The organism is Bradyrhizobium sp. BRP56 (genome assembly GCF_020194035.1).
GTDB classification, from domain to species: domain Bacteria; phylum Pseudomonadota; class Alphaproteobacteria; order Rhizobiales; family Xanthobacteraceae; genus Bradyrhizobium; species Bradyrhizobium australafricanum.
Window position 1 is genome coordinate 55,139 of record NZ_JADYVV010000018.1, and the last position, 56,148, is coordinate 111,286.

Here is a 56,148-nt window from a genome sequence, read left to right on the forward strand (position 1 = left end):
TTGATCTTGACGCCAGGCAGCAGCACTTCGGTGCGGAAGTCCTTCAGGCTTGCGGCCTGCTTCATGATGTTCTCGCGGGTGAGGTTGTCGCCGCACTGCTTCAGCACCTGGACCAGCGTCTGCGCGACGCCGAAGCCGACCACGGTGCCGCCGTCGAGCTTGTCGCCTTCGGGGAAGTCCTTGGCCATGAAGGCGTAGAACTCCTTCATGCCGGGGTCATTGTCCCATTGCTTGTCGGAGGCGTCCTTCAGATAGGCGGCGGAGATGATGTCCTGCGCGTTCTCGAAGCCGGCCGGTTTGATCACGCTGCCGACCGAGGCTGACACGTTGTTGAGGAAGTGGATCGGCTTCCAGCCGATCTCGGCGACTTTCTTGATCGCCTGGGCTGCGAATTTCGGCGTCGCGATGTCGATGAAGACGTCCGCGTTGCTCGCCTTCAGCTTGACGATGTTGCTGTCGATGGTCGGCTGGGACGTCTCGAAGCTTTCTTCCGCGACGATCATGCTGGCGGCCTTCTGGCCAAGCCCGTCCTTCAGGCCCTTCAGATAGTCCTTGCCGTAATCGTCATTCTGGTAGAGCACCGCGATCTTGGCGTTCGGCATGTTCTTCAGGATGTATTTTGCGTAGATCTGGGTCTCGCTCTGGTAGTTGGGCTGCCAGCCCATCGTCCAGGGAAAGTCCTTCGGGTCGTTCCACTTGGTGGCGCCGGTGGCGACGAACAACTGCGGCACCTTTTTGGAGTTCATGTATTTCTGGATCGCCGAGTTCGATGGCGTGCCGAGCGAATTGAAGATCAGCAGCACCTCGTCGCTCTCGACCAGCTTGCGGGCCTGTTCCACGGCCTTCGGCGGCGAGTAGGCGTCATCGTAGGAGATGAAGTTGATCTTGCGGCCATTGATGCCGCCGGCGTCGTTGACTTTCTTGAAATAGGCGGCCTCGGTGCGGCCGATGACGCCATAGGCGGACGCCGGGCCGCTGTAGGGCATGATGTTGCCGATCTTGATCTCGGTATCGCTGGCGCCGGTGTCGTATTTCTTCTGGGCAAGCGCAGCGCTGCCGGATGTCGCGACGAGCGCGAGCGCGGCCCCGAGGACCGCAAGTTTTTTGGTAGCGGACATCTATGTCTCTCTCCCTGTTTGTCATGTGTCTCGGCCCTCTTGCTTGGAGAGCTCTTTATTTGGCTGCAGTGATTATCATTTTAGGCGGTTCGTCTCAATGAGAAGCCCCTGCGGCAAACGCCGCAGGGGCGGTATCTTTGGTCGACCTTCCCGGCCTAACCGCCGACGTCGGCGCTCAAGACTTCGCCAAAGCGCTCCCAGGTCTCGCCCTTGAAGCGGATCAATTGCAGTTGCGAAAGCGGCGCGAAATCGGTCGCCGAGGTGTTGACCTTAACGCCGGGCAGCAGGCCGCCGGGCTCGTAATCGCGAATGCTGGCCGCCTGCTTCATGATGTTCTCGCGGGTCAGATTGTCGCCGCAGGCCTTGAGCACGTGGACCAGGCCCTGCGAGACGATATAGGCGTACATCACGGAGGCATCGGCCCGGTTCGCTTCCGGATAGTACTTATCGAGGAATTCGTTCCAGGCGATCATCGCCTGGTCGGTCTTCCACTGCGCGTCGGTCGGGTCCTTGAAATATTGCGACGAGACGATGTCCTGGGCGTTCTCGAAGCCCGCGGGCTTGATCACGCTGCCGATCGATCCGGAGACGTTGTTGAGGAAGTGCAGCGGCTTCCAGCCGAGCTCGGCATTCTTCTTGATCGCCTGCGCGGCGAACTTCGGCGTCGTGATGTTGAAGAATACGTCGGCGCCGGAGGCCTTGAGCCTGACGATGTGGGAGTCGATGGTCGGCTCCGTCACCTCATAGCTGTCCTCGGCGACGATCATCGACGCGGCCTTGGCGCCGAGCCCGTCCTTGAATCCCTTCAGATAGTCCTTGCCGTAGTCGTCGTTCTGGTAGAGCACCGCGATTTTGGCGTCCGGCTTGTTCTTCAGGATGTACTTCGCATAGATGATGGACTCGCTCTGGTAGTTGGGCTGCCAGCCCATCGTCCAGGGGAAATTCTGCGGGTCGTTCCACTTGGTGGCGCCGGTGGCGACGAACAGTTGCGGCACCTTCTTCTGGTTCATGTATTTTTGGATCGCCGAGTTCGGCGGCGTGCCAAGCGAATTGAAGATCAGCAGTACCTCGTCGCTCTCGACGAGCTTGCGCGCCTGCTCGACCGTCTTCGGCGGAGTGTAAGCGTCGTCGTAGCTGATGAAGGTGATCTTGCGGCCGTTGATGCCGCCCTCGGCGTTGATCTTGCGGAAATAGGCCTCCTCGGTCTTGCCGATCACGCCATAGGCTGAGGCCGCTCCGCTATAGGGCATGATGTTGCCGATCTTGATCTCGGTGTCGCTGGCGCCGGTGTCGTATTTCTTCTGGGCAAGCGCAGCGCTGCCGGATGCGGCGACGAGCGCAAGCGCAGCAGCAAATGCCGTCAATTGTCGTATTGCAGACATGCCGTTTCTCTCCCTGATTGCCGATGATGTGTCGCGGCCCCCTGTTTCGAGGGCTCATTATTGGTCGTAAAAACTATCATCTTACCTGGGGTGTCTCAATGAAAAGCCCCTGGGGCATTGCCGCAGGGGCTGCGTCTTTAGTCGACCACCCTCAAGGCGGGCCGCTGCTCAAAAATCCGCCAACGCGTTCGCGTGTGCGTGGAGCCAACCGCAGAGATTGCGGACGAGTAAAGCGACACCGTTGAGTTGAGCGCGCGGATCGAACAGACCGACGTGTCGATCAGTTGCTCAGATTGCTCGAAATGATGTCCCCGAACAGCTCCCACTTTTCGCCCTTGAACCGCATCAGGCGCAGTTGCTTGATCGGTGCGAAATCGGTGGCCGAGGTGTTGATGCTGATGCCCGGCAGCAGCGTGCCGGGGACGAAATCCTTCAGGCTTGCGGCCTGCTTCATGACATTGGCGCGGGTGAGGTCGTCACCGCACATCTCCAGCACCTTCACCATGGTCTGTGCGGCGGCGTAGCCGAACGAGGTGGCGCCGTCGAGCTTGTTGGCGTCGGGATAATTCTTCTTGAGGAAGGCGAGGAATTTCTCCATGCCGGGATCCTTGTCCCACTGCGGATCGGCGCCGTCCTTGAGATAGGATGCCGATAGGATACCCTGCGAATTCTCGAAGCCCGCCGGCTGCATCACGCCGCCGACCGACGCCGAGACATTGGCGACGATCTGCAACGGCGTCCACGCGATCTCGGCGGCCTTCTTGATCGCCTGTGCCGCGAATTTCGGCGTCGTGATGCTGACGAAGGTGTCGGCACCGGTGGCCTTCAGCTTGACGATGTGGCTGTCGATCGTGGGCTCGGATGTCTCGTAGGCCTCCTCGGCGACGATCATCGATGCCTTGTCGCCGAAGGCGTCCTTCAAGCCCTTGAGGTAGTCCTTGCCGAAATCGTCGTTCTGGTAGAGCACGGCGACCTTGGCGTCGGGCTTGTGCTTCATGATGTATTTTGCGTAGACCCGCGCCTCGTCCTGGTAGGACGGCTGCCAGCCCATGGTCCACGGATAATCTTTCGGGTCGTTCCACTTCGAGGCACCGGAGGCGATGAACAGCTGCGGCACCTGCTTCTCGTTCATGTATTTTCGGATCGCCGCATTGGTCGCGGTCCCGACCGAGCCGAACAGCAGCAGCACTTCGTCGTTCTCGACCAGCTTGCGCGCCTGCTCCACCGTCTTGGGCGGCGAGTAGCCATCATCGTAGGAGATGAACTTGATCTTGCGGCCGTGGATGCCGCCGGCATCGTTGATCATCCTGAAGTAGGCGGCCTCGGTCTTGCCGATCGTGCCATAGGCCGAGGCGGGGCCGCTGTAGGGCATGGTGTTGCCGATCTTGATCTCGGTGTCGCTGGCCCCGGTGTCGTATTTCTTCTGCGCCAGCGCGACATTGCAGCTCGTCAGGATCAGAGCGAATGCGGACAACAGCGCCGTCAGGGACGGACGTGCGGCAGTCATGGTTTCCCCACCTCGGGTTCTTTGTTTGGAGTATTCAATACCATCGGCGCGGGGCGTCAACAAAAAGCCCCCGCGACGGATATCGCGGAGGCTGTTGTTTTATTCCCGCAGTGCAACGTCACTCGGAGGGGACGTCGCCGGAAATGATGTCACCGAACAGTTCCCACTTCTGCCCCTTGAAGCGCTGCATCTGCAGCTGGGCGATCGGGGCGAAGTCGGTGGCCGAGGTGTTGATCTTGACGCCGGGCAGCAGGGTGTCAGGCGTAAAGTCCTTCAGGCTCGCCGCCTGCTTCATGACGTTGGCGCGGGTGAGATCGTCGCCGCACATTTCGAGCACCTTGGCGAGCGTCTGTGCGGCGCCATAGCCGTACACGTAGCCGCCGTCGGTCTTGTCGGCGCCCGGCATGTACTTGTCGAGAAACTCGGCCCACTTCTTCATGCCGGGGTCGTTGTTCCACTGTGCGTCGGCACCGTCCTTGGCGTAGGCCGCCGACAGCACGCCCTGCGCGTTGTCGAAGCCGGCCGGCTGCATCACGCTGCCGACCGAGGCCGACACGTTGGTGATGATCTGCAGCGGCTTCCAGCCGAGCTCGGCGGTCTTCTTGATGGTCTGCGCGCCGAACTTCGGCGTGGTGTAGATCAGCAGCACGTCGGGATTGGCGGCCTTGATCTTGACGATGTGGCCGTCGATCGACGGCTCCGAAATCTCATAGCTCTCCTCCATGATGATGCTGGAGGCCGCCTTGGCGCCAAAGCCGTCCTTGGTGCCCTTGAGGTAGTCTTTGCCGAAATCGTCGTTCTGATAGAGGATCGCGATCTTGGCGTCGGGCTTCTCCTTCATCAGCCACTTGGCGTAGATCTGCGCTTCGCTCTGGTAGCTCGGCTGCCAGCCCATGGTCCACGGGAAGTTCTTCGGGTCGTTCCACTTGGTGGCGCCCGTCGCGACGAACAGCTGCGGGATCTTCTTGGAATTCAGGTATTTCTGGATCGCGGTGTTGGACGGGGTGCCGAGCGGGTTGAAGACGAGCAACACCTCGTCGCTCTCGACCAGCTTGCGCACCTGCTCGACCGCCTTCGGCGGCGAGTAGGCGTCGTCATAGCTGACGAAATTGACCTTGCGGCCGTTGATGCCGCCGCGATCGTTGATCATCTTGAAGTAGGCTTCTTCGGTCTTGCCGATCACGCCGTAGGCGGAGGCTGGTCCCGAATAGGGGATGATGTTGCCGACCTTGATCTCGGTATCGCTTGCGCCGGTGTCGTATTTCTTTTGGGCGAATGCGGTCGTGGACGTCGCGGCAACAGCGATGATCGCCGCGGAAATCGCGGCGATCCGAACGGTAGAAAGCATAATATCTCCTGGTTTGCTTCTATAGGCTGTCAGTTTTTCTTGAACTTTGCGGCCAGTTGCTGGGCAACGATCGCGACCTGCCTGGCGCCGTGCGGCACGAGGAAGATGACGAGGAACAGCAGCACGCCGAACACCGCGCCCGAAAGGCCCTTCGAAATACCCTCGGCGATGTTGGGCACGAAGATGATGAAGGCGGAGCCTACGATCGAGCCGGGCAGCCAGCCGACGCCGCCGACCACCATGCCGAGGAACAGCGAGATCGCGAGCTGGATGGTGTAGCCGTCGGGTGCCACGAACTGCACCGCGATGGCGCCGAGACCGCCGGCAACGCCGGTGATGCCGGCCGAGACGCCGAACGCCAGCGTCTTGTACAGCGCGACGTCGACGCCCATCGCGGAGGCCGCGATCTCGTTGTCGCGGATCGCCATGAAGGCGCGGCCGGAGCGCGAGCGCAGCAGGTTCACCGAGGCGATATAGATCGCGATCGTGACCACCAGCGTGAAGTAATACAGCCACATGTCCTGCCCCATCGGCAGGCCGAACGGCGCATCCGGCTTGGTGACCACGAGACCCTGCACGCCGCCGGTCCAGTGCTCGAAATAGCCCAGCTTCAGAATCTGCGGCATCGCGGTGGCTAGCGCAAAGGTCGCGAGCGCCAGATAGACGCCGGAAAGCCGCAGCGCCGGCTGGCCGAACAGGAAGCCGAAGCCGAAGCAGACGATGCCGGCGATCGGCAGCGTGAGGGCATAATTCATGCCCGCATGCTCCATCAGGATCGCCGAGGTGTAGGCGCCGACGGCGTAGAATGCGCTCTGGCCGAGCGAGAACTGGCCGGAGCCACCGGTCAGGATGTTGAGCGCCAGCACCGCGAGGCCGTAGATCAGAAGCATCGTCATCTGGAAGATGATGAAGTTCTTGACGAACAGCGGGATCAGGATCAGCGCGGCGAGCACGACGAGCGAGGTGCCGTAGCCCAGCGTCATGGCGCGCTTGGGAACGGCCTCGACGGCCTGGCCTTCGGTGACGACTTCGACTTCTTCAGCGGCGCTCATGATCAAACTCGCTTCACGATGGCGCGGCCGAACAGGCCTGCCGGTTTCACGACCAGGACGACGATGATCAGCGCAAGCGCGATCGGAAGTTTCAGTTCATTGCCGACGCCGGGGATGTAGGTGCCGACGAGGTTCTCGAAGACGCCGACCAGGAAGCCGCCCATGACGGCGCCGAACGGGCTCGACAGGCCGCCGAGCACGGCTGCGGCAAATCCATAGATCAGCACGCCGAGCATCATGTTAGGCTCGAGGAACACCACAGGTGCGATCATCATGCCGGCGATCGAGCCGATCGAGGCGGCCATGCCCCAGCCCAGCGCGATCATCCACGAGGTGTTGATGCCGACCAGCCGGGCCGATTCCGGCAGCGAGGCTGCCGCGCGCATCGCCAGACCGACCCGGGTGAAGCGGAAGAAGAAGAACAGCAGGAGCAGCATCAATAGCGTGATGCCGATCATGCCGGCCTGATGGGTCGAGATCAGCTGGCTGCCGAGGAACGGTGAGGAACCGAACGGCGTCGGATACTGCTTGATGGTGAAGTCCCAGATCAGGCCGGCGACCGAGTTGATGATCGCGTAGAGCGCGATGAAGCCGGCGACGTTGGTCAGGATCGGCGCCTTCGCCAGCGGCTTGAACAGCAACCGCTCGATGACGATGCCGGCGGCAAACGAAAAGGCGACGGTGAGCACGAAGGCGCCCCAATATGGCACGCCCCATTGCATCAGCTGCCAGGACACGAAGGTCGAGAACATCGCCATTTCGCCCTGGGCGAAATTCAGATGGTCGATGGCCTGGTAGATCATGACCACCGCGAGCGCCATGCAGGCATAGATCGCGCCGGTGGCGATGCCGGCCAGGACCTGGTTGGCAAAAAGCTCCATTGTGCCAGCTCCCTCAGTAGCCGAGATAGGATTTGCGGACGTCTTCGTTGTTCGCGATGTCCTTGGCATTGCCCGACATCACGATCCGTCCGGTTTCGATCACGTAGGCCTGGTCGGCGAGCTCGAGCGCGAGCTGCGCATTCTGCTCGACCACCAGGATGGTCACCTTTTCCTCGCGATTGATCTTGCCGAGGATGCGGAACAGGTCGCGCACGATCAGCGGCGCGAGGCCGAACGACGGCTCGTCGAGCAGCATCAGGCGCGGCCGCAGCATCAGCGCGCGCGCCACCGCGAGCATCTGCTGCTCGCCGCCGGACAGCGTGCCGGCCTGCTGGGTGTAGCGCTGCTTCAGCACCGGGAAATGCTCGTACATCCGTTCGATGTCGGCGCCGATCGCCTTCTTGTCCGGGCGGCTGATGGCGCCGAGCTGCAGGTTTTCCTCCACCGTCATGTTGGTGAAGGTGCCGCGGCCCTGCGGCACATGGGCGATGCCGAGGCGGACCACGTTTTCGGTCGAGCGCGTGCCGATCGGCTTGCCCTCGAACTCGATCGCGCCAGTCGAGCGCACCATGTTGCAGATCGCCCGCAGCGTGGTGGTCTTGCCGGCGCCGTTGGCGCCGAGCAGCGTGGTCAGCGAGCCCTCGTTGAGCGAAAAGGAGAGGCCGTGCAGGGCCTGGACCTGGCCGTAATAGGCGCGCAGGTCCTTGACGTTGAGCATCGTGGTCATTGGTCCTTGCTCCCCAGATAGGCCTTGATGACATCAGGGTCGGCCTGGACCTGGGCCGGCGTGCCTTCGGCAAGCTTGCGGCCGAAATTGAGCGCGACGACGTGGTCGGCGATCGACATCACGAGACCCATGTGATGCTCGACCAGCAGCACGGTGATCTTGCGGTCGTCGCGGATTTTGCGGATCAGGTCGCCGAGCACGTAGACTTCCTCGTGATTGAGGCCGCCGGCCGGCTCGTCGAGCAGCAGGATCTTCGGGTCCGCGGCCAGGGCGCGCGCCAGTTCGACGCGCTTCTGGGTGCCGAACGGAAGTCCCGAGACAACGGTGTGGGCGACGTCCTCGAGATCGAGATAGCCGAGGATGTCGTGCACCTTCTTGTTCATGTCGGTCTCGCCGCGGCGGACCCAGGCGAGGCGCAGCGAGTCGCTGACGATGTCGCTCGAGGTGCGCGCATGCGCGCCGACGCGCACATTGTCGATCACGGACAGGTTGGGGAACAGCGCGACGTTCTGGAAGGTGCGGCCGATGCCGATCTCGGCGATCCGGTGCGGCGGGCGCGACAGGATGCTCTTGCCTTCCATCAGGATATCGCCGGACGACGGCTGATAGAGCCGCGACAGGCAATTGAACAGCGTCGTCTTGCCGGCGCCGTTCGGCCCGATCAGCCCGAGGATCTGTCCATGGCGCATGTCGAACGACACGCCGTTCAATGCGATGATGCCGCCGAACACGACGCTGACGTCGCGAACCGCGAGCAGGGGATCATTCCCCTGCGCGAGCTGTGCCTGCGTCATCTCGTCTCGCCCGCCGTCTTCGAGCGGTGCGAGCGGTCCTGCGATGCGTTTCGCTGGACGTGATGGAGGCTATCTGATCCCCTCGGCCAAACGTGCAACTTTCCCTCCTACTCTGGTCTTTTTGCGTTCTTCTTTTTTGGATTGCGGCGCCATTCCACCGAGCGCCTGCTCGATGTTCCTTACCATCGCGACAAGACGAGGTCCAATGTCGTTGAGCAATCTGTCTTCCGTGAAGCGGAATGCCGGCGCGCCGCAATTGAAGGCGTAAGGACCGGTTCCGTCGTTCAATCTCAATGCAACGCCGACTGCGGCGACGTCGTTCTGCCAGTCGCCTGCGGACATCGTGAAGCCGTGCTTCGCGACCGTCTCGCCGGAGCGCTCGATGCCGTCGCGCATCTTGGCCCAGCGGCTGCCGTAGTGATCGCGCAGCTCACGCAGTAAAGCCGCGCGCTCGTCGGGCGGCAATGCCCAAATATAGGCACGTCCCATCGCCGTGGTTGCGATCGGCACCCGCGAGCCGACGTCGAGTTGTACGCCGAGCGCCAGGCCGTTCCGGCTCTGGCCGAAATAGATCATGCTGTGGCGGTCGCGGCCGCCGACGGCGACCGCGCCGCCGGTCGCGCGCATCACTTCTTCTCGATAGGGCTCGGACAAATGCCGAACGCCGAGATTGGCGAGCGCGGCGTAGCCGAGTGCCATCGCCGACGGCGCGAGCTGGTACTTCTCGAACTTCGGTACAGGTGTAAGGTATCCCAGCTTGGTCAGCGTGTAGGTCAGCCGGGAAATGGTTGGCTTCGGTAACTTGGTGCGGGCCGCAATCTCCTGGTTGCCGAGCAGCCCGTCATTGGGTTGGAATGCGCGCAGGACGTCCAGTCCGCGGGAAAGCGCGACGACGAAATTGCGATCGGTCGCGGCTTTCTTGCTAGCGCGCTTCATCCCTATCCTTGCCCTGCCCTTGTCATGCTCGTTGACAAGGCACGTGCTTCAAAATAACCCTCCATGTCAAGATGTGGAATTAAATTTCGCAGTGCGAAATTGGTCTAATCGTAGCGGCTCAACGCAAGTCGTGCAGCTACTCAACACAAGTCCAAGAACAAGCATCCAGGGAGAGTCCCGGTGAGTGAAGTCGTCAAGCTCGAACGTCATGACAATATTGCCGTCGTCACGGTTAACAGTCCGCCTGTGAATGCGCTGAGCGCCGCGGTGCGCGGCGGCATCTTCGAATGCATCAAGAGCGCGATCGAAGACGCGCAGGTCCAGGGCATCGTGCTGACCTGCGCCGGCCGCACCTTCATCGCCGGTGCCGACATCACGGAATTCGGCAAGCCGCCGAAGCCGCCCGGGCTCGCCGAAGTGCTGAGCCTGATGGAGAGCTCGCCGAAGCCGATCGTTGCCGCGATCCACGGCACCGCGCTCGGCGGCGGCCTCGAGGTCGCGCTGGCCTGCCACTACCGTGTCGCCACCAAGGACGCCAAGCTCGGTCTGCCCGAGGTGAAGCTCGGCCTGCTGCCCGGCGCCGGCGGCACCCAGCGCCTGCCGCGCGCGGTCGGTCCCGAGCTCGCGGTCAAGATGATCGTCGGCGGCGATCCGATCGGCGCGGACGCGGCGCTGAAGGCCGGCCTGATCGAGGAGATCGTCGAGGGGCCGGCCTCGGGCGGTGAGGCATTTGCGCGCAAGGTGGTCGCCGAGAAGCGTCCGCTGCGCAAGCTGCGCGACGACGACAGCAAGCTCGCCGCGGCCAAGGCCGATCGTTCGATCTTCACCAATGCGGTGGCTGCGCTGACCAAGAAGTCGCGCGGCCTCGAGGCGCCGTTCGCCGCTGCCGACGCCGTCGGCGCCGCGATCGACCTGCCGTTCGACGAGGGCCTGAAGAAGGAGCGCGAGGGCTTCCTCAAGCTGATGAACGGCGACCAGTCCAAGGCACAGCGCTACGCCTTCTTCGCCGAGCGCGAGGCCGCCAAGATCTCCGGTGTCCCCGAGGGCACCAAGGGCCGCAACGTGGCGCGCGTCGCCATCCTCGGCGCCGGCACCATGGGCGGCGGCATCGCGATGTCGTTCGCCAATGCCGGCATCCCGGTCACCCTGATCGAGACCGGCGAGGAGCAGCTCAAGCGCGGCATGGGCATCATGCAGAAGAACTACGAGGCGACCGCCGCGCGCGGTGGCATCCCGGCGGACGCGCCCGCCAAGCGGATGGCGCTGATCAACGGCGTCGTCGGCATCGAGAACGTCGGCGACGCCGATCTCGTGATCGAGGCGGTGTTCGAGACCATGGCGGTCAAGAAGGAAGTGTTCGGCAAGCTCGACCAGTACGCCAAGCCGGGCGCGGTGCTGGCCTCCAACACCTCCTATCTCAACATCGACGAGATCGCGAAGTCGACCAAGCGTCCGCAGGACGTGCTCGGCATGCACTTCTTCTCGCCGGCCAACGTCATGAAGCTGTGCGAGATCGTGCGCGCCGACAAGACCGCGCCGGACGCGCTGGTCACCGCCGTCTCGATCGCCCGCAAGATCGCCAAGGTGCCGGCAGTGGTCGGCGTCTGCGACGGCTTCGTCGGCAACCGCATGCTGGCGCAGCGCGGCAAGCAGTCCGAGAAGCTGCTGTTCGAAGGCGCCCTGCCGCAGCAGGTCGACGCCGTGGTGACCAAGTTCGGCATGCCGATGGGCCCGTTCGCGATGGGCGATCTCGCCGGTCTCGACATCGGCTGGCGCTCGCGCAAGGACCGCGGCATCAAGTCGGAGATCGCCGACGCGCTCTGCGAAGCCGGCCGCTTCGGTCAGAAGACCGGCAAGGGCTACTACAAGTACGAGGCGGGCTCGCGCGCGGCGTTGCCCGATCCGGAGGTCGAGAAGCTGATCGACGAGACGCTGGCGCGCCTCGGCCGCAAGAAGCGCGTCGTCAGTGACGACGAGATCCTCGAGCGCATGATGTACCCGATGATCAACGAAGGCGCGAAGATCCTCGCCGAGGGCATCGCAGCGCGTCCGTCGGACATCGACGTGGTCTGGCTCTATGGCTATGGCTGGCCGATCTATCGCGGCGGTCCGATGTTCTGGGCCGACACCGTCGGCCTCAAGCACATCGCCGATCGTCTGGCCTTCTACGCCAAGGAGACCAACGATCCCTCGCTCGAGCCGGCGCCGCTGCTCAAGAAGCTCGCCGACGAGGGCAAGACCTTCGCCTCGCTCGCCGCGCCGTCGAAGGCGGCGTGATTGGCCGACTGTAACCACGTGTCATTCCGGGATGCGCCGTAAGGCGCAGACCCGGAATCTTGAGATTCCCCGATGCGCAAATTGCGCATCTTAGGTTCACGCTGCGCGTGCCCCGGAATGACAGTTTCCAGAGTCTGGTTTTCATGACCTATCCCGGCGAACAATATTATCCCAAGGGCGTGCAGTGGAGCGACGAGATCACGCGCGGCACGCTGCCGGACCTGCTGTCGAGCGCCGCCGCCGAGTTCGGCGCGCGCCCGGTGCTCGAATTCCGCGACCGGCCGATCAGCTACGCCGAGTTGGAGGCCCTGGTCGAGACCGCCGCTGCGGCCTTCATGCGGGCCGGCTACGGCAAGGGCACCTCGGTCGCGCTGTTCCTCGGCAATTCGCCTGACCATCCGATCAATTTCTTCGGCGCGCTGAAGGCCGGCGCCCGCGTCGTGCATCTGTCGCCGCTCGACGGCGAGATCGCGCTGTCGCACAAGCTGTCCGATTCAGGCGCGCGGGTGCTGGTCACCAGCAATTTGTCGGCGCTGTTGCCGACCGCGCTGAAATTCCTCGCCAAGGGTCTGCTCGATCGTCTGATCGTCTGCGAGGACGACAATTGGGGCAAGGTCGGCACGCCGCAAACGGCGCTGCCCGACAATCCCGCGATCATCACCCACCGCCAGTTCATCGACGGCGCGACCAGGCCGTCGCAATGGCCGGCGGTCGACGTCGAGGACGTCGCGCTGCTGCAATACACCGGCGGCACCACGGGCCTGCCCAAGGGCGCCATGCTCAGCCACGGCAATCTCACCGCGGCGGTGTCGATCTACGACGTCTGGGGCAAGCCCGGGCGGCTCGAACGCAATGCGATCGAGCGCGTGATCTGCGTGCTGCCGCTGTTTCACATCTACGCACTGACCGTCGTGCTGCTGTCGGCAATCCGGCGCGGCCATCTGATCTCGCTGCACCAGCGCTTCGATGTCGAGGCTGTGATGCGCGACATCGAGGTCAAGCGCGCGACGGTGTTTCCCGGCGTGCCGACAATGTGGATCGCGATCGCCTCGCTGCCCGATCTCGACAAGCGGGACCTTTCTTCGCTGGTGGTCGCCGGCTCCGGCGGCGCGCCGCTGCCGGTGGAGGTCGCGAAGATCTTCGAGCGCCGCGTCGGCATGAAGCTGAAGAGCGGCTGGGGCATGACCGAGACCTGCTCGCCCGGCACCGGCCATCCCAAGGAGGGACCGGAGAAACCGGGCTCGATCGGGCTGATGCTGCCCGGCATCGAGATGGACGTGGTGTCGCTGGAGGATTCCACCAGGGTGATGCCGGTCGGCGAGGTCGGTGAAATCCGCATCCGCGGCCCGAACGTCACCAAGGGCTACTGGAACAGGCCGGCGGAAACCGCCGAGGCTTTCGTCGGCGACCGCTTCCTCACCGGCGACATCGGCTACATGGATGCCGACGGCTATTTCTATCTGGTGGACCGCAAGAAGGACATGATCATCTCCGGCGGCTTCAACGTCTATCCGCAGATGATCGAGCAGGCGATCTACACCCATCCCGCCGTGCAGGAGGTGATCGTGATCGGCATTCCCGACGATTACCGCGGTGAAGCCGCGAAAGCCTTCATCAAGCTGCGCGACGGCGAGAAGACCTTCTCGATCGACGAACTGCGCGCGTTCCTCACCGGCAAGGTCGGCAAGCATGAATTGCCGGCGGCGGTCGAGTTCGTCGACGAACTGCCGCGCACCCCGGTTGGAAAGCTGTCGCGTCACGAATTGCGCCAGCAGCAGCCCAAGCCTTCTCAAACCAAGACTGCTCAAACCGAGACATCTCAATCCACGCAACAACAGACTGCATCAGGATCCCGCCCATGACCGACGCCGTTATCGTCTCCACCGCCCGCACGCCGATCGGCAAGGCCTATCGCGGCGCGCTCAACGTCACCGAAGGCGCGACCTTGCTCGGGCACGCGATCGGCGAAGCGGTGGCGCGCGCCAAGGTCGATCCGAAGGAGATCGAGGACGTGGTGATGGGCGCGGCGATGCAGCAGGGCGCGACCGGCGGCAACATCGCGCGCAAGGCGCTGCTCCGCGCCGGTCTACCGGTGACCGTTGCCGGCACCACGATCGACCGCCAGTGCGCCTCCGGCCTGCAGGCGATCGCGCTTGCCGCGCGCTCGGTGATCTTCGACGGCGTCGAGATCGCGGTCGGCGGCGGCGGTGAGTCGATCTCGCTGGTGCAGAACGACAAGATGAATTCCTTCCACGCCCAGGATCCGGCGCTGCTCAAGATCAAGGGCGAGGTCTACATGCCCATGATCGACACCGCCGAGATTGTCGCCAAGCGCTACAACATCTCGCGCGAGAAGCAGGACGAATATGGCCTGGAAAGCCAGCGCCGCACCGCGGCCGCGCAGCAGGGCGGCAAGTTCAAGGAAGAGCTCGCGCCGATCACCACCATGATGGCGGTCACCGACAAGGCGACCGGTGCCGTCACGATGAAGGAGGTGACGCTGTCGCAGGACGAAGGTCCGCGGCCGGAGACCACGGCCGAAGGGCTTGCCGGCCTCAAGCCGGTGCGCGGCGATGGTTTCACCGTCACCGCCGGCAATGCCAGCCAGCTCTCGGACGGCGCCAGCGCCTCCGTGATCATGAGCGACAAGGAAGCGGCCAAGCGCGGGCTGAAGCCGCTCGGCATCTTCCGCGGCTTCGTCTCCGCCGGCTGCGAGCCGGACGAGATGGGCATCGGCCCGGTGTTCGCGGTGCCGCGGCTGCTCAAGCGCCACGGCCTCAAGGTCGACGACATCGATCTCTGGGAGCTCAACGAGGCGTTCGCGGTGCAGGTGCTGTACTGCCGCGACAAGCTCGGCATCGATCCGGAGAAGATCAACGTCAATGGCGGGGCGATTTCGGTCGGCCATCCCTACGGCATGTCGGGTGCGCGGCTCACCGGCCACGCGCTGATCGAGGGCGGCCGCCGCAAGGCCAAGTACGCCGTCGTCACCATGTGCGTCGGTGGCGGCATGGGCGCGGCCGGCCTGTTCGAGGTGCTGCAGTAATTCACCGTCGTCCTGGCGAAAGCCAGGACCCATACCCCGCGGCCGGGGTAAGGGGCACGGACGGTAGTCGCCTTCGCAAGACAACGAAGGCCGGTGGTAATGGGTCCTGGCTTTCGCCAGGACGACGATGGAACAAGACGTTAGGTTTCGCTCAAAAGGAGGATCCGATGGATCTCGCTTTCACCAAGGAAGAGATAGCGTTTCGCGAGGAGGTGCGGGAGTTCTTCAAGAACAACGTGCCGCCGGAGACCCGGCGCAAGCTGCAGGAAGGCCGCCATCTGTCGAAGGACGAGATGGTCACCTGGTGGCGCATCCTCAACAAGAAGGGTTGGGGCGTCACCCACTGGCCGAAGGAATATGGCGGCACCGGCTGGAGCACCGTGCAGCACTACATCTTCAACGAGGAGCTGCAGTCCTATCCGGCGCCGCAGCCGCTCGCCTTCGGCGTCAGCATGGTCGGCCCGGTGATCTACACCTTCGGCAACGAGAAGCAGAAGAAGGAATACCTGCCGCGCATCGCCAATGTCGACGACTGGTGGTGCCAGGGCTTCTCGGAGCCGGGCTCGGGTTCGGACCTCGCGTCGCTGAAGACCAAGGCCGAGCGCCGTGGCGACAAGTGGATCATCAACGGCCAGAAGACCTGGACCACGCTCGCCCAGCACGCCGACATGATCTTCTGCCTCTGCCGCACCGATCCGGCCGCGAAGAAGCAGATGGGCATCTCCTTCATCGTGTTCAGCATGAAATCGAAGGGCGTCACCGTGCGTCCGATCCAGACCATCGACGGCGGCCACGAGGTCAACGAAGTGTTCTTCGACGACGTCGAGGTGCCCTACGAGAACCTGATCGGCGAAGAGAACAAGGGCTGGGATTACGCCAAATTCCTGCTCGGCAATGAGCGCACCGGCATCGCCCGGGTCGGCGTGTCGAAGGAGCGGCTGCGCCGCATCCGCGCGCTGGCCTCCAAGGTCGAGGCCGGCGGCCGTCCGGTGATCGAGGATCCGGCGTTCCGCGAGAAGCTCACGGCCTGCGAGATCGAGCTGAAGGCGCTCGAGCTGACCCAGCTCCGCGTCGTCGCCGACGAGGGCAAGCACGGCAAGGGCAAACCCAATCCGGCGTCCTCGGTGCTCAAGATCAAGGGCTCGGAGATCCAGCAGACCACGACCGAGCTGTTGATGGAGATCATCGGTCCGTTCGCCGCGCCCTATGACGAGCACGGCGATGCCGGCTCCAACGAGAGCATGGATTGGACCGCGCAGATCGCGCCGAGCTACTTCAACAACCGCAAGGTTTCGATCTACGGCGGCTCCAACGAGATCCAGCGCAACATCATCAGCAAGGCGGTGCTGGGACTTTGATCCTCTCCCTCTCCCCGCTCTTCGCGGGGAGAGGGTTGGGGTGAGGGGCATCTCTCCGAGCAACGACTGCCGAGAGACCTGTACCCCCTCACCCGGATCGCTTCGCGATCCGACCTCTCCCCGCAAGCGGGGCGAGGTGAAGAGGCCCCGGCTTGAACAACGATCAGTTAGTTAAGGAAACGAACATGGATTTTGATCTGTCCGAGGAGCAGCGGCTTCTCAAGGAAAGTGTCGACGGGTTGCTGGCGGATGCCTACGACTTCGATGCGCGCAAGAAATACATGAAGGAGAAGGGCGGCTGGAGCAAAGCGCTCTGGGGCAAGCTCGCCGAGCAGGGCCTGCTTGGTCTGCCCTTCGCGGAGACCGACGGCGGCTTCGGCGCCGGCGCGGTCGAGACCATGATCGTGATGGAAGCGCTCGGCAAGGCGCTGGTGGTCGAGCCTTATCTCGCCACCGTGGTGGTCGCGGGCGGTTTCCTGCGCCATGGCGGCTCGGCCGAGCAGAAGGCCAAGTACATTCCCGGCATCATCGACGGCAGCAAGACCTTCGGCTTCGCCCAGCTCGAGAAGAACTCGCGCTACGATCTGTTCGACGTCGTGACCACGGCCAAGAAGAAGGGCGCTGCTTACGTGATCGACGGCGAGAAGTTCGTCGTGCTCAACGGCGAGAACGCCGACACGCTGATCGTGACCGCGCGCACCAAGGGCGGCCAGCGCGACAAGACCGGCATCGGCGTGTTCCTGGTTCCGGCGGATGCCAAAGGCGTCACCAGGAAGGGCTATCCGACCCAGGACGGCCTGCACGCCGCCGACATCACCTTCACCAATGTCGAGGTCGGTGCGGACGCCGCGATCGGCGATCCCGAAAACGGCCTGCCCCTGATCGAGCGCGTCGCCGACGAAGCCCGCATTGCGCTGTGCGCGGAAGCGGTCGGCGCGATGGACGAGTCGCTGAAGGAGACGGTCGAGTACATCAAGACCCGCAAGCAGTTCGGCGTTGCGATCGGCTCGTTCCAGAGCCTGCAGCACCGTGCCGCCGACATGTTCGTGGCGCTGGAGCAGGCCCGCAGCATGTCGATGTTCGCGACCATGGCGTCGGACTTCAGCGATGCCAAGGAGCGTTCGTCCGCGGTCGCGGCCGCCAAGGTGCAGGTCGGCAAGTCGCTGAAGTTCGTCGGCCAGCAGTCGATCCAGCTTCATGGCGGCATCGGCATGACCATGGAAGCCAAGATCGGCCACTACTTCAAGCGGCTGACCATGATCGAGAACACGCTCGGCGACACCGACTATCACCTCCGTCGCGTCAGCGAGGGCGGTGGGCTGCTGGCCTGAGATGTCGTTGCCGGGCTTGACCCGGCAACCCATCGCTTTTCAAAAGATGGATGCGCGGGTCAAGCCCGCGCATGACGAGTCTTCGTAGAACTCAGGGAAACAACAACAATGAAAAACACCCCGTTCGATCTCACCGGCCAGGTTGCGGTCATCACCGGCTCGAGCCGTGGCATCGGCCGCGCCTCGGCGGAGCTTTTGGCAAAGCTCGGCGCCAAGGTCGTGATCTCCTCGCGCAAGGCGGATGCCTGCCAGGAAGTCGCCGACGGCATCAAGAAGGCGGGCGGCGATGCGCTCGTCATCCCCTGCAACATCGCGCGCCGCAACGAGGTCGAGGCGCTGGTCTCGGGTACGATCAAGCATTACGGCAAGATCGACATCCTGGTGTGCAACGCCGCGGTGAACCCGTATTACGGCCCGCTGCTCGACATCACCGACGAGGCGTTCGACAAGATCATGGGCTCGAACGTCAAGAGCAACATCTGGCTGTCCGCGCTGGCGATCCCGCAGATGGCCGAGCGCGGCAAGGGCTCGGTCGTGATCATCTCCTCGATCGGCGGCCTGCGCGGCTCGACCGTGATCGGCGCCTACGGCATCTCCAAGGCAGCCGACTTCGCGCTGTGCCGCAGCCTCGCCGGCGAATGGGGCCCGAAGGGCGTGCGGGTCAATTGCGTGGCGCCGGGTCTGGTGAAGACCGATTTCGCCCGCGCGCTGTGGGAGGATCCGGATAATCTGAAGCGCCGCACCGCGTCGACGCCGCTCCGCCGCATCGGCGAGCCCGACGAGATCGCCGGCGCCGTGGCCTATCTCGCCTCCGATGCCTCGACGTTCATGACCGGCCAGACCATCGTGGTCGACGGCGGCGTCACGACGGCTGCGACGTAAGGTCAATCGCTTCAAGAGATCGCGCGCAATCGTCCCACGATCTCGTCATGCCCGGCCTCGTGCCGGGCATCCACGTCTTTGGCGGTTGCTGCGAGCAAGACGTGGATGGCCGGGACTTGACCCGGCCATGACGATGCCGAAGGAACAGCGCACGCCGCCCGCGAGAGGCGTTCGCCCTAGACCTGCTCCAGCGCGCGCTCGAAATCCTCGATCAGATCGTCGGGATGCTCGAGCCCGGCTGAGAAGCGAATGAAACCTTCACTGATGCCGAGCTCGGCGCGGGCCTCCGGCGCCAGGCGCTGATGCGTCGTGGTCGCGGGATGCGTGACCAGGCTCTTGGCATCGCCGAGATTGTTGGAGATGCGCGAGATCTTCAGCGCGTTGAGGCAGCGGAAGGCGCCGGCCTTGCCGTCCTTCACCTCGAAGCCGACCAGCGTCGAGCCGGCGCCCATCTGCTTCTTCACCGTCGCGGCCTGCGGATGATCGGGGCGGCCCGGATAGACCAGCCGCGTGATCTTCGGATGTTTCGCCAGCGCCTCGGCGATCTTCGCCGCGTTTTCGGTCTGGGCGCGGACGCGGACGCCGAGCGTCTCCAGCCCCTTCAGCAGCACCCAGGCGTTGAACGGCGACAACGACGGCCCGGTCTGGCGCATGAAATTGTGGATGTGCTCGGCGATGAAGGCCTCCGACGACAGGATGATGCCGCCGAGGCAGCGGCCCTGGCCGTCGATATGCTTGGTCGCGGAATAGACCACGACGTCGGCGCCGAGCGACAGCGGGCTCTGCCAGATCGGCGTCGCGAACACGTTGTCGACGATCAGCCGGGCGCCGCCGCTATGCGCGATCTCTGCGATCGCGCCGATGTCGAGCACGTCGAGCGTCGGATTGGTCGGGCTCTCCAGGAAGAAGGTCTTGGTGTTCGGCCGCAATGCGCGCTGCCACTGGTCGAGATCGAGACCGTCGACCAAGGTCGTCTCGATGCCGTAGCGCGGCAGCAGGTCCTGCACCACGTAGAGGCAGGAGCCGAACAGGGCCTTCGAGGCCACCACATGATCGCCGGCTTTCAGCGGGGCGAGGATCGCGGTGGTCACCGCGGCCATGCCGGTCGCGGTCGAGCGCGCGGCTTCCGCGCCCTCGAGCTCGATCATGCGGCGCTCGAACATCGCGATGGTCGGGTTGGAATAGCGCGAATAGATGAAGCCGGGGTCCTGGCCCTTGAAGCGCGCCTCGCATTGCTCGGCGGTGTCGTAGACGTAGCCCTGGGTGAGAAACAGCCCTTCCGACGTCTCCCCGAATTGCGAGCGCAGCGTGCCGCCATGGACGAGGCGGGTTTCGGGACGAAAGCGGGCCGTGGTTTCAGATTCAGACATGTGACCTCCGAGGTGGCCATTTCCCCTGGAGAATGGCCACAAAAAAACCGGCCTGGAGCAACCTCCACAAGCCGGGATCACACTGTCCCCGGCCTGTTTAGCGACTTATTTAACGTGGCTGCAAGCCGGCCGGCTCAAATCACCACGGGATAAGTGCAGCTGATATTCCCTCGCGCCCTTTCCGTCAAGACGGTCATCGGATAACCCGTAAAAGCCCATATTATGGGGCTTGATGGCTGCCTGGAGTATGATTTTTGGGCCATCTCGAGGGATCGCCGAGGGACCGCATCGTGTCGTTCACGCTGGAAGATGAATCCAACGGAATCCTGCCCGACCGCATGATCGCGGAGATGGCGGAGGCCGGCCTCATTCTGCCCGCCTATGACTTCGTCGAGAGCCAGATCCAGCCGGCGAGCCTCGATCTCCGCCTCGGTGACATCGCCTACCGGGTCCGCGCCAGCTTCCTGCCGGGCCCCGATGCCACCGTCGCCGAGCGGATCGACGAGCTGAAGCTGCACGAGATCGATCTGTCCGACGGCGCGGTGCTGGAGACCAACTGCGTCTACATCGTGCCGCTGCTGGAGAGCCTGGCGCTGCCGCCGGAGATCGTGGCCGCGGCCAACCCGAAGAGCTCGACCGGACGGCTCGACGTCTTCACCCGTGTGATCGCCGACGGCACCCGCCGCTTCGACATGATCGGCGCCGGCTATCACGGCCCGCTCTATGCCGAGATCAGCCCGAAGACGTTTCCCGTGCTGCTGCGCGAGGGTTCGCGGCTCAGCCAGGTCCGCTTCCGGATCGGCGAGGCCACGTTGACCGCCGACGAGCTCGATGCGCTGCATGCCGCCGAGCGGCTGGTCGATATCGACGATGCCGATCTCTCCGATGGCGTTGCGCTTTCCGTCGATCTTTCCGGCGAGAGCTCGGGCGGCTTCGTCGGCTATCGCGCCAAGCGCCATACCGGCGTGGTCGATGTCGATCGCCGCGGCGGCTATGCGGTCGACGATTTCTGGGAGCCGATCAAGGCCCGGCCCGACGGCAGTCTCATTCTCGATCCCGGCGAGTTCTACATCCTGGCGTCGAAAGAGGCGGTGCAGGTGCCGCCGGACTACGCCGCGGAGATGGTGCCGTTCGATCCGCTGGTCGGCGAATTCCGCGTCCACTATGCCGGCTTCTTCGATCCCGGTTTCGGCTATGCCGGCGCCGGCGGCAAGGGCGCGCGCGCCGTGCTGGAGGTGCGCTCGCGCGAGGTGCCGTTCATCCTCGAGCATGGCCAGATCGTCGGCCGTCTCGTCTATGAGCGGATGCTGGAGCGTCCCGATGCGCTCTACGGCCAGCGCATCGGCTCGAACTATCAGGCGCAGGGCCTGAAGCTCTCCAAGCATTTTCGCGTGTAATTCCGTTTCGCGCGCGCTTAATTCCGTAGCCCGGATGAAGCGCTAGCGAAATCCGGGACGCTGCATACGCGCATTGAGCTGCCCCGGATTGCGCTTCGCTCCATCCGGGCTACGATTGCGCGCGCGAGGCTTTATCTCGCCAACAAGAACAGCGGGAGCAGACATGACCGGAGAGCAGGACGCGCGCGAAACGCAGTGGCGGAAGTGGCGCAGCGTCGCCGATCTCTATCACGCCTTCTTCACCGGACTGATCCTCACCGTGGTCACGCGGCGCGGCACGACTGACGCCGCGGAATTCGTCTTCCGCGTGTTTCGCCGCCAGCAGCAGGAACGCTTCCTGCCCGGCTTGAAGAAGCTCGGCCTCGACGGCCTGCCGCCGGCGGTCGCGGCCGCGCAGTATCATTATCTTTCCAACTGGATCGGCGGCGTGCATGTCGAATACATGTATGAGACGGATCGCAAGGCCTGGATCCGCTATCCGCCGCCGCGCTGGATCTGGAAGGGCACGGCGATCTGCGGCGTGCCCGGCGAGGTCTCGCGCGCGATGCTGCGCGGCTGGCACGCCAACAACGGCGTCGCGCTCGGGGACTTGCGGCTCGGCTTCGTCTGCACCAAGCAGACTGTCGACGGCCAGGACGGCCTCGAGGGCTATTACTGCGAATATGATCATCCGCTCGAGCTCGACCAGCGCCTGGTGTTCGCGCGCCACCTCGAGGCGCCGCTATTCGATTCCAGAACCGCGCCGGCGCTGCCGGTCGACAGCTGGCCGAAGCCGCGGCTGGAAAAGGCCTATCGCAACTACGCGATGGAATATGTGAAGACGGCCGCGCCGGTCATCGCGCAGGTGTTCGGCCCGGAGGACGCGAGCTATCTGCTGCATCTCACCGGCAGACTGATCGGCATGCAGTATTATGACGAGGTCGCGCAGGCGCTCGGCGGCCGCCGTGGCCGTGCCACGGAATTTGCCGCATTCCTGCGCACTCTCTTCGAGTCGCAGGACGATATCGCCGACGTCACCGAATCCGAGGGCCAGTTCGAAATCCGCCAGCAGGGCTGGAAGCTGATGGCCGATGTCGCCGACTATCATCCGGCCTGCGCCAGCGTGCTGACCGGCCTGTTCGAAGGGCTGGCCGCCGGCTGCGGGCGGCATATTCCGGTGCATCTGAAGCCGAACAGCACCGCCGGCGCGCCGTTCGTGTGGTCGATCGGCTAGCGCCAAGGTTCATCCGGGTTCACCTGCAATCGCGCAGGCCCCCCTTGCGCCCCGCGCACGTGGATTCCGCCGCTGCCATGGTAGGGAAACACCATGGCGCGGCTCCCCAGATCGCGCAGAGCGCGATCAGCAAAAGTGGGTACCGGTTTTGCGTCTGATCGCGCTCTGAATCATAAATTTTGGCGCATGACCTTTTCGCCAAACCGCTCACACTTTGGCGGGTCATGCGCCAGGGAGTAGAAATGTCCGATCTCGGCCTCGCCGAAATTCCTGTCGACGAACAAGAGCGGCCGCTGCCGCCGCCGGTGACCAAGCCGGCGCGCAATGCGCTGCTCGACGGGCCGATCCTGCGCACGCTGCTGTGGCTGGCGTGGCCGAACGTGATCGCGCTCTCCGCCGGCACCTGCGTCGTCATCGCGGAGACTTCGTATATCGGCCGGCTCGGCGTCGAGTCGCTTGCGGCGATGGCGCTGGTGTTTCCCTGCGTGATCCTGACCATGACGATGTCCGGCGGCGCGATGGGCGGCGGCGTCGCATCCGCGATCGCGCGCGCGCTCGGCGCCGGCGAGATCGAGCGCGCCTCGACGCTCGCGATGCATGCGCTGCTGATCGGCCTGACCTTTGGTTTGACGTTCATGCTGGGCATGCTGATCCTCGGTCCGCGTCTGCTCGAATTGCTCGGCGGCCGCGGCAACGTGCTGGCGCAGGCGATCGCCTATTCGCAGGTGTTCTTCGGCGGCGCGATCCTGCCCTGGCTGATGAACACCATGGCCGGCATCCTGCGCGGCACCGGCAACATGAAGCTGCCGTCGACCATGATCCTGTCCTCGGCGGTGTGGCAGATCATTCTCGGCGGCACGCTCGGGCTCGGTCTTGGTCCGGTGCCGCAATTCGGCATGCGCGGCGTCGCCGCGGGTTCGCTGATCGCCTATTCGATCAGCATCAGCGTGATGGGCTGGTATCTGTTCTCGGGCCGCGCGCGCGTGAAGCCGAAACTCAAGGGGCTGCGCGTGCAATGGGCGATGTTCATCGACATCCTCAAGGTCGGCGCGGTGTCCTGCTTCTCGCCGTTGCAGTCGGTTCTGACGATCTCGATCTTCACCCACATGCTGGCGCAGTTCGGAACCGCGGTGCTCGCCGGCTACGGCATCGGCGCGCGACTCGAATTCATGCTGACCTCGGTCGCCTTCGCGGTCGGCATCGCCTCGGTGCCGATGATCGGCATGGCGGTCGGCGCCGAGCGCGTCGCGCGGGCCCGGCGCATCGCCTGGACCGCGGGCACGGTGTCGTTCCTTGCGGTCGGCGTGGTCGGCAGCTTCATCGCCGTTTTCCCCGACCTCTGGGTCAATCTGTTCACCAACGATCCGCACGTGCGGGCGACCAACCATCAATATCTCTCGACCGCCGCGCCGATGTACGCGTTCATCGGCCTTGCGATGTCGATGTATTTCTCCTCGCAGGGTGCCGCGAAAGTGCTGGGTCCGGTGCTGGCTCAGACCGCGCGGCTGATCTTCATCGGTGCCGGCGGCTGGTGGCTGTCGATGCACGAGGCGAGCGCGCAGAACTTCTTCGCACTCGCCGCCGCCTCGATGGGCGTGCTCGGCGTGCTGTCCTGCCTCAGCGTGATCCTGACGCGCTGGGGCAAGTCGGCACCGGTCGCCGAGGCGCAGCCGGCGCTGTCGTAGATATTAAACCCGTCATCCTGAGGAGCCGCGAAGCGGCGTCTCGAAGGATCGACGGCCCAGGTGTTTCGGCGTGCGCTCGTAGAAACAGCCGGGCTGTCGCCCTTCGAGACGGTCGCTTCGCGACCTCCTCCAGCGACAAAGGCGAAGCCTTTGCGCGGGGGTGACGGTCATAGTTCGAAATGCGCGGCCAGTCGCATGACCTAGCGGATCACGCCGCGCTCTTCTCCCTGGCCGATTTGGCCATCGCCGCTTGCATCGCCGCCGCGCCGAGATCCATCTGCGCATGCATGTAGGGCGCGACCTCGTGCGGCAGCACGTCGGCGATCCACACCACGCGGCAGCGCGTGTCGCCCTCGGCGAACACCTGCACCGAGGCGGAATGCTGCTTCAACCGTTCGCTGGTGATCGCATAGACCAGCCGCTTTCGGTTGTCGTCGCAATCAACCAGCGTCTCACGCGCCACGGTGCCGTTGGCGAAAGTGACGGTGCGGACGTCGCCGTCCAACTGCGTGTCGGTCACGAAGCCCGGCACCAGCCGCGTATGCAGCGCGCCGAAATCGCGCAATGCGTCCCAGACATAATCTGCCGGCGCGTCGATCGGGATATTTTTGTGAATGGAAGCCATCGTTCAATCCTCGTTGGTTTCAGATGTGTCGTCATTGCGAGGAGCGAAGCGACGAAGCAATCCACACCGCAGCAGGCGGAAAGATGGATTGCTTCGCTCCGCTCGCAATGACGGCGGAGCTGTGGTGTGCTAGGTCGACACCGCCTCGACATTGTTGCCGTCGGGGTCGAGCAGGAACGCCGCGTAGTAGGTCGGGCTGTAATCCTTGCGATGGCCCGCCGCGCCGTTGTCCTTGCCGCCGGCTTTCAGGCCCTCGGTATGGAATGTCTTGATCGCGTCATGGCTCGGCGCACGGAACGCAACGTGCGCGCCGCCTTGGGGTTTGCCCTTGTGCAGATGCAGCCAGAGCGCGGGCTCGCCCTTCGGGCCGAAGCCGGCGCCGCTGTCGTCGCGCGAGCAGAGCGCGAAGCCGAGTGGCGCCAGCACCGCGGTGTAGAAGCGCACGCTGGCGTCAAGGTCGGCGACGCGCAATCCGATATGGTCGTACATGAGGAATCTCCAGTCGTTGGGCGCATCGAAAGACGCGCGGACTGGAGCAGCCTAGCTATTGCAGCGCGAGACGTTCTTGGAAAATCTTGCGGTCGCCGCGCGAGGCCTGGCGGAACTTGAGCGGCGAAGCGCCGGCGGCGCGGTGGAAGCTGCGCACGAAATTGGACAGATCGCCGAAGCCGACGTCATAGGCGATGTCGGTGACCGGGCTGTCGTCATCCGCGAGCCGCCGCGCCGCATGGCGCAGCCGCGAGCGCACGAGATATTGATGCGGGGTGACGCCGAGCACGGCGGAAAACAGCCGCAGAAAATGGAAGGTGCTCAAGCCGGCCTGCTCGGCGGCATCGTCGAGGTCGATCTGATGCTGTGAATTGGCGTCGATCCACAGCGCGGCCTCGACGGCGCGGCGGCGATCGCGCAAGCCTGCGGTGAGCGGCTTTGCCTTGCGGTTGGATACCAGCTCGACAAGGCGGCTGGTGAGGAGGTGGCCGATCTCGTCGAGACCGACGTCGCTGTTGCCAGCTGCCGCCGTTTGCGCGAGCTCGCCGATCACCATCAGTTCCGGCAGCGGCGGCACCGACCCGACCTGCCAGACCGCCGCGCGGTCGCCGATGGTCTCGACCAGCACCGGGTCCAGGAAGAACGACAGGCATTCGTCGCCGACCACGTGGTCGTGCGTGCAGGTGTATTCATCGCCGGGATGGCCGACCAGGATCGAGCCTGCCACCAGCTCATGGAAGCGGCCGCGGCAATGGCAGCCGAAACTGCCGCTGCGCACATAAGACACCGAGTGGCAGGCGAACTGCTCGGCGAACGGCTTGTCGCCGGGTTCCGCCGTGCAGCGGAACTCGTTCACCGTGATGCGATCGCGCTGCAGGAGCGTGGTTCGGACCATACCCGGGATTTAAGCTTGCGGCCGGAGCCGTGCAACGGGCAGCAGCACATCAAAAAGGGTCTTGCTGGTGGTCGGCTGGGCGCCCTCGATCGAGAGCAGCCGCCGCTTCGAGATGCTGCCGCCGTTCGGCGAGATCCGGTCGGCATAATTGCTCGCCTCGAGCACCCGGTGGCAGGGCACCATGACCATGAAGGGATTGCGGCCGAGCGCCTGTGCCACCGAATAGATCGCGCCGGACGCGCGCAAGGCGCTCGCCACCTCGTCATAGGTCCGGGTTTCGCCGCGGGGAATGGTGCGGACAAACTGGTAGACGCGCGCGTTGAACGCCGGGATGCCGCTCATGTCGAGCGCAACGCCGGCAAGGTCGCCAATGCCGCCGCGCAAGCTCGCGGCGATGCCCTCGATCGCGACAGCGACCTCCTCGGGAGGCCGCATCTCGCGCGCGTCAGGATAAAGCTTGAATAGCCGCTTGCGGGTCTCGATCTCGCGCAGCTCCGGAAGCTGCACGCCGGCCACGCCGAGCTCGCCCCACGCGATACCGCATCGGCCGATCGCCGTGTCGAAAATGGTGTACCCACGCCCCGCCATAACGCCACCAGCCCCCATGCGCGCGATCCTAACATCGTCGCTGGCGCGCGCATCCGGAATCTTGACGTTCGGTTAAGCATGCTGTGGCTCGGTTGCGCGCGGGCCGGCGAGCCTCCAGTCACGCATCTTAAAGGCTTTGCCCGCTATCTGGTCGTCAGCATGCTGCTCCACGGTACGATCGGCGGAACGATGACCAGCACCGGCGCGGATGTGGCGCGCGGCAGCACAGCCGTGGCCGGGACATCGGCCGGGCGTCGTCATCCGCTGTTTGCGTTGCTGTTGCTGGCGTTGGGCCTGCGCCTCGCGGCCGCGCTCTGGCCCAACGTGATGTATCCCGACGAGATCTTTCAATATCTCGAGCCGGCGTGGCGGATGCTCGGCCATGACGGCATTTTGACGTGGGAGTGGCGCGAAGGCATTCGCGGCTGGTTCCTGCCGACATTGCTGGCCGGGCCGGTCGCGGTGGGCGGCTTGATTGCGCCGGGCGGCGAGGGCGCTTTCCTGGTGCCGCGCCTGGTCGCCGCATCTGCGTCACTGTCGATCGTGGTCAGCGCCTGGTTCTTTGGTGCACGGATCTCGCGAACCCATGCCATCGTCGCGGCGTTCGCCGCCGCGGTCTGGTTCGAGTTGATCCTGCTCGCGCCGCACACATTGGGCGAGCCGTTGGCGACGGCGCTGATCGTGCCGGCGGCGCTGCTGGTGACCGATCGTCCGTCGCAGCGGCATCTGGCGATCGGCGGCGCGTTGCTCGCTTTCGCCTTTGTCTGCCGCTTTCAGTACGCGCCGGCCATCGCCGTGCTTGCGCTCGGCGCCTGCTGGATGCGTTGGCGAAACCTGATTCCGCTGATCGCGGGCGGTCTCGCCGCGCTGGTGCTCACCGCCATGATCGACCTTGCGCATGGCGCCGTGCCGTTCGCCTGGCTGATCGGCAACATCAAGGAAAACCTGCTGCACGATCGCGCGACCGAGTTCGGCGTGACGCCGCCTTCGGCCTATCTCGTCAACTTCCTGATCGTGTGGTCGGCGGCGATCGTATTGCCGCTCGCCGCGATCTGGCGCGGCTCGCGGCATGCGCCGCTGTTGCTGGCCGTGGCGCTGGTCAACCTCGTCTTCCACAGCCTGATCGCGCACAAGGAATACCGCTTCGTCTTCCTCTCGGTGGCGCTGTTCATCATCGTCGCGGCGCTGGGATCGGCCGATTGGGTGCAATGGCTGCGCGCAAAACCCGGGTGGCGCCGTTGGGCATTGCCGATCGTCACCGGCGGCTGGGCCTTGCTCTCGGTGACGCTCGCCGGCGCCAGCGAGGGGATGCGCGACTACTGGACACGCGGTGTCGGCGCGGCGCGGCTTGCCGCCGAACTGCGCAGCGATCCGCAGATGTGCGGTCTCGCACTTTACAATGTTCGTTTCCAGCTGTTGCCGGGGCGGGAACGATTGGTGGGGACCGTGCCGCTCTATGCGCTCGAGCCCGCCGATCCGCTCGCCGAGCTGATCCTGCCGCTGCTGTTGCAGGCGACCATGCCGGCCTTCAACCGCATCCTTGCGCGGCCCGCGGCGGCCGGTGATCTGCCGGCGGATTTTTCAAGGCAAAGCTGTGCCCGCGTCGGCATCGCCGATGCCTGCATCTATGCACGAAGCGGCACTTGCGACGCATCCGCCGCCGCGGCTTTTGTCATCAATGACGTGCTCGTGAGGATGGGCCATTAGCGGGGGCGGTGCGGCGATCGGCTTCAATGCGCGCTTGATCCGCTGCCGCCGCCCGGGCTATGGTCCGGCCGGTCGCACCCGTGAGGTGCGACCTCAAGCATTGAGATCGCGGGCGTAGTTCAATGGTAGAACGGCAGCTTCCCAAGCTGCATACGAGGGTTCGATTCCCTTCGCCCGCTCCAGCCTTCAGGCAAATGTCGCGGGACAGTTTGTCGGCATGGCAATGTATTTGGCGACAGCAGGAGACGTGACGTGAGGTTGCTTGGAGCGCTGCTGCTTGCGCTGGGCGCGCTTTGGATGACGAGGCCGGCATCCGCGCAAATGTATGATCCGCGCTATCCGGTCTGCATGCATGTTTACGGTGAGTTGGTCGGCGAGCGCATGGACTGCATCTTCACGTCGATAGATCAGTGCCAGGCCAGCGCTGTGGGCATGCCGGCGACCTGTCTGGTGAACCCTTATTATGCGCCAAGGTCGGCGCGTCCTCATCGGCCTGAACGATGACCTTTCCGCCCGTATCGCGAGCGTTCATTTGAGATCAGTGCATGGCATGGTGGTACTACGCGTTCTTCGCGATCGTTCTGCTCGGATGTTGTGCATTGGTGGTTCGCGCCCGTCGCGGCAGCAATGCGCGAGAAGACGAGGAGCTGAACCGGCGGATCGATGAGCGCGTCGATCGGCTCGACCTCACCCGGCGCAATCGCGACAGGGATTTCTGACCCAGGGGATCCGCAGACGGCCTTTCGTTATTATCCCGGGATATTACGGCGATCTGTTCACGCAACGTGCGCGCCTAACGCACCGTACTCGACCTGTTCTTCTCACAACGCGCAGTTATGTTTCCGTAGTTCTCCGCGTTTGAGAACGAAGTTCCGCCGGAACGATGTCGCGGGTTCCGGCATTGGTCGAATAGAGCCGACCGACCTCCGGCGAGAACGGTCGGTTCAAGCCCGCGCCTGGCCGTTCCCTCTCAACAGCCCCCCTAGAAGACGGCCGGCGCGGGTCCTTATCCCGGTCCTGCTCGATGTGACGAGGCTGCGCGCCGGGCGAGTATCGCTGACGTTCGCGATAGATTCAGCGCCAGCCCAAAGCGGGCGCGATCTGGGTCAAGATCGTCTCGATCACATGCGCGTTGTAGTCGACGCCGAGCTGATTGGGGACGGTCAGAAGCAAGGTATCGGCCTCTGCGATCGCCTCATCCGTCTTGAGCTGCTCGATCAGCCTGTCCGGCTCGGCGGCGTAGCCGCGGCCGAAGATTGCGCGCGTCCTCTCGTCGATGAAGCCGATCTGGTCTTCCTCCTGGCCGTTGCCGAAATAGGCGCGGTCGCGATCGTCGACCAGCGCGAAGATGCTGCGGCTCACCGAGACCCGCGGCTCGCGCGTGTGCCCGGCTTCCTTCCAGGCGGCACGATAGGCCCGGATCTGGGCGGCCTGCTGGATGTGGAAAGCCTCTCCGGTCTCGTCGTTCTTCAGCGTCGAGCTTTGCAGGTTCATCCCGAGCTTCGCCGCCCACACCGCGGTGGCGTTCGAGCCGGCGCCCCACCAGATGCGCTCGCGCAGGCCTTCCGAGAGTGGTTCGAGCCGCAGCAGGCCGGGAGGATTGGGAAACATCGGCCGTGGATTGGGCTGCGCAAATCCCTGGCCGCGCAGCATGTCGAGGAAGATCTCGGCATGACGCCGGCCCATGTCGGCGTCGGTTTCGCCCTCGCCCGGCTGATAGCCGAAATAGCGCCAGCCATCGATCACCTGCTCGGGTGAGCCGCGGCTGATGCCGAGTTGCAGGCGTCCCCTCGCGATCAGGTCGGCCGCGCCGGCGTCCTCGATCATGTAGAGCGGATTTTCGTAGCGCATGTCGATCACGGCGGTGCCGATTTCGATCCGGCTGGTCCTGGCGCCGACGGCCGCCAGCAGCGGGAACGGCGAGGCCAGTTGGCGCGCGAAGTGATGGACGCGAAAATACGCGCCGTCCGCGCCGAGCTCTTCGGCCGCGACCGCAAGGTCGATGGATTGCAGCAGCACATCCGCGGCTGAGCGGGCCTGCGACTGCGGCGAGGGCGTCCAGTGCCCGAACGAAAGGAATCCGATTTTCTTCATGCCGGCAATGTAGGGATGTCCGCGACGAATTGCGATCCGTGACGTGACCCGAGGATGACCGAAAGTGTTTACCAGCCGGGAAATTTTCTGCGGCAGATGTTGCGGGTTTTGCAGATCGCGGCTTTGCGCAAGTGCTGCATGCGTGCAGGTCTTGCCGCCTGCGCCGCGGCATGGCTTGCGATCCCGGGGCGCGCCGCCTAGCTTTCCGCCACGATTTCTCCCGCCAACACCTTCCCGCAGGTCCCGATGTCGCAGCCGCTTCTGTTTCAGCCGATCACGCTTCGCGGCGTGACCTCCCGAAACCGCATCCTGATCTCGCCGATGTGCCAGTATTCGGCAACCGACGGTCTCGCCAATGACTGGCATCTCGTGCATCTCGGCAAGTTCGCCCAGGGCGGCGCCGGGCTCGTGATGGTCGAGGCCGCGGCGGTGACCGCGGAGGGCCGCATCACCCATGGCGACGTCGGCATCTGGAACGACGAGCAGATCGCGCCGCTCGAGCGGATCGCCGCCTTCCTCAAGGACAATGGCGCCGTGCCCTCGATCCAGCTCGCGCATGCCGGCCGCAAGGCCAGCATGCAGCGTCCATGGTACGGCAATGCCGCTCTCGACGAGGCCGACCGCGCTCGCGGCGATCTGCCGTGGCGGACGGTAGCGCCGAGCGCGATCCCGATGGAAGATGGCTGGTTGATGCCGCACGCGCTCGACGTGGCCGAGCTCGCCGCGCTGCGCGAGCAATGGCGGCGCGCCACCTTGCGCGCGGTCGAGGCGGGCTTCGAATTCGTCGAGGTGCATTGCGCGCATGGCTATCTGCTGCACCAATTCCTTTCGCCATTGTCGAACCGCCGCAGCGATGCCTATGGCGGCGACCGCGCCGGGCGGATGCGCTATCCGCTCGAGATCATCGAGACCGTGCGCGCGGCCTGGCCGGCGGAGCGGCCGCTGTCGGTGCGGATCTCCTCGGTCGACGGTATCGACGGCGGCCTGACGCTCGAGGACCAGGTCGCGTTCGCCCGCGAAGCCAGGGCGCGCGGTGCCGATCTGATCGATTGCTCGTCGGGCGGCCTGCTCGGCTCGGCGACCGCGGCGCGGATTCCGCGCGGCTACGGCTTTCAGGTGCCCTATGCCGATGAGATCCGCCGCGACGCTGACATTGCGACCATCGCGGTCGGCCTCATCCTGCATCCGCAGCAGGCAGAAGACGTCCTGGCCAAAGGCCAGGCCGATCTGGTCGCGATCGGCCGCGAGGCGCTGTTCGATCCGAACTGGCCGCTGCATGCCGAGCTTGCGCTCGGCGGTGCAGGCGGCGAGGTGTTCGCGTCCTGGCCGAAGCAGTATGGTTGGTGGCTGGAGCGCCGCGAGCCGGGCCTGCGCCGGCTCGATGGCCCGCCGCTGCCGTTCCGCCAGAGCTGACAAGAAAATCCGACAACAACCTGGGAGGTCGTTATCATGACAGCAGTCGCAAAGCGCCCCTATCGCGGCGTCTTCCCCGTGGCGCCGACCATCTTCGACGCCAACGGCAATCTCGACCTCGACGGACAACGGCGCTGCGTCGACTTCATGATCGACGCCGGCTCCCACGGCATCTGCATCCTCGCCAATTTCTCCGAGCAGTTCGTGCTGACCGACGCCGAGCGCGAGACCGTGATGCATACGGTGCTCGAGCATGTCGCAGGCCGCATTCCCGTCATCGTCACCACCACGCATTTCTCCTCGGCGGTCTGCGCCGCGCGCAGCCGCGAGGCGGAAGCCGCCGGTGCTGCGATGGTGATGATCATGCCGCCCTATCACGGCGCGACCTTCCGCGTCGGCGAGCCGGGCATCTACGAGTTTTATCGGGTCGTGTCGGATGCCATCAACATCCCGATCATGATCCAGGATGCGCCGGTGGCGGGCACGCCGCTCTCGGTGGATTTCCTGGCACGGATGGCAAAGGAGCTCGCCAATATCAGGTACTTCAAGATCGAGGTGCCGATGGCGGCAAACAAGCTACGCGGCCTGATCGAGAAGGGCGGCGCCGAGATCGAGGGGCCGTGGGACGGCGAGGAGGCGATCACGCTGATGGCCGATCTCGATGCCGGCGCCACCGGTGCGATGACCGGCGGCGGCTATCCCGACGGCATCCGCCAGATCATGGATCCGTTCTTCGCCGGCCGGCGCGACGAGGCGGTCGGGGCCTATGCGCGCTGGCTGCCGCTGATCAATTACGAGAATCGCCAATGCGGGCTGCAGGCCTGCAAGGTGCTGATGCGCGAGGGCGGCGTCATCAAGTCCGATGCGGTGCGCCATCCGCTGCAACCGCTGCATCCGGCAACCCGCGCGGGGCTGATCGAGATCGCGCGGACACTCGATCCGGTCGTGCTGCGCTGGGGGCGATGAGAGGGCGCCTGGTCAGGCGCGTCCGGGCCTTTAGGACGCTCTCTCGATCGCCGGCGCGCATGGACGTTGATCTGGCGAGCGGAGCCGGCGTGGCGGGCTTGGCTGAAGGGCTCGGGCGAAACCTTGTCGAAGCATAGTGCCGCCGCTGCCGCTCTTGAAATCCTCGTGCCTGATTATCACGTTGGGTGGAGTACGCGATCATTGACCCTGCTTGAGTTCGCTGCAGTGAGCTTGGTTCGGCGATGGTCGTGCATGGCTGCCCGGACAAGGAGGGGGCCATGTTGCGATGTATCCGCTTGGCGGCACTCACCTTGGCTGCCGCGTTGATGTCGACGGTGGCTGGCGCAGCGCAGACTTGCGCCTCCCGGTCCGATTTCGTGACCTTCCTCAAAGACCATTTCGGCGAGGTTGAGGTGCACCGCGGATTGTCCGATCGCGGCCACCTCGTGGAGGTCTTCGTTTCGCCGGCGGGTACCTGGACGATCCTCTTGTCGCGGCCTGACGGTTTGTCCTGCCTCGTCGATGCGGGCGAGGCCTGGACCACGACGGTCCCCCCATCACGCGACGCGCGATTGCTGCGCCTCGTCGTGCCGGGTCCCGTGCACTGAACCTGCGCAAAGCACGCTACGCGTCCCACGTCACCGGCAAATCCAGCAGGCCGCGGAACGCCCAGCCGCCGATCCGCGCCGGCTGGTGCTCGATCAGGCGCAGATTCTTCAGCCGCTTGAAGATCGCGGGCAGCGCGACGTCGGCGACCATGGCGCGCGAGGCCCAGGCGCCGGCGCAGAAATGCGGACCGGCACCGAACGCGATGCTCTTGCCGGCGTCGCGGCGCACGTCGAACGCGTCGGGCTTGTCGAAGTGTTTCTCGTCGCGGTTCGCCGAGCCGAACATCAGGAACACGCGCTCATTGGTCTCGAAGGCGACGTCCCTGATCGTCCAGGGCTTTGCGATCCGCCGCGGCGACATCCCGATCGGCGAGATCCAGCGCGCATATTCCTCGAACACCTGCAGCCACGCGATCGTGCCGCTCGTCGCCAGCGCAAGCTGGTCGGGATGGGTCAGCAGCGCCCATACCGTGCCGGCGATCGCATCGCGCGGCTCGTTCTGGCCGCCCGAGATCGCAAGCTTGATATTGGCGCGCACGCTCTCCATCGGCATGTCGGTCTGCAGCATCACGCCGAGCAGGCTGAGGTCGGGCGTCTTGCGCAGCCTGGGGACCATGTCGTCGATCGCGGCATCGATGCCCGAGGTCGCCGCATGGCAGCGCGCCTCGATCGCGGGATCGCCGACATAATTGGCGATGCCGTCGATCATGCCCTGCGACCACGCGTTCATATCCTGGAAGCGCATATTGGTGAGGCCGGTGATCGACTTCAGGCATTCGGCCGAGAACGGCAGCGCGAAGGCCTGCACGAAATCGACCACGCCGTCCGGCTTCAGTTCGTCGAGGATGCGCGTCGCGTGTGCTGCGAACTGCGCCGTCCAGTGCGATCGGACGGTCTTGGGCGAGATCGCCGGAAAGATCGCCTTGCGCTCGTTCATGTGCGCATCGCCGTCCTTGCGCATCATGTTGTGGCCCATCAGCTTGTTCATCAGCCCCTCCGGCTGGTGCGATGAGAACACGTCGATCTGTTTCTCGGAGATGAAGATGTCGTCGCGGTTGCACAGCAGCGTGCTGCCGAGTTGCGGCACGAAGGCGATCGGCGCCTCCTTGCGCATGCGCGCCAGCGCCGGATAGGGATCCTGCCAGAAGGCGGGGACGTCGATATTGAAATGGGGCGCGGTGCTCACGACGTGATCTCGGTTTGGCCTCGGGTCTTCGGACCGAGCATAGGCCGGGCGGCGCGGCCCGTCTGTCCCCACCGCTGGGGACAGCGGGAGACCATCGCTTGGAGCGCGCTCAGTTCAACTGGCGCGCCGAGGCCATCAGGCGCAGCGCGATCGCGAACAGCTCGTTCTGCGAGGAGATGCCGAGCTTGTCATAGGCACGCTTGCGATAGGTGAGGGTGGAGTGCAGCCCGATGCCGAGCTCGGCGGCGATCGCTTCCGAGCTGAGACCGGAGAGAATGCGCAGGCAGACCTCCTGCTCACGCCCGGTCAGCCTGGCGAGCGGCTCGGCGGTCGCAAACAGGATCTTCAACCGCTCGATCGGATCAACATCCGCTGCCGGGTCGCGCTGGAAATGCCGCGCCACAGCCGCCGTCAACGCCGGCGCGACCGCGGCCAGGCGCGCGATCTGCTCGCGGCTGAAGCGGCCTTGCGCGGTGATCTGGTAGAAGTTGACATAGAAGCAGGTGTCGCCGGTCCAGATCGCGGAGGCGAACTTGTCGACAATGTCGGAGTCGTCGAAGAAGATCTTGCGGTAGCCGTCGCTGTACATGCGGCGGGCAAAATTCGGCAGCACGATCGGCGCGGCCTGCGTCCGTCCCTCGAACACCGCGTCCCGATTCGGGTCGGCCTGATGGAAATGTTCGGAATAGGCGATCCCGAGGTCGCGCCCGGTCGGGATGTTGCCGACGTCGAGCAGGCACGCGGCGGTCCGCGGACCGGTGAACGAGAACACCATGCAATGACCGACACCGGCGACGCGGCGTAGCGCGCCGATCAGGGCCTGCGGAAAGCTGTCGCGGCCGATCGCCAGCAGCGCCGGCGTGATGTCGCTGACGACAGAAGTCTTGAAGGCGTAATCTGCCTTCATGGCGTCCTCCCTGTGTTTCGGGAAGACTAGAGCCTTTTCCGTTCCGATGGAATCGGAACGGGGCTCTGGATTCTTTGTTTTGACGCGTTTTCTTGACGCGAACCGGGATCCACTTCGCTTGAAAGCGTTCTGGTGGCGACATCGCCGGCGTGGAAGCGGCGCCTCAGGCGCCCGGCACCTGGTCGAGGAAGCCGGTGATGCTCCTGATCCGGCCGTCCTTCAGCATGGCGAAGTCGGTGCCCTTGATCGGGCTGTCGACGCCGTCCGGCCCGAGGCCCCAGGAGAATCGGACATGGTCGCCGAAGCCGTTCGGCTCCCCGATCAGCTTGAAGCGGAAGTCCGGAAACTTCTGCTGCACGCCCGCGATCAGCGCGTCGACGCCCTCATGGCCGTCGCCGCTCATCAGCGGATCGATATAGCGCGCATCGGCGGTCCAGTTCTCGCTCAGCATCTCGCGACGCCGGCTCGGCGTCCGCTCGTTCCAGAGATCGATATAGCGGCGGGCGATGGTGGCATGGTCGGTCATGGTGCTCTCCTTCGATAGTGCCGGGACTGCGCGGCGGTCCGGACTATCGAAGGTTTGCGTGCGCCGATCGATTACCTCTGAGGTCATCGCGCGGGCTATGGTGCGATGGTCAGCACCGCCTTCATGTTGGGATGGTAGCGGCAGTAATAGTCGACCGTGCCGGCCTTGGTCAGGACCGACTTGATCGTCTTCTTCGGCGCGATCGTCACGTCGAAGTCGCCGTTCTTCGCGGTGGCGGTGTGCGCCAACACGTCCTTGTTGACCCATTCGATGGTGTCGCCGACCTTGGCCGACACCTCGGCCGGCGAGATCACCATATTTTCCATCACGATCTGGATGGTCGCCGCATGCGCCGGGACGGCCATCGCGCCGAGCGCGAGCAAAGCCAGCGTTGCGAGACAGCGTCCTGGCAACATCGCGCGCCTCCTTACTTCAGGCCGGCCGCGACATGTTCGGCATGCTGCTGGTGGCCCTGGAAGATCTTCAGGCCGGTCTGCAGCAGGCCCTTCAGCTCGGGATTGCTGGCCGAGGGGATCAGCTGCGTCTCCAGCGCGGTGTTGACCGCCTTGTGGTAGGCGACCTCGTTGTCGATATAGGCCTTGTCGTAGGCGGCGCCCTTCAGCTTGCCGAGTTCGGCAAGCTTGTCGGCCGCCTGCTTCGACAGCGTCTTGCTGGTGTCGTTGTCCTCCGGCGTCACCTTCAATTTCTTGACGAGGTCGAGCGCCTGCTTGTTCACCGCCTCATGGTCGCGCGCCATGTCCTTGGCGAACGCCTTGACCTCCTTGTTGGAAGCCTTCTCTTCCGCCTGCTTGGCGGCATTGATGTCGATCACCCCTGCCGTATAGGCGATATGTGCGATCTGCGGATCGGTCGGCTTTGCGCCCTGCGCCAGCGCAGCGCAGTTGAGAAGGCTGAGCGCGGCGACCGCGATACCCAATCGAACGAACATGGTTTGAAACTCCTGTTGAGCCGGGCGTAGCGCGCGGCGCGTCGTTGCTTGCACAGGAGTTGGATGGTGCGGACGAGCAGAGGTTCCCGAAAAAATTCAGGCGGTGGCGCGCAGCCGTTTCAGAACCGCCTCGGTCAATCGCTCGCAGCGCTTGCCCGCGAAGGGGAAGGCCTCCATGACGACGGGGCCGATCTTCCGCTCGACATTGTCGCGCAGCATGGTCCGGGCGCGGTGCAGGCGGGTCTTCACGGTTTCCGGCTTGAGGCCGAGGATCTCAGCGGTCTCCTCGACATTCATGCCCTCGATCACGCGGGTGATGAAGACGAGGCGGAACGCCTCGGGCAGCTCGTCGATCGCGTGCTCGACGACGTGCTGGATCTCACGCTGTGCCATGGATTTTTCCGGATCGTCCGTTGACGACAGGGGGAACTGGATGATCTGGGCTTCAGGAGCACCTTTCGGCAGATCGGACCATTCGACGCTGCTGTGCCTGCGGCGCAGGCGGCCGAGTGCCTCGTTCATTGCGATCCGCGACAGCCAGGTCGAGAGGCTGGAGTCGCCGCGGAACTGGTCCAGATGGGTAAAGGCGCGCACATAGGCGTCCTGAACCACATCGTCGGCCTCGTGGTCGTTGCGCAGGATGCCGCGCGCCAGCCGGAACAGCCGGCGATTATTCGCCTGCATGATGGCGCGGATTGCGGCCTCGTCACGGGCGAGCGCGCGTTGCACGAGCTCGGCATCGCCCGAGCTGGTCGGCGGCAGGGACGTTACATGGGCCTGGCGCATGGCGGGATCGCCCTCACTGTTGGCGGAATAATATCATTGGATGCCGACCGGCCGTGCAGGTTCCCGGGAAAATGGTAATCGGCCAAAAAGACCGCTACGGCCTGATATAGGCCTCCGGATCGCCGCGTGCATGCGCCTCCATCGCGTCGAGGAAGCAGCGCACCTTCGCCGGGACAAATTGCCGCGCCGGCAACAGCGCGTGCACGTTGAGCGGCTCGCAGGCATGATCGGGCAGCAGCCGCCGCAACTCGCCGGCCGCGACGGCGGCGCGGGTATAGCTGGCGGTGACCCGCAGCACACCATGGCCGGCGAGCGCGGCCTGCAGCCGGACATGGGCATTCGAACTGGTCAGGCGTGCGCGATCGACCGCGAGATGCTCGACCGCGCCGCCGGGAGCGGTGATCGCCCATGGCGGATCGCTGGGGCCGGTCAGCAGCGGCAGCTTTCTCAGATCATCCAGCGTGCGCGGCTCGCCGAATTTCTCCAGCAGGGCAGGTGCCGCGAACAGGCCGCGCTCGAGCGTGAAGACGCGGCGGATCACGATCCCGGCCGACGGCAGCGGCGCCTCCAGCATCGCAAACACGATGTCGTAGTTCTCGGCGATCGGACTAACGATGTCGTGCTCGACATCGATCCGGATCGAAAGCTCCGGATAGCGGCCCATCACCGCGCAGGCGACCGGCCCCGCATGATGCGCGCCGAATTCATAAGGCGCCTTGATGCGCAGGGTGCCGGCGACCGCGCTGGACATCGCCAGCGCCTCGCTGTGTGTGTCGTGCAGCGCCGCGAACAGCGGGCGCACCTTGCGATAGATGGTCTCGCCGGAATCGGTCAGGCGCAGGTGGCGGGTGGTGCGCTCGATCAGCCGCAGCCCGAGATTGGCTTCGAGACGCTGCACCGCAGCACTGAGGCTCGATTTGGGATGGCCAAGCACGCGCGCGGCCGCGGTGAAGCCGCCATGCTCGACAACCTCGCAAAACAGCTCCCAGTCGCGCCACTCCATGGCTGATTGTCCATCCACCGGTACAGTGTGTCCAGCCAAATCGGATTATCCCGGTGACCGCAATCACCTAACCTCGTCGCAACCAAATCTTGCATCGGGAGGGAGAGATGGCTGACGACGGAATTTTCCTGCGCAACACCTGGTACGTGGCGGCGTGGAATCACGAACTGATCGACGGCAAGATGGTCGCGCGCACCATCCTGGAACGGCCGATCGTGCTCTATCGCGGGTCGAGCGGCAAAGTCGTCGCGCTGGACGACCGCTGCTGCCATCGCGCAGCGCCGCTTTCGATGGGGCGCATCGAGGGCGACGACATCAGGTGCATGTATCACGGCATGAAGTTCGCGGCCGACGGCAAATGCATCCAGATTCCCGGTCAGGACACGATCCCCGCCAAGCTCGGCGTGCGCAGCTATCCGGTGGTCGAGCGCTACAATCTGATCTTCATCTGGACCGGCGATCCGGAGAAGGCCGATCCGAAACTGATCCTCGACTATCCGCCGCTCGAGGATCCCAAGTGGCGCGGCCTGCCAGGTTACATGCACTACAAGGCCAATTGGCTCCTGATCGTCGACAACCTCAGCGACTTCGCGCATCTCGCCTTCGTCCACACCAACACGCTCGGCGGCTCCGAGGAATACGCCTACAAGACCAAGCCGGTCGCGATCGAGAAGCTGGACGACGGCTTCCGTGTCGAGCGCTGGCACATGGGCGCCGAGCCGCCGCCCTACCACAAGAAGGTAATCCCGAACAAAACCGACAAGATTGACCGCCGCAATATCGGCCGCATGATCGTGCCCGGCATCTTCACGCTCGACACCACCTTCGCGCCGGCCGGGCAGGGCGTCGAGAAGGGCGTCCAGGTTCCGGGCACGCGGTCGTATCGCAACGCGCAGTTCATGACGCCGGAGACGCGCTCGACCACGCACTTCTTCTGGAATTACCTGCACGATTTCGACATCGATAATCCGAACATCGCACTGTCGCTGCGGCACAGCCTCGAGGAAGGGTTCAACGAGGACAAGGATATCATCGAGGCGCAGCAGCGCGTGTTCGACGCCGATCCGGACTATCAGCTGCTCGCGATCGGCGCCGATGCCCCGCTGACCTATTTCCGCTGGCTGTTCGCCCGCAAGCTCGAGGCGGAGAAGGGCACGGCACGCGCCGCCTAGAGCATGATCCGGAAAAGTGTGAAGCGGTTTTCCGAAAAGATCATGCTCAAACAAGGAGCTAAAGCGCGATGATGATTCAACCCAATCTCATCGCGCTTTAGGCCGCTGCAACGGCGGCTTTTGCTGCTTGGCAGCAAGCCGCGCCGGGGTCGCGAGATCGTGACATCCCGGCGTGGCTGCCGCTCCAGCCGGTTTGGCGTAAACTGATCCGACCTGAATTTGTCGGCGTGAAGGTGGCCCGCGTTGGCCAGACCATCCCGGTAGCGATCAATCGGTGAACGAGCTTGCCCGAAAAGACGGATCCATCGGATCGAAGTGCGAGCGCTAGCTGGGCGCAGGACGCCTGGCTATGGCCGTTTGAAGCCGCGCGATTGGCGCTGGACATCTACTCGCAGTGGTACCCCAGTCGTGCACCCGAGCCCATGGATTCGCCGGGCGAAGCGGCGGCGCTGCCCTGGACGACAGCCCATGCGGTCGCGCTTCAGCTGCCGTCGATGCGCCTGCTGGATTTCTCGAGAGCGGCCGAAGGCCGGCCGCTGCTGGTCTGCGCGCCCTATGCGCTGCATCGCGCGCAGATTGCGGATCTTGCCCCCGGTCACAGCCTGATGGAGGCGTTGCAGAAGGCCGGCGTTGCGCGTCTCTATCTCACGGATTGGCGCTCGGCGGCACCGGAGATGCGATATTTCTCGATCGACACCTTTCTGTCCGATCTCAACGTGGCCGTCGACACGATCGGGCCGCCGGTCGACCTTGCAGGTCTCTGTCAGGGCGGCTGGCTGTCGTTGCTCTATGCGGCGCGCTTTCCGGGCAAGGTACGGCGGCTTGTGCTTGCCGGCAGCCCGGTCGACGTCTCGGTACCGTCGGAGCTTTCCCGGATGGTCGCCTCGCTTCCACGGCAAGGCTTCGAGGCGCTGGTCCGTCAGGGGGATGGGATCGTCAGCGGCAAGCACATGCTGCAGGCCTGGAGCATCCCGTTCACCATGCGTGACGCGGAAGCGGCGCTGCAGAGGCGGCTCGACCGCAATTCGGAAGATGCGCGGGCGTTGCTCGATCGCTTCACGCGCTGGAATGACGAGACGCTCGATCTGCCGGGCGCTTACTACCTCGAAGTGACCGACTGGATCTTTCGCCAGAACCGGATCGCGGCTGGAGACTTCCTCGCGCTTGGCTGCAAGATCGATCTCGCTGCCGTGAAGCAGCCCGTCTTCATGCTCGCCGCAGAGAACGACATCGTCGTTCCGCCCGACCAGGCATTTGCGACAGCGCGGCTCTTGGCCACGCCGCCCGCGTGGCTGCAATGCCATACCGAGCCGTGTGGTCACCTCGGACTGTTCATGGGCTGCAAGGCTCTCGCCGGTTCATGGCGCCGGATTGCCCGCTGGCTTCAGTCCGATCTCGGTGAGGCTGCGGGTGGGCGAGCGCGGATCAGCGCGTGAGTGCAAGATGAAAATGCCCCGAATTGCGCTTTGCGATCCGGGGCATCCGGTATCCGTTGGATGACGTGCGTCGCGTCTATTTCGCCGCGACAACCATGATCTCGACATTGTACTGCGGCGCCGCCAGCTTGGCCTCGACGGTGGCGCGGGCGGGGGTGTTGCCCTGGGAGACCCAGCCGTCCCACACCGCGTTCATCTCCGGGAACGTCTTCATGTCGGTGATGTAGATCGTCGCACTGAGCAGTTTCGACTTGTCGGTGCCGGCCTTGGCGAGGTGGCCGTCGATGATCGACAGGATGTCCTTGGTCTGGTCGGTGACGCTGCCGCCCGCGGCCTTGCCGGCGACGACGCCGGCGAGATAGACGGTGTTGCCGTGCACGACGGCCTGGCTCATGCGCGGGCCGGTTTCGAAACGCTGAATGCTCATTTGGGTCTCCACTTGAATGGCGGGCACTGTCTAACCTGCCAGAGCGAGCGCCGCCACTGCACAATTTGCAGCGCCGTTGACCGAAATCGCTCGAAATTGCTCCGAGATCGGCTCGGCGCAATCAGGTCGGCGGATTCTGCCCATTCGCCCAGCGTGCGAACAGCGCCACTCGCTCGGCCGGCCAGGCGCCGTCGCAGGGCATGGTCCCGGCCTCGAGCCGTGCAGGATTTGTTGGCAGTGCCTGGCGACATCCGCCTCCTTCCAGAGATCGAAGGCGAACAGCATCGAACAGCGGCCGGATGTGCTGCTCGAACTGCACGGCCTCGCCGGGGCCGGGGAGTGCCACGCTGATGTCGTTCGCGCCCTGCGTATCGCTTGCGGACGGCCGTGCGGCCGGCGTTGCGTTGCAGACCCACCACCATCGCGGCACCGGCATGTTCGGCGGCGGTGTTGCGCCGGCGCCGGTATCGTGCTGATGCGCGACGAACTGCTTGCCGACGATATCGCCGCGGGACGGCTGCAGGTGCTGCCGCCGAACTACACGACGCGGACCCGCGTCCGTCAGATCCTGTGGCCGAAGCACCGCAAGATGAGGCCGAAGCTGCGCGCGCTGATCGACTTCATCGTGGAGACGTATGGCTGAGACAGATCGCCGCAACGACGACGTGATCGCTCCGGCGCCTTGATATCCGCTCGGAACTCTTCTCACCACGCGCAACTGCCGACGGGCGGCACCTTGGAACCGACGTTTCGCCACTGGCCAAGGTTGTGACATCGCGACGGAGCGCGTAGGATGAGAACGTGCAATGAGGCCGTCGCGCCGATGCCGGGCGGCTCCCGTTCGAGTGAGGCGCGACATGCTGCCTGCCGAGGTTTGGACGCGCCTTCCCATTTCGAGAATTGAAGATCTGAGCGACGCCGTTCGCGGCGCGGGCCTTGAGGCGACCCAGATGTCGAGCGGTTATCTTTCGGGCAGTCTCGTCTTTTCGAACTCGGACGGCATCGAGTGCAGCAGCGGATTGATCAATGGGCGGGTTTCCCTGTTGGGCCCGCTATCCCGGGACAACATCACCATCGGCGCCATTCTGAAGCTCGAGACCGGCGCGCGGCATTGGCTGACCGAAGTACAGCCCGGCACTGTGGGCGTCTTCTTTCCCAACGACGATCATGACGCGCTCTATGCGCCCGGTTCGATGTATGCCGCTCTCACCTTGTCGGCGGAGAAGCTGGAACAGGAGGCCGCCGAGGAGGATCTGGTGCTTGACCGGACTGCCCTCGGGGAAACGGGGCTACATGCGCAGTGCCTTGCACCGGCCCTGATCGACCGATTGCGCCATTTGTTCGCGCGCATTCATGATGGGACCGTCACCGCGGACAATCCGATATCCGGTCAGCTTCTTTCCGCACTCATTGCGCATTTGGCCCGTCCGCCGCATCAGCGCATTGCCGGCAGGCAGCTGAACCAGTACGGCAAGATCGTCGAACGCGCGCGGGCCTTCATCCAGGAAAATCTTTGCGAGCCGCTGTCGGTCGATCAGATCGCCGCGTCCGCATATGCCTCGCGTCGCACGCTTTTTCGCGCATTTGAGGAAATTTTGGACGAAACGCCACGCAGCTATGTCCGGAAGCTGCGGCTTCACCGCATCAGGCACGATCTGGCGAGCGACGCCGAGAGGGCCTGCACGATCGCCCTCGTCGCAAATCAATGGGGCATCAGCGATCTCGGTCGGATGTCCGGTTGGTATCGCGAGCTGTTCGGCGAACGCCCCAGCGAGACGGTTTCCGCTGCCTCGCGCCTCTCATAGCAGATTGGCACGAACCACGTAGAAGGCCGTCCCTTGGCTTCCTATGCTGCCTCTTGATCGATCCAAGGGGTGGATTTTGCCGGCTGTCGTCGAAACGTGGCACCGCTTTGATATTTGCCGGATCGATGATCTCGGCAGCGCGATCTTCGGCGCCGAACTGGAAGCGATCCAGATGCCGGGGCGCCGCGTTCGGGGCAGCCTCGCTTTTGCCGCACGGGACGGCATTGCATTCAGCAGCGGTCTGATCGACGGCAACGTCCTCGTGCGAGGCGCGTTCTCCGCCGATGCGATCACGCTCGGCGTGATCCTTCGCATCGGCTCCGGATCGCGGCTCTGGCTCAACAATGTGTCAAAGGGAAGCGCAGGCGTTCTGCTCCCCGGCGAGGAATGCGACCTCTTGTGTCGCGGCAATGCGTTGTACGTCGCCGCGACGTTGTCTGCTGCGCGATTGAAGCAGCAGTTCGCCCGTCATGGGCTTGCCCTGGACCGCAACCTCCTGGACCGGAGCGGCCTTCACCCGGCGCCGCTGGCAGCAAGCGCCGTGCGCTGGCTGAGTGGTCAGGTCGCAGCCATCCACGACGCCAAATCAACTGCCGAAATCGACAGGCCCGGCATCGGCAGCAACTTCATTGAGGTAATCGTGAGCCACTATGCGCGAGCACCGCTGGGAAGGGACGAAACGTCGCACCCGGGCAGCCGCGCGCAAATTGTCCGCGCTGCCTGCAAATACATTGCACGCCATCTCGACAGCCCGATCTCGATCGAGGCGCTGTCGCAGGCGGCCTCGACGTCACGCCGCACACTCTTCCGTGCATTCTCGGAGCTGTTGGATGACACGCCGCGAGACTATGTGCGCCGGTTGCGGCTGCATCGGATCAGACGAGACTTGGTCACACACACTGAGGCAACCGTTTCGAGTGCGGCACAAAGCTGGGGCATGGGCCGGGATATGGGCCGCCTGGCGCGCGACTATCGAACGCTGTTCGGCGAGAGTCCAAGCGCGACCCTCGCGCTCGGCCGTGCGCTGCAGCATGACACTCCGTTGTAATGAGATTGGCACGATTTACGTAGACGCGCCCTCAGCGGCCTGATGTTCTCAAGACATATCCTGACCGCTCGAACACATGGTCGCGATCGAGAGCATCACCATAAGGGAAAGCGGCAGACGAGACCGGCCGGCACGCGTGCCCGGACGCCGTCCCTTGCTGAATGAATTTAATCAATTCGTACCGCCAGGCGAAGGACGTAGACAATCTTAGCGAACGGACGCGGATGTCCAGTCAACCAAAATGAGGAAGCCGATGACAACGAGAACCTCAATCCTGACTTCAGCGCTCCTGCTCTCTTCGATGTGCGTCGCAGTTCCCGCCGTGGCGCAGGATCAACCGGCGTCACCGCCTCTCGTCAAGCAGCTCAACAACGGCAACTGGCTGCCGCAGAAGGAAGCGGAGGATCTGCGCGACGAGCTGTTCTATCAGCGCGCGGTCCACGCCTACATGACCATGCTGCCTGCGCTCAATACGATCGGGATGAAGGACGGCTCGGAGGCGACTTTCGGCAAGGGCTACAACGTCCTGCCGATCTGGAAGGACCGGATGGATGTGCGCACCTGGATTCCGACGCCCAATGCCGACGTGATCTATTCGATGAGCTATCTCGACCTGAAAGAGACCGGCCCGCTGGTCGTTGCGGCGCCCGCCAACGTCATCGGCATGTTCACCGATTTCTTCCAGCGCACGATCACCGATGTCGGACTGATCGGCCCGGACCGCGCGCGGGGAGGACTCTATCTGCTGCTGCCGCCGGATTACAGCGGCGAGATCCCGGAAGGCTACTTCGCGTTCAAATCGAAGACCTACAACGTCCTGCTGTTCTTCCGCACCGTGATGAAGAAGGGCGAGAACGCGCCGGACCCGAAGGACGCGGTCGCGGGCGCCGAGCAGACCCGCGTCTACCCGCTGTGGACGCCGGAGAAGGATGTCAAGCCGATGCAGTTTCCGAACGCCAGCGGCAAGCGCATCAACATGATGTACCCGGTCGACACTACGTTCTGGACCAAGCTCAAGGCGTTCATCGACTACGAACCCGCCTCGGCGATCGATCCCGAGCTGCGCGGCGTGCTGGCCTCGATCGGAATGATCAAGGGGCAGCCGTTCAATCCGGACCAGAAGCAGCAGACGCTGCTGCAAAAGGCAGTCGAGACCGCGCCCAAGATGATCCTCGCGATGCGGCAGCTCGGCCGGCCGGATCAGCGCGATCGATACTACAAGGACCGCCAGTACCTGAACACGTGGGCCGCCGGCACCGCAGAGTGGCTTCAGGACGGCTATCTCGACGTCAACCAGCGTGCGAGCTACTTCCAGATCGCCTTCTCGACGGCGTCCGCGATGGTCATGCGGACGATCGGGGCCGGGTCGAAATATCCGTTCGCGTTGAAGGACGCGAATGGTGACTTCCTCACGGGCGGGAATACCTACAAGCTGCATTTGCCGCCGCATCCGCCGGCCGCGCTGTTCTGGGCCGTCACGGCCTACAACATCACCGACGGCACGATGGTCGAGACGCCGCAATTGCTGCCGTCGATCAACAGCCTCGGCAAGGTCGCGACCAACGGCGACGGCTCGATCGATATCTGGTTCGGTCCGAGCAAGCCCGCGGAAGCCGCCGATAGCAACTTCATCCAGACCGTCAATGGACGGAATTTCCTCGCGGCCGTGCGCCTCTACGGCACCGGCGTCGAGTTCTTCGACCAGACCTGGAAGCCCGACGACCTCGTCAAGGTGAAGTGACACGGCGCGAGATCATGGCGCGCCGTGTGCCGTGATCCAGCGAGGGACTGCAAGCCACACAAAGATACCGGAGTGCGATATGACAATTTCAACCAACGATTTCTCTGCCACCCGTCGTGACGCCCTGAAGACCGGCATTGGCGCAGCGTCGCTCGCCGCCGGGCTCACCAGCGCGGCCGTTCCGGTGGCGGTGTCCGCCGCTGCGGTCGCGGTGACGGCCGACAGCGCCAAGGCTCAACAGGCTTGTGCCGCGACCTCGAGCGTGACCGAGCCGGCCACTGGCATCGTGATGCAGCCTGACTATGCGAGAACCATCGCGCAGATGGCGTATGTCTGGGGCTGGCCGATGGTCAACATGATCAACCGCAGGGCCGCGATCACGCAGGCTCCGCAGCCCGGACATCTCAACGGCGTGCTGCCCGCAGCGCCGCGCGGCCAGATCGCGATGCTTGCCGACTACATCGAGCCGTCCGAGACTTTCGTGACCTGTCCCAATCAGGACGTCGTCTACGGCCTCGGCTTCTTCTCGCTCGACGAGGAGCCCGTCGTCATCCAGGTGCCGGACTTCGGCGACCGCTTCTGGGTCTATGCGCTCTACGACGCCCGCACCGACCAGTTCGGCGAGCTCGGCAAGCCGTACAAGTCAAAGCCCGGATTCTATCTGCTGGCCGGTCCCAACTGGAAAGGCCTCAAGCCGTCGGGAATCACCGACATCGTCCGCTGCTCGACCTCGCTCGCGAACGCCATTCCGCGCATCTTCCAGGACGACACCCCCGAGGACAAGAAGGCGATCCAGTCCGTCATCAACCAGGTCGTCGCCTACCCGTTGAAGGACTTCACCGGGAAGATGAAGACGATCGAATGGAGCAAGGCACCGACCATCCAGGGGCCGAAGTCATCAGGCGAAGAAACCAAATGGGTCATCCCCGAAAAATTCTTCGATCAGTTCGGAGAGGTGCTCGACATCGTGGACCCGCTGCCGGGCGAGGAAGCGATGTACGGCCAGTTCCGCCTGCTGCTGGACGCGGCTGCCAACGACCCGGAACTGAAGAAGGTGCTGGTCACGACCGCGACCGATACCGAAGACAAGGTCATCAAGGCATTCTTCCAGTGGAAGCACAACGGACGCCCGGCCGGTAACGGCTGGAACCGATCGACGAACAATGCGCAGTTCGGCCTGGACTACTTCAATCGCTCGGGCACAGCGAAGTCGAACATGTTCGACAATCGGCCGACCGAGACGCAATATTTCTACACCGACAACGATGGCGCCGGTGCAGAGCTCAACGGCCGCAACGGCTATGAGATCACGTTCGCGGCCGGACAGGAGCCGCCGGTGAACGGCTTCTGGTCGCTGACGCTATACAACGACAAGCACCTCTTCAATCCGAACGATCTCAAGCGCTATTCGCTCGGCACCAAGAACAAGAATCTCAAGCGCAACGCAGACGGCTCGCTCACGCTCCACGCCGGCGCGAAATCGCCGGGCGGCGACAAGGAGGCGAACTGGCTGCCGGCGCCGGATGGGCACTTCTCGCTCTACATCCGCGCCTACTGGGGCAAGGAAGGCATTATCGACGGATCGTGGAAGCCGCCGGCGATCAAGAAGGTATGACGCCTTGATCGCCAAGACTGTGGAGAGTGCAGCACGATTTCAACGCGCGAACACTTCCTGTTCCTATCCACTCTCGCCGGTGCGAGCCTCGTCGCGGTAGCTACGGCAACTGCCCAGTCCAGCCGCTTCGACGATCTCTCCAACCTGCCCTTCGAGCAGAATCGTCTGACCAAGCAAACGGCGCAAACGCTGAAGGACGCGTTGCTGTTTCAACGCGCGCGATTTCGGAATATTAGAAGAATGCGTCTGAGTTGCCCGACGTGTCAAGTTGTTTTGGCCGAGCGCGGGCCACCGCCGGCTACTTTGCATGGGGTTGTTTTCGATATTTTGGCGGCGCTCCCGCCTGCGGTCCCGTAAGTTCATGCTGCACCGGTCGAGAGAGCGGATTTCCGGCGGAACCTTAAGCAAGGAAAGCCCGTTGTCGCGGGATGTTGGGGGTAATCAACACAAGGAATACTCATGCGCATCCGTATCTCTACGGCGTCCGTCATCGTTGCGGCGCTCTCGCTCGGAACACCTGCTTGGGCGCAGGTGCAGGGGACGCAACCGAAGGCGATGCCGCAGGCTCAATCTGATCAGCCCACCGCCATCCGGAGCATCCAGGTCGTGGACATCAAGGAACTCAAGCCCGACGCCCGGTCGAAGGTCGAGGCTGTCGTCGCAAAGGCAAGCGAAGACGACCTGCGGAACCTTCGCGGTTCCATCGACGCGTCTGAAGAAGCAGTATCCGCGCTGAAGGCGAAGGGCCTCAGCTCGGCACAAGTTGTCGCGGTCAATCTCACCAACGGCATCCTGACGCTTTTCACCAAGACCGCCTGAACAAATTCGGACTCAGCAAATCGAGGCCCGCCGGTTCTCGCCGACGGGCCTCAACGCCCACATCAGGGAAAGGCGCTCCTAGCTCACCGCCTTCGCCGCCGCACGTCCCGCGTTGCGGCCCGAGAACAGGCAGCCGCCGAGGAACGTGCCTTCCAGCGAGCGATAGCCGTGCATGCCGCCGCCGCCGAAGCCGGCGGCTTCGCCGGCCGCATAGAGCCCGCGGATGATCTGGTGATCGTTGCCGAATACGCGCGACTCGAGATCGGTCTCGAACCCGCCGAGCGTCTTGCGGGTGAGGATGTTGAGCTTCACCGCGATCAGCGGGCCGTGCTCGGGATCGAGGATGCGGTGCGGCTTCGCGGTGCGGATCAATTTGTCGCCGATATAGCGCCGCGCATTGTGCAGGTTCATCACCTGCGCATCCTTGACGTAGGGGTTGGTGATCTCGCGGTCGCGCGCCTCGATCTGCGCCTTGATGGCGTCGAGCTGCAACAGATCGTTGCCTGCGAGCTTGTTCATGGCATCGACGAGATCAGCGAGATTGTCGCGCACGATGAAGTCGGCGCCGTGCTGCTTGAACGCCTCCACCGGCGCCGGCGCGCCCTTGTTGGTGGCGCGCTTGATCGTCATGCGCCAGCTCTTGCCGGTGAGGTCGGGGTTCTGCTCGGAGCCGGACAGCGCGAACTCCTTCTTGATGATGCTCTGGGTCAGGATGAACCACGAATAATCGTAGCCGGTGCCCATGATGTAATGCAGTTGCCCGAGCGTGTCGGAGCCCGGGAATAGCGGCGCCGGCAGCCGCTTGCCCGTCGCGTCGAACCACAGCGACGACGGTCCCGGCAGGATCCGGATGCCGTGACGCGGCCAGATCGGGTTCCAGTTCCGGATGCCCTCGACATAGTGCCACATGCGGTCGCGGTTGATCAGCCGCCCGCCCGCCGCCTCGGTGATGCCGATCATGCGGCCGTCGACATGCTCGGGCACGCCGGAGATCATGAATCTGGGCGGCTCGCCGAGCCGCTTCGGCCAGTTCTGCCGCACCAGATCATGATTGCCGCCGATGCCGCCGGCCGCGACGATCACCGCAGGTGCGCGGAAGGAAAAATCGCCGACGACGTTGCGCGAGGAACTCTTGCCGCGCTCGACCGAGCTCGGTTCCAGGATTGTGCCACTGACGCCGTCGACCGCACCGTGGGTGACGCTGAGCGCATCGACGCGGTGGCGGAACTTGAATATCAGCCGTCCGCTTTTCGCGGCCTCGCGCGCGCGGCGCTCGAACGGCTCGACGATGCCGGGGCCGGTGCCCCAGGTGACGTGGAAGCGCGGCACCGAATTGCCATGGCCCATCGCGTCGTAACCGCCGCGCTCGGCCCAGCCGACCACCGGGAAGATGCGATGGCCCATGGCGCGCAGCCAGTCGCGTTTCTCGCCGGCCGCGAATGCGACATAGGCCTCGGCCCATTTGCGCGGCCAGTAATCCTCTTCGCGATCGAAACCGGCGGTGCCCATCCAGTCCTGTAATGCGAGCTCGACCGAATCCTTGATGGCGAGCCGGCGCTGCTCCGGCGAATCGACCAGGAACAGGCCGCCAAACGACCAGAAGGCCTGGCCGCCGATGCTTTGTTCCCCTTCCTGGTCGAGCACGATGACGCGCTTGCCTGCGTCGGCGATCTCGGTTGCGGCCACGAGACCGGCAAGCCCCGCGCCAATCACGATCACATCTGCATCGTCAGCCATGTTCAGGTCCCCCGTCCCGCCGAGATTCAAGACCGCCTCATTGCGTGCGGTCAACGCCAAATGGACCTTGCCTGTGGCGGCGGAGCACCAAGCACGTGCGCCGCGCTGTTCCAGTTTGGGACCTTTCCCCACTCTCACTGCAGCGTGCGCGCAACACCCAATTTGAATTTGTTTTGACCGGCTTCACTCGTCTGGACAAAAATACGCGCGCGCAACACGCTCACGATTGTCTTGCATCACAGACCAAACAGATTCGGTTTCGACTGGGGCTGGCCAAAATGAAGTTGATGACGGGGTTGCTCGCTGCGGTTCTCCTGCTGGCGGGAATGGGGGTGTCTCAAGCTGTAGTCAGGATCGCCGACGATCGCGGCGGCAAGATCGGCGTCTATGTCGACAGGTATCAGGACCTGCGGACTTCGGGCGAGACGGTCATCATCGACGGGCTGTGTGCCTCGGCCTGCACCATCGTGCTCGGCAAGGTTCCTCACGACCGGATTTGTGTGACCTCGCACGCCAGCCTCGGCTTCCACGCAGCCTGGGACTACGGCGACAACGGCCGCCCGGTCCCCAATCCGGAAGCCACCCATATGCTGTACCTGATGTATCCGCCGGCGGTACGCAGATGGATTTCGGGGCGTGGTGGCCTGACCCGGCGCATGATCTTCCTGCGCGGCAAGCAACTGCAGGCGCTGTACAAGCCGTGCTACCTTAACGCCCAGGCCTCGGCGCCGAAGCCCGCGCACTAAGCTCCGGCTGCTTCTCTGTTTGACCCTCGTCGGCCATTGGCCTCGGCAGACGCCGGGGCGTGGACGCGCCGGCGCCGGAATTGCTCGCCATCATTTGACGGCCTGCGGCCGCCATTGCGCTTGCTGCCTGCCGGAACCGGGCTTATCTCAGCCTCATGGTTCAGCCGATCTCCACCCGATCCGAGCTCGTAACGGCTCCACAGACCCGGGTGGCGTCTGCGATCCTGTGGGGCGCGGCCGGTATCGGCGGATTGGCCCTGCTTGCCGCCGCCGCACTCTGGTTCCACTACGGGACCGCGGTGTTTTTCGAAATGATCACGGCCGGCATCTCCGCCTGCTTCTGACAAGGACGCCCTCGCATCATGCCCCGGACCACGCGCCCATTGGTGATCTTCGCTGCCTTCGCGGGCAGTCTGGCGGTCGGCCTGTTCCTCATGCTGTGGGCGATCGGCGGCTTGCGCACCGTTGCCGCGCCGGCCGCGATTGGCGGATCGTTCCAGCTCACCGACCAGTCCGGCCAGACCGTTACCGACAAGAACCTCCAAGGCAAGCCGACCCTGATTTTCTTCGGATTCACCCATTGCCCGGACATCTGCCCGACCTCGTTGTTCGAGATCTCGGAGGTCCTGAAGGCGATGGGCAAGGACGCCGATCGCGTGAACGCCTATTTCGTCTCGGTCGATCCGGAACGCGACACCGCCACCGCGATGAAGGATTACCTGTCGAGCTTCGATCCGCACCTCAAGGGTCTGACCGGCGATCCCGCCGCGATCGCCAAGGTGCTGTCGAGCTATCGCGTCTACGCCAAGAAGGTGCCGCTGAAGGATGGCGACTACACGATGGACCACACCGCGCTGATCTATCTGATGGACCGCGACGGTCATTTCGTCGCGCCGTTCAATCTGAAACGGACGCCGGAAGAGGCGGCGGCCGATCTCAAACGGTATCTCTGATCGCCCTTTCCGGTTCAGAATTAACCCAATCGGCGCTCGCTTCAGGCGCTGATTCGGCTATAAGCCGTTCAATTTCCTGAAATTGCCGGTTATGCCAAATCCCTCCGTCCAGCCCCTTGCCGTCCGTTCGCGCCAGCTTCGCCTGGCCGCGGGCATGCTGGCGGCTGCCTTGCTGGCCTTGGCGCACCCTGCAATTGCACAGACACCCCCCGCACAGGCGCCGGCAGCCAAGACGGCTCCTGCTCCGGCTCCGCCCACCAAGGCGGCCCCCGCACAAGCGACACCTTCGGCGCCGGCTGCACCGCAGACAGCGCCTGCGGCCCCCGCGGCAACCCAGGCGGCCCCGACCCTGCCGCCCAAGGCCGCCGCCGAGGCCGCGCCGCAGGCGGTGCCGGGTTTCTGGGACCCGCGGCGCCGGCCGGACCGCCCGGATCTGTCGCGCCTCACCGTGATCCGCTTTCTGACCGAGACCGACTATCCGCCGTTCAATTTCACCGGTCCCGACGGCAATCCGGCCGGTTTCAACGTCGACCTGGCGCGCGCGCTCTGCGACGAGATCAAGGTCACCTGCACCATCCAGATGCGCCGCTTCGAGACCCTGATCGATGCCCTGGCGACCAACCGGGGCGACGCCATCATCGCGTCGATGGCGGTGACGCCGCAGCTGCGCGCCAAGGTCGATTTCACCGATCCCTATTACCGCGCGCCGGCCCGCTTCGTGTCGCGCCGTGACAACGCGATGCCGGAAATCCGCCCGGAATATCTCGAGGGCAAGAAGGTCGGCGTCATCGGCGGTACCTCGCACGAGGCCTACCTCAAGGCGATGTTCACCGACGCCGAGATCCATTCCTATCCGGATAACGACACGCTGCGCGCAGCGCTGCGCCGCGGCGAGGTCGACTTCATCTTCGGCGATGCGATCTCGCTCGCGTTCTGGATCAACGGCACCGATTCCGCCGAATGCTGCGCCTTTGCCGGCGGCCCCTTTGTCGAGAGCCGCTATTTCGGCGAGGGCGTCGGCATCGCGGTGCGCAAGGGCAACGATCTGCTCCGGCAATCGCTGAACTGGGCGCTGTTCCGGATCTGGGAAAAAGGCCGCTTCACCGATCTGTGGCTGCGCTATTTCTCGGTCAGCCCGTTCTGACGCTGTGCTCTTCACCTCGCCCCGCTTGCGGGGAGAGGTCGGAATTCAAGCGCAGCTTGAATTCCGGGTGAGGGGGACCCACCGCGAATTCCTCTCTTGCCGGTTACGCGGATGGAGCCCCTCACCCCAACCCTCTCCCCGCAAGAGCGGGGCGAGGGAGCGTCGTTTTGCATTTTGCCGCGAAAGCGTTAGTTTTCGCGGCCTTTTTGGAGAGAACCTGAGGAATGTCCGTGATTGATCCTTCTGCCAGCCCGAGCGACCTGCGGGCGCTCGCCGAACAATCCAACGCCTGGCCGTTCGAGCAGGCGAAAGCGATTGTGGCGCGGCTGAAGAAAAATCCCAAGGACGAGGTGCTGTTCGAGACCGGCTACGGCCCGTCGGGCCTGCCGCATATCGGTACGTTCGGCGAGGTCGCGCGCACCACGATGGTGCGCCACGCCTTCCGCGTGCTCACCGAAGACAAGATCAAGACGCGCCTGCTCGCCTTCTCTGACGACATGGACGGCCTGCGCAAGGTGCCGGACAACGTGCCGAACAAGGAGCTGCTGGAGCAGCATCTCGGCAAGCCGCTGACCAAGGTGCCGGATCCGTTCGGCACCCATCCGAGCTTCGGCCAGCACAACAATGCGCGGCTGCGCGCGTTCCTCGACCAGTTCGGCTTCGACTACGAGTTCGCGAGCTCGACCGAATACTACACCTCCGGCCGGTTCGATGCCGCGCTGCTGCGCATGCTGGAGCGGATCGAGAAGGTGATGGCGATCATGCTGCCGTCGCTGCGCGAGGAGCGTGCGGCGAGCTACTCGCCGTTCCTGCCGATCTGTCCGCGCACCGGCCTCGTGCTCTACGTGCCGGTGACGGCGCATGACGCCAAGGCCGGCACGATCTCGTATGAAGACCCCGATAGCAAGGAGACCGTCACCGTTCCCGTCACCGGCGGCCGCTGCAAGCTGCAATGGAAGCCGGACTGGGCGATGCGCTGGTACGCGCTCGGCGTCGACTATGAAATGGCCGGCAAGGACCTGATCGACTCGGTGAAGCTGTCGGGCAAGATCTGCTCGGCGCTCGGCGGCACGCCGCCGGAAGGTTTCAACTACGAACTGTTCCTCGACGAGAAGGGCCAGAAGATCTCGAAGTCGAAGGGCAACGGCCTGACCATCGACGAGTGGCTGCGCTACGCCTCGCCGGAGTCGCTGTCGCTGTTCATGTATCGCGAGCCCAAGGCGGCGAAGCGGCTCTATTTCGACGTCATCCCGCGCAATGTCGACGACTATCAGCAATTCCTCGACGGCTTCACGCGGCAGGAAGCGCGGCAGCAGCTGCAGAATCCGGTCTGGCACATCCATTCCGGCAAGCCGCCGCAGGCCGACATGCCCGTCACCTTCCAGCTGCTGCTGACGCTGGTGTCGTCGTCGAACGCGGAGAATGCCGAGACGCTGTGGGGCTTCATCGGCCGCTACCGGCCGGGCGTGACGCCGCAGACTCATCCGAAGTTAGATGCGATGGTCGGCTACGCCATCAACTACTATCGCGACTTCGTGGCGCCGACCAAGCAGTTCCGCGAGCCGACCGACGGTGAGCGCGCCGCGCTGCAGGATCTGCGCGATGCGCTCGCAAACATGCCGGCGAACGCGACCGCGGAAGACATCCAGAACGTGGTCTATGAGATCGGCCGCCGCGAGCCGTTCCTCGACATGGTCAAGAAGGGCAAGGACGGCCGTCCCGGCGTCTCGCTCGACTGGTTCAACATGCTCTACCAGGTGCTGCTCGGTCAGGAGAAGGGCCCGCGCTTCGGCTCCTTCGTCGCGGTCTACGGCGTGCAGAACGCGGTCAACATGATCGACGGCGCGCTGGCGCGGTCGTCGTAGGGATCGCGCCGCTCATCGCCGCTCGGCCTGCGCCGCGTCGCGCAGGCCGTCGCTGGTGGCGCGCAACAGCGTCAGCAGCAGGCCGTTGAGCGGCGTCGGCACGCCGTGCCGTTCGCCGGCCGCGACGATCGCGCCGGTGAGAGCATCGGCTTCGAACGGGCGTCCCGCGACACGATCGAAATACATCGAGGTGCCGGCGTCCGGCGGATAGGTCAACAACGTCGCCAGCATCAGCTCGGCCTCGTCGGGCGCGAGCTGGGCGCCGTCGGCGCGGCCGACATTCGCGGCCTCCTCGAGGATGGCGCGGCACAACGCCTTGACGTCCGCGCGGCGGAACACCGCCTGCCGCTGCAAGGTGAGCGCGGTGATCGGATTGGCGACCGCATTGAGCAGAAGCTTGCGCCACGCCAGTGTGGTGAAATCGGCGGAGCGCCGCACGCGCATCGCCGTACCATCCAGCAGAGTTTCGAACGCGCGTCCGTCTGTGTCATCGGCAACCGCGAATTCATGCTCGCCGGCGCGGCGGAAACGAACGCGATCCGGTGCCAGCCGCTCGCCGTTGTAATAGACGATGGTCGGCACGACCGTGGCTGC

General features: G+C 64.4%; 54 protein-coding genes, 1 tRNA gene and 1 riboswitch (2 of these 56 only partly in view). Of the genes, 30 read left to right on the top strand and 25 right to left on the bottom strand.

Annotation, left to right across the window (positions count from 1 at the left end; all coding sequences use genetic code 11):
- The 9 genes from I6F38_RS15230 to I6F38_RS15270 all read right to left on the bottom strand — a co-directional run.
- A protein-coding gene (locus I6F38_RS15230) for an ABC transporter substrate-binding protein (RefSeq protein ID WP_225160914.1) crosses the window boundary here: on the bottom strand, positions 1–1,118 show its 5' portion. 109 nt of this gene lie to the left of the window's left edge; the window shows 1,118 of its 1,227 coding nt (coding positions 1–1,118); its start codon is at positions 1,116–1,118; its stop codon lies beyond the left edge, outside the window.
- Between the two features lie 155 nt (positions 1,119–1,273).
- Entirely contained in the window at positions 1,274–2,500 is a 1,227-nt protein-coding gene (locus I6F38_RS15235) for an ABC transporter substrate-binding protein (RefSeq protein WP_225160915.1), read from the bottom strand.
- 280 nt (positions 2,501–2,780) lie between these two features.
- A complete protein-coding gene (locus I6F38_RS15240; protein ID WP_092085374.1) occupies positions 2,781–4,007 on the bottom strand; it encodes an ABC transporter substrate-binding protein in 1,227 nt (408 codons plus the stop codon).
- 118 nt (positions 4,008–4,125) lie between these two features.
- Complete coding sequence (locus I6F38_RS15245) at positions 4,126–5,355, bottom strand: ABC transporter substrate-binding protein (RefSeq protein WP_225160916.1); 1,230 nt, start codon at positions 5,353–5,355, stop codon at positions 4,126–4,128.
- A 29-nt stretch (positions 5,356–5,384) separates the two neighbouring features.
- Positions 5,385–6,407 carry a branched-chain amino acid ABC transporter permease gene (locus I6F38_RS15250; RefSeq protein ID WP_225160917.1) on the bottom strand — a complete coding sequence of 341 codons (1,023 nt, stop codon included), beginning with the start codon at positions 6,405–6,407 and terminating at the stop codon, positions 5,385–5,387.
- A 2-nt stretch (positions 6,408–6,409) separates the two neighbouring features.
- The gene (locus I6F38_RS15255) at positions 6,410–7,288 is read right to left on the bottom strand and encodes a branched-chain amino acid ABC transporter permease (RefSeq protein WP_028339071.1); all 879 of its coding nucleotides are present in this window, start codon (positions 7,286–7,288) and stop codon (positions 6,410–6,412) included.
- Positions 7,289–7,301: 13 nt separating this feature from the next.
- The gene (locus tag I6F38_RS15260) at positions 7,302–8,015 is read right to left on the bottom strand and encodes an ABC transporter ATP-binding protein (RefSeq protein WP_038384532.1); all 714 of its coding nucleotides are present in this window, start codon (positions 8,013–8,015) and stop codon (positions 7,302–7,304) included.
- Positions 8,012–8,809 (bottom strand): ABC transporter ATP-binding protein, encoded by a 798-nt coding sequence (locus I6F38_RS15265; protein WP_016847575.1) that lies wholly within the window; start codon positions 8,807–8,809, stop codon positions 8,012–8,014. The genes I6F38_RS15260 and I6F38_RS15265 overlap by 4 nt, the downstream gene beginning before the upstream one ends.
- Before the next feature lie 69 nt (positions 8,810–8,878).
- Positions 8,879–9,745 carry an IclR family transcriptional regulator gene (locus I6F38_RS15270; protein WP_018269093.1) on the bottom strand — a complete coding sequence of 289 codons (867 nt, stop codon included), beginning with the start codon at positions 9,743–9,745 and terminating at the stop codon, positions 8,879–8,881.
- Between the two features lie 180 nt (positions 9,746–9,925).
- Here I6F38_RS15270 and I6F38_RS15275 point away from each other — a divergent pair, with 180 nt between their 5' ends.
- The 6 genes from I6F38_RS15275 (at position 9,926) to I6F38_RS15300 (ending at position 18,639) form a co-directional block, all read left to right on the top strand.
- Complete coding sequence (locus I6F38_RS15275) at positions 9,926–12,022, top strand: 3-hydroxyacyl-CoA dehydrogenase NAD-binding domain-containing protein (protein WP_225160918.1); 2,097 nt, start codon at positions 9,926–9,928, stop codon at positions 12,020–12,022.
- Between the two features lie 143 nt (positions 12,023–12,165).
- Positions 12,166–13,884, top strand: a complete 1,719-nt coding sequence (gene pimA / locus I6F38_RS15280) for a dicarboxylate--CoA ligase PimA (RefSeq protein WP_225160919.1) — start codon at positions 12,166–12,168, stop codon at positions 13,882–13,884.
- A complete protein-coding gene (locus I6F38_RS15285; RefSeq protein WP_225160920.1) occupies positions 13,881–15,068 on the top strand; it encodes an acetyl-CoA C-acyltransferase in 1,188 nt (395 codons plus the stop codon). The genes pimA and I6F38_RS15285 overlap by 4 nt, the downstream gene beginning before the upstream one ends.
- 167 nt (positions 15,069–15,235) lie before the next feature.
- Positions 15,236–16,426, top strand: coding sequence for a pimeloyl-CoA dehydrogenase large subunit (pimC, locus tag I6F38_RS15290; protein ID WP_057016017.1), 1,191 nt, complete (start codon positions 15,236–15,238; stop codon positions 16,424–16,426).
- 185 nt (positions 16,427–16,611) lie between these two features.
- Positions 16,612–17,757, top strand: a complete 1,146-nt coding sequence (pimD, locus tag I6F38_RS15295; RefSeq protein ID WP_225160921.1) for a pimeloyl-CoA dehydrogenase small subunit — start codon at positions 16,612–16,614, stop codon at positions 17,755–17,757.
- 108 nt (positions 17,758–17,865) lie between these two features.
- Positions 17,866–18,639, top strand: coding sequence for an SDR family oxidoreductase (locus I6F38_RS15300; protein WP_028338111.1), 774 nt, complete (start codon positions 17,866–17,868; stop codon positions 18,637–18,639).
- Positions 18,640–18,815: 176 nt separating this feature from the next.
- Here I6F38_RS15300 and I6F38_RS15305 read toward each other — a convergent pair whose 3' ends face one another.
- Positions 18,816–20,009: an O-succinylhomoserine sulfhydrylase gene (locus I6F38_RS15305; protein ID WP_225160922.1), complete on the bottom strand. Its 1,194-nt coding sequence runs from the start codon at positions 20,007–20,009 to the stop codon at positions 18,816–18,818.
- Positions 20,010–20,085: 76 nt separating this feature from the next.
- Positions 20,086–20,165: riboswitch (SAM riboswitch) on the bottom strand.
- A 134-nt stretch (positions 20,166–20,299) separates the two neighbouring features.
- On the opposite strand from I6F38_RS15305, the gene I6F38_RS15310 reads away from it, so the two are divergent.
- The 3 genes from I6F38_RS15310 (at position 20,300) to I6F38_RS15320 (ending at position 24,304) form a co-directional block, all read left to right on the top strand.
- A complete protein-coding gene (locus I6F38_RS15310) occupies positions 20,300–21,406 on the top strand; it encodes a 2'-deoxycytidine 5'-triphosphate deaminase (RefSeq protein ID WP_028339061.1) in 1,107 nt (368 codons plus the stop codon).
- Between the two features lie 163 nt (positions 21,407–21,569).
- Complete coding sequence (locus tag I6F38_RS15315; RefSeq protein WP_225160923.1) at positions 21,570–22,619, top strand: hypothetical protein; 1,050 nt, start codon at positions 21,570–21,572, stop codon at positions 22,617–22,619.
- A 242-nt stretch (positions 22,620–22,861) separates the two neighbouring features.
- Complete coding sequence (locus tag I6F38_RS15320) at positions 22,862–24,304, top strand: MATE family efflux transporter (protein WP_225160924.1); 1,443 nt, start codon at positions 22,862–22,864, stop codon at positions 24,302–24,304.
- 208 nt (positions 24,305–24,512) lie between these two features.
- Here the strand turns inward: I6F38_RS15320 and I6F38_RS15325 are convergent, their stop codons facing one another.
- The 4 genes from I6F38_RS15325 to I6F38_RS15340 all read right to left on the bottom strand — a co-directional run bounded on the left by I6F38_RS15325 (position 24,513) and on the right by I6F38_RS15340 (position 26,901).
- The gene (locus I6F38_RS15325; protein ID WP_225160925.1) at positions 24,513–24,929 is read right to left on the bottom strand and encodes an SRPBCC family protein; all 417 of its coding nucleotides are present in this window, start codon (positions 24,927–24,929) and stop codon (positions 24,513–24,515) included.
- A 129-nt stretch (positions 24,930–25,058) separates the two neighbouring features.
- On the bottom strand, positions 25,059–25,418 hold the full coding sequence (locus I6F38_RS15330; protein WP_225160926.1) for a VOC family protein: 360 nt from the start codon (positions 25,416–25,418) through the stop codon (positions 25,059–25,061).
- Positions 25,419–25,473: 55 nt separating this feature from the next.
- Positions 25,474–26,313, bottom strand: a complete 840-nt coding sequence (locus I6F38_RS15335; RefSeq protein ID WP_225160927.1) for an AraC family transcriptional regulator — start codon at positions 26,311–26,313, stop codon at positions 25,474–25,476.
- A 9-nt stretch (positions 26,314–26,322) separates the two neighbouring features.
- A complete protein-coding gene (locus I6F38_RS15340; protein ID WP_225160928.1) occupies positions 26,323–26,901 on the bottom strand; it encodes a methylated-DNA--[protein]-cysteine S-methyltransferase in 579 nt (192 codons plus the stop codon).
- Positions 26,902–26,979: 78 nt separating this feature from the next.
- Between I6F38_RS15340 and I6F38_RS15345 the strand changes: the two genes are divergently transcribed.
- The 4 genes from I6F38_RS15345 to I6F38_RS15360 all read left to right on the top strand — a co-directional run bounded on the left by I6F38_RS15345 (position 26,980) and on the right by I6F38_RS15360 (position 29,327).
- Positions 26,980–28,608 (top strand): 4-amino-4-deoxy-L-arabinose transferase, encoded by a 1,629-nt coding sequence (locus I6F38_RS15345; RefSeq protein WP_225160929.1) that lies wholly within the window; start codon positions 26,980–26,982, stop codon positions 28,606–28,608.
- Between the two features lie 108 nt (positions 28,609–28,716).
- A tRNA-Gly gene (locus I6F38_RS15350) sits at positions 28,717–28,790 on the top strand.
- A gap of 70 nt (positions 28,791–28,860) precedes the next feature.
- Positions 28,861–29,112: a DUF3551 domain-containing protein gene (locus I6F38_RS15355; RefSeq protein ID WP_076832446.1), complete on the top strand. Its 252-nt coding sequence runs from the start codon at positions 28,861–28,863 to the stop codon at positions 29,110–29,112.
- A gap of 41 nt (positions 29,113–29,153) precedes the next feature.
- A complete protein-coding gene (locus tag I6F38_RS15360; RefSeq protein WP_225160930.1) occupies positions 29,154–29,327 on the top strand; it encodes a hypothetical protein in 174 nt (57 codons plus the stop codon).
- A gap of 355 nt (positions 29,328–29,682) precedes the next feature.
- Here I6F38_RS15360 and I6F38_RS15365 read toward each other — a convergent pair whose 3' ends face one another.
- Positions 29,683–30,702 (bottom strand): LLM class flavin-dependent oxidoreductase, encoded by a 1,020-nt coding sequence (locus I6F38_RS15365; protein ID WP_092085408.1) that lies wholly within the window; start codon positions 30,700–30,702, stop codon positions 29,683–29,685.
- Between the two features lie 246 nt (positions 30,703–30,948).
- On the opposite strand from I6F38_RS15365, the gene I6F38_RS15370 reads away from it, so the two are divergent.
- From I6F38_RS15370 to I6F38_RS15380, 3 genes are all read left to right on the top strand, one after another.
- Positions 30,949–32,115 carry an NADH:flavin oxidoreductase/NADH oxidase gene (locus tag I6F38_RS15370; protein ID WP_225160931.1) on the top strand — a complete coding sequence of 389 codons (1,167 nt, stop codon included), beginning with the start codon at positions 30,949–30,951 and terminating at the stop codon, positions 32,113–32,115.
- 36 nt (positions 32,116–32,151) lie between these two features.
- Positions 32,152–33,081 (top strand): dihydrodipicolinate synthase family protein, encoded by a 930-nt coding sequence (locus I6F38_RS15375; RefSeq protein WP_225160932.1) that lies wholly within the window; start codon positions 32,152–32,154, stop codon positions 33,079–33,081.
- Between the two features lie 296 nt (positions 33,082–33,377).
- Positions 33,378–33,689: a hypothetical protein gene (locus I6F38_RS15380; protein ID WP_225160933.1), complete on the top strand. Its 312-nt coding sequence runs from the start codon at positions 33,378–33,380 to the stop codon at positions 33,687–33,689.
- Positions 33,690–33,705: 16 nt separating this feature from the next.
- On the opposite strand, the gene I6F38_RS15385 is transcribed toward I6F38_RS15380, so the two are convergent.
- The 7 genes from I6F38_RS15385 to I6F38_RS15415 form a co-directional block, all read right to left on the bottom strand.
- Positions 33,706–34,875 carry a cytochrome P450 gene (locus tag I6F38_RS15385; RefSeq protein ID WP_225160934.1) on the bottom strand — a complete coding sequence of 390 codons (1,170 nt, stop codon included), beginning with the start codon at positions 34,873–34,875 and terminating at the stop codon, positions 33,706–33,708.
- 109 nt (positions 34,876–34,984) lie between these two features.
- Positions 34,985–35,782 (bottom strand): helix-turn-helix transcriptional regulator, encoded by a 798-nt coding sequence (locus tag I6F38_RS15390; RefSeq protein ID WP_225160935.1) that lies wholly within the window; start codon positions 35,780–35,782, stop codon positions 34,985–34,987.
- Positions 35,783–35,945: 163 nt separating this feature from the next.
- Entirely contained in the window at positions 35,946–36,308 is a 363-nt protein-coding gene (locus I6F38_RS15395) for a nuclear transport factor 2 family protein (protein ID WP_028339048.1), read from the bottom strand.
- 95 nt (positions 36,309–36,403) lie between these two features.
- On the bottom strand, positions 36,404–36,724 hold the full coding sequence (locus I6F38_RS15400; protein WP_225160936.1) for a cupredoxin domain-containing protein: 321 nt from the start codon (positions 36,722–36,724) through the stop codon (positions 36,404–36,406).
- Between the two features lie 11 nt (positions 36,725–36,735).
- Positions 36,736–37,257 carry a DUF4142 domain-containing protein gene (locus tag I6F38_RS15405; RefSeq protein ID WP_225160937.1) on the bottom strand — a complete coding sequence of 174 codons (522 nt, stop codon included), beginning with the start codon at positions 37,255–37,257 and terminating at the stop codon, positions 36,736–36,738.
- Between the two features lie 96 nt (positions 37,258–37,353).
- Positions 37,354–38,043, bottom strand: coding sequence for an RNA polymerase sigma factor (locus I6F38_RS15410; RefSeq protein ID WP_225160938.1), 690 nt, complete (start codon positions 38,041–38,043; stop codon positions 37,354–37,356).
- A gap of 94 nt (positions 38,044–38,137) precedes the next feature.
- Positions 38,138–39,046, bottom strand: coding sequence for a LysR family transcriptional regulator (locus I6F38_RS15415; RefSeq protein WP_225160939.1), 909 nt, complete (start codon positions 39,044–39,046; stop codon positions 38,138–38,140).
- Between the two features lie 107 nt (positions 39,047–39,153).
- On the opposite strand from I6F38_RS15415, the gene I6F38_RS15420 reads away from it, so the two are divergent.
- Positions 39,154–40,218 carry an aromatic ring-hydroxylating dioxygenase subunit alpha gene (locus tag I6F38_RS15420; protein ID WP_225160940.1) on the top strand — a complete coding sequence of 355 codons (1,065 nt, stop codon included), beginning with the start codon at positions 39,154–39,156 and terminating at the stop codon, positions 40,216–40,218.
- Positions 40,219–40,640: 422 nt separating this feature from the next.
- The gene (locus I6F38_RS15425) at positions 40,641–41,654 is read left to right on the top strand and encodes an alpha/beta fold hydrolase (RefSeq protein ID WP_225160941.1); all 1,014 of its coding nucleotides are present in this window, start codon (positions 40,641–40,643) and stop codon (positions 41,652–41,654) included.
- 76 nt (positions 41,655–41,730) lie between these two features.
- Here I6F38_RS15425 and I6F38_RS15430 read toward each other — a convergent pair whose 3' ends face one another.
- Entirely contained in the window at positions 41,731–42,081 is a 351-nt protein-coding gene (locus tag I6F38_RS15430) for a RidA family protein (protein ID WP_028334578.1), read from the bottom strand.
- A gap of 350 nt (positions 42,082–42,431) precedes the next feature.
- Between I6F38_RS15430 and I6F38_RS43990 the strand changes: the two genes are divergently transcribed.
- From I6F38_RS43990 to I6F38_RS15460, 7 genes are all read left to right on the top strand, one after another.
- Positions 42,432–42,557: a hypothetical protein gene (locus I6F38_RS43990; RefSeq protein WP_276573492.1), complete on the top strand. Its 126-nt coding sequence runs from the start codon at positions 42,432–42,434 to the stop codon at positions 42,555–42,557.
- Positions 42,557–42,724: a hypothetical protein gene (locus I6F38_RS15435; RefSeq protein WP_249794178.1), complete on the top strand. Its 168-nt coding sequence runs from the start codon at positions 42,557–42,559 to the stop codon at positions 42,722–42,724. The genes I6F38_RS43990 and I6F38_RS15435 overlap by 1 nt, the downstream gene beginning before the upstream one ends.
- Positions 42,725–42,938: 214 nt before the next feature.
- Entirely contained in the window at positions 42,939–43,886 is a 948-nt protein-coding gene (locus I6F38_RS15440) for an AraC family transcriptional regulator (protein WP_225160943.1), read from the top strand.
- Positions 43,887–43,962: 76 nt separating this feature from the next.
- Positions 43,963–44,934: an AraC family transcriptional regulator gene (locus tag I6F38_RS15445; protein WP_225160944.1), complete on the top strand. Its 972-nt coding sequence runs from the start codon at positions 43,963–43,965 to the stop codon at positions 44,932–44,934.
- A gap of 253 nt (positions 44,935–45,187) precedes the next feature.
- Positions 45,188–46,675 (top strand): DUF1254 domain-containing protein, encoded by a 1,488-nt coding sequence (locus I6F38_RS15450; RefSeq protein ID WP_225160945.1) that lies wholly within the window; start codon positions 45,188–45,190, stop codon positions 46,673–46,675.
- A 79-nt stretch (positions 46,676–46,754) separates the two neighbouring features.
- Positions 46,755–48,290, top strand: a complete 1,536-nt coding sequence (locus I6F38_RS15455) for a DUF1254 domain-containing protein (RefSeq protein ID WP_225160946.1) — start codon at positions 46,755–46,757, stop codon at positions 48,288–48,290.
- A 459-nt stretch (positions 48,291–48,749) separates the two neighbouring features.
- Positions 48,750–49,109 (top strand): hypothetical protein, encoded by a 360-nt coding sequence (locus tag I6F38_RS15460; protein WP_038384505.1) that lies wholly within the window; start codon positions 48,750–48,752, stop codon positions 49,107–49,109.
- Between the two features lie 78 nt (positions 49,110–49,187).
- Here I6F38_RS15460 and I6F38_RS15465 read toward each other — a convergent pair whose 3' ends face one another.
- A complete protein-coding gene (locus tag I6F38_RS15465) occupies positions 49,188–50,846 on the bottom strand; it encodes an FAD-binding dehydrogenase (RefSeq protein ID WP_225160947.1) in 1,659 nt (552 codons plus the stop codon).
- A 278-nt stretch (positions 50,847–51,124) separates the two neighbouring features.
- Here I6F38_RS15465 and I6F38_RS15470 point away from each other — a divergent pair, with 278 nt between their 5' ends.
- From I6F38_RS15470 to I6F38_RS15490, 5 genes are all read left to right on the top strand, one after another.
- Positions 51,125–51,592: a hypothetical protein gene (locus I6F38_RS15470; RefSeq protein WP_057016040.1), complete on the top strand. Its 468-nt coding sequence runs from the start codon at positions 51,125–51,127 to the stop codon at positions 51,590–51,592.
- A 155-nt stretch (positions 51,593–51,747) separates the two neighbouring features.
- Positions 51,748–51,936, top strand: coding sequence for a hypothetical protein (locus tag I6F38_RS15475; RefSeq protein ID WP_057016041.1), 189 nt, complete (start codon positions 51,748–51,750; stop codon positions 51,934–51,936).
- Between the two features lie 18 nt (positions 51,937–51,954).
- A complete protein-coding gene (locus tag I6F38_RS15480; RefSeq protein ID WP_028339030.1) occupies positions 51,955–52,545 on the top strand; it encodes an SCO family protein in 591 nt (196 codons plus the stop codon).
- A gap of 91 nt (positions 52,546–52,636) precedes the next feature.
- Positions 52,637–53,689, top strand: a complete 1,053-nt coding sequence (locus tag I6F38_RS15485) for a transporter substrate-binding domain-containing protein (RefSeq protein ID WP_225160948.1) — start codon at positions 52,637–52,639, stop codon at positions 53,687–53,689.
- Positions 53,690–53,913: 224 nt separating this feature from the next.
- On the top strand, positions 53,914–55,554 hold the full coding sequence (locus I6F38_RS15490) for a lysine--tRNA ligase (protein WP_225160949.1): 1,641 nt from the start codon (positions 53,914–53,916) through the stop codon (positions 55,552–55,554).
- Between the two features lie 12 nt (positions 55,555–55,566).
- On the opposite strand, the gene I6F38_RS15495 is transcribed toward I6F38_RS15490, so the two are convergent.
- Positions 55,567–56,148, bottom strand: the 3' portion of a protein-coding gene (locus tag I6F38_RS15495) for a 2-dehydropantoate 2-reductase (RefSeq protein WP_225160950.1). The gene runs 351 nt beyond the window's last position; only the last 582 of its 933 coding nucleotides appear in the window; the start codon falls outside the window, past its right edge; the stop codon is at positions 55,567–55,569.

Bases quoted from the DNA above. Each gene is read 5' to 3' on its own strand.
- I6F38_RS15235 (WP_225160915.1), bottom strand. From the start codon at position 2,500: ATGTCTGCAATACGACAATTGACGGCATTTGCTGCTGCGCTTGCGCTC.
- I6F38_RS15240 (WP_092085374.1), bottom strand. From the start codon at position 4,007: ATGACTGCCGCACGTCCGTCCCTGACGGCGCTGTTGTCCGCATTCGCT.
- I6F38_RS15245 (WP_225160916.1), bottom strand. From the start codon at position 5,355: ATGCTTTCTACCGTTCGGATCGCCGCGATTTCCGCGGCGATCATCGCT.
- I6F38_RS15250 (WP_225160917.1), bottom strand. From the start codon at position 6,407: ATGAGCGCCGCTGAAGAAGTCGAAGTCGTCACCGAAGGCCAGGCCGTC.
- I6F38_RS15255 (WP_028339071.1), bottom strand. From the start codon at position 7,288: ATGGAGCTTTTTGCCAACCAGGTCCTGGCCGGCATCGCCACCGGCGCG.
- I6F38_RS15260 (WP_038384532.1), bottom strand. From the start codon at position 8,015: ATGACCACGATGCTCAACGTCAAGGACCTGCGCGCCTATTACGGCCAG.
- I6F38_RS15265 (WP_016847575.1), bottom strand. From the start codon at position 8,809: ATGACGCAGGCACAGCTCGCGCAGGGGAATGATCCCCTGCTCGCGGTT.
- I6F38_RS15270 (WP_018269093.1), bottom strand. From the start codon at position 9,745: ATGAAGCGCGCTAGCAAGAAAGCCGCGACCGATCGCAATTTCGTCGTC.
- pimA (WP_225160919.1), top strand. From the start codon at position 12,166: ATGACCTATCCCGGCGAACAATATTATCCCAAGGGCGTGCAGTGGAGC.
- I6F38_RS15285 (WP_225160920.1), top strand. From the start codon at position 13,881: ATGACCGACGCCGTTATCGTCTCCACCGCCCGCACGCCGATCGGCAAG.
- pimC (WP_057016017.1), top strand. From the start codon at position 15,236: ATGGATCTCGCTTTCACCAAGGAAGAGATAGCGTTTCGCGAGGAGGTG.
- pimD (WP_225160921.1), top strand. From the start codon at position 16,612: ATGGATTTTGATCTGTCCGAGGAGCAGCGGCTTCTCAAGGAAAGTGTC.
- I6F38_RS15300 (WP_028338111.1), top strand. From the start codon at position 17,866: ATGAAAAACACCCCGTTCGATCTCACCGGCCAGGTTGCGGTCATCACC.
- I6F38_RS15305 (WP_225160922.1), bottom strand. From the start codon at position 20,009: ATGTCTGAATCTGAAACCACGGCCCGCTTTCGTCCCGAAACCCGCCTC.
- I6F38_RS15315 (WP_225160923.1), top strand. From the start codon at position 21,570: ATGACCGGAGAGCAGGACGCGCGCGAAACGCAGTGGCGGAAGTGGCGC.
- I6F38_RS15320 (WP_225160924.1), top strand. From the start codon at position 22,862: ATGTCCGATCTCGGCCTCGCCGAAATTCCTGTCGACGAACAAGAGCGG.
- I6F38_RS15325 (WP_225160925.1), bottom strand. From the start codon at position 24,929: ATGGCTTCCATTCACAAAAATATCCCGATCGACGCGCCGGCAGATTAT.
- I6F38_RS15330 (WP_225160926.1), bottom strand. From the start codon at position 25,418: ATGTACGACCATATCGGATTGCGCGTCGCCGACCTTGACGCCAGCGTG.
- I6F38_RS15335 (WP_225160927.1), bottom strand. From the start codon at position 26,313: ATGGTCCGAACCACGCTCCTGCAGCGCGATCGCATCACGGTGAACGAG.
- I6F38_RS15340 (WP_225160928.1), bottom strand. From the start codon at position 26,901: ATGGCGGGGCGTGGGTACACCATTTTCGACACGGCGATCGGCCGATGC.
- I6F38_RS15345 (WP_225160929.1), top strand. From the start codon at position 26,980: ATGCTGTGGCTCGGTTGCGCGCGGGCCGGCGAGCCTCCAGTCACGCAT.
- I6F38_RS15360 (WP_225160930.1), top strand. From the start codon at position 29,154: ATGGCATGGTGGTACTACGCGTTCTTCGCGATCGTTCTGCTCGGATGT.
- I6F38_RS15365 (WP_092085408.1), bottom strand. From the start codon at position 30,702: ATGAAGAAAATCGGATTCCTTTCGTTCGGGCACTGGACGCCCTCGCCG.
- I6F38_RS15370 (WP_225160931.1), top strand. From the start codon at position 30,949: ATGTCGCAGCCGCTTCTGTTTCAGCCGATCACGCTTCGCGGCGTGACC.
- I6F38_RS15375 (WP_225160932.1), top strand. From the start codon at position 32,152: ATGACAGCAGTCGCAAAGCGCCCCTATCGCGGCGTCTTCCCCGTGGCG.
- I6F38_RS15390 (WP_225160935.1), bottom strand. From the start codon at position 35,782: ATGAAGGCAGATTACGCCTTCAAGACTTCTGTCGTCAGCGACATCACG.
- I6F38_RS15395 (WP_028339048.1), bottom strand. From the start codon at position 36,308: ATGACCGACCATGCCACCATCGCCCGCCGCTATATCGATCTCTGGAAC.
- I6F38_RS15400 (WP_225160936.1), bottom strand. From the start codon at position 36,724: ATGTTGCCAGGACGCTGTCTCGCAACGCTGGCTTTGCTCGCGCTCGGC.
- I6F38_RS15405 (WP_225160937.1), bottom strand. From the start codon at position 37,257: ATGTTCGTTCGATTGGGTATCGCGGTCGCCGCGCTCAGCCTTCTCAAC.
- I6F38_RS15410 (WP_225160938.1), bottom strand. From the start codon at position 38,043: ATGCGCCAGGCCCATGTAACGTCCCTGCCGCCGACCAGCTCGGGCGAT.
- I6F38_RS15415 (WP_225160939.1), bottom strand. From the start codon at position 39,046: ATGGAGTGGCGCGACTGGGAGCTGTTTTGCGAGGTTGTCGAGCATGGC.
- I6F38_RS15420 (WP_225160940.1), top strand. From the start codon at position 39,154: ATGGCTGACGACGGAATTTTCCTGCGCAACACCTGGTACGTGGCGGCG.
- I6F38_RS15425 (WP_225160941.1), top strand. From the start codon at position 40,641: ATGGATTCGCCGGGCGAAGCGGCGGCGCTGCCCTGGACGACAGCCCAT.
- I6F38_RS15430 (WP_028334578.1), bottom strand. From the start codon at position 42,081: ATGAGCATTCAGCGTTTCGAAACCGGCCCGCGCATGAGCCAGGCCGTC.
- I6F38_RS43990 (WP_276573492.1), top strand. From the start codon at position 42,432: ATGTCGTTCGCGCCCTGCGTATCGCTTGCGGACGGCCGTGCGGCCGGC.
- I6F38_RS15435 (WP_249794178.1), top strand. From the start codon at position 42,557: ATGCGCGACGAACTGCTTGCCGACGATATCGCCGCGGGACGGCTGCAG.
- I6F38_RS15440 (WP_225160943.1), top strand. From the start codon at position 42,939: ATGCTGCCTGCCGAGGTTTGGACGCGCCTTCCCATTTCGAGAATTGAA.
- I6F38_RS15450 (WP_225160945.1), top strand. From the start codon at position 45,188: ATGACAACGAGAACCTCAATCCTGACTTCAGCGCTCCTGCTCTCTTCG.
- I6F38_RS15455 (WP_225160946.1), top strand. From the start codon at position 46,755: ATGACAATTTCAACCAACGATTTCTCTGCCACCCGTCGTGACGCCCTG.
- I6F38_RS15460 (WP_038384505.1), top strand. From the start codon at position 48,750: ATGCGCATCCGTATCTCTACGGCGTCCGTCATCGTTGCGGCGCTCTCG.
- I6F38_RS15465 (WP_225160947.1), bottom strand. From the start codon at position 50,846: ATGGCTGACGATGCAGATGTGATCGTGATTGGCGCGGGGCTTGCCGGT.
- I6F38_RS15470 (WP_057016040.1), top strand. From the start codon at position 51,125: ATGAAGTTGATGACGGGGTTGCTCGCTGCGGTTCTCCTGCTGGCGGGA.
- I6F38_RS15475 (WP_057016041.1), top strand. From the start codon at position 51,748: ATGGTTCAGCCGATCTCCACCCGATCCGAGCTCGTAACGGCTCCACAG.
- I6F38_RS15480 (WP_028339030.1), top strand. From the start codon at position 51,955: ATGCCCCGGACCACGCGCCCATTGGTGATCTTCGCTGCCTTCGCGGGC.
- I6F38_RS15485 (WP_225160948.1), top strand. From the start codon at position 52,637: ATGCCAAATCCCTCCGTCCAGCCCCTTGCCGTCCGTTCGCGCCAGCTT.
- I6F38_RS15490 (WP_225160949.1), top strand. From the start codon at position 53,914: ATGTCCGTGATTGATCCTTCTGCCAGCCCGAGCGACCTGCGGGCGCTC.